The sequence below is a fragment of the Streptomyces sp. NPDC046122 genome, assembly GCF_056429965.1.
In genome coordinates this window covers 141,144-187,479 of sequence record NZ_JBWKLQ010000011.1, presented here as the reverse complement: position 1 = coordinate 187,479, position 46,336 = coordinate 141,144, and the positions used below count along the sequence as shown (strand labels likewise).

The 46,336-nt window shown below is 72.9% G+C and carries 43 protein-coding genes, 7 tRNA genes and 1 pseudogene; 35 read left to right on the top strand and 16 right to left on the bottom strand.

Translation table 11 applies throughout. From position 1 onward, the window contains the following. Positions 1-121 precede the first annotated feature (121 nt). Together AC07FK_RS25750 and AC07FK_RS25745 are read left to right on the top strand one after the other, a co-directional pair. A complete protein-coding gene (locus AC07FK_RS25750) occupies positions 122-688 on the top strand; it encodes a sigma-70 family RNA polymerase sigma factor (protein WP_479107299.1) in 567 nt (188 codons plus the stop codon). Positions 689-725: 37 nt separating this feature from the next. Then, complete coding sequence (locus tag AC07FK_RS25745) at positions 726-1,229, top strand: GNAT family N-acetyltransferase (protein ID WP_479107298.1); 504 nt, start codon at positions 726-728, stop codon at positions 1,227-1,229. A 141-nt stretch (positions 1,230-1,370) separates the two neighbouring features. On the opposite strand, the gene AC07FK_RS25740 is transcribed toward AC07FK_RS25745, so the two are convergent. Both AC07FK_RS25740 and AC07FK_RS25735 read right to left on the bottom strand, forming a co-directional pair. Continuing rightward, a complete protein-coding gene (locus tag AC07FK_RS25740; protein ID WP_479107297.1) occupies positions 1,371-1,796 on the bottom strand; it encodes a hypothetical protein in 426 nt (141 codons plus the stop codon). Positions 1,797-1,798: 2 nt separating this feature from the next. Beyond that, positions 1,799-2,158: a hypothetical protein gene (locus tag AC07FK_RS25735; RefSeq protein WP_479107296.1), complete on the bottom strand. Its 360-nt coding sequence runs from the start codon at positions 2,156-2,158 to the stop codon at positions 1,799-1,801. A gap of 62 nt (positions 2,159-2,220) precedes the next feature. Here AC07FK_RS25735 and AC07FK_RS25730 point away from each other — a divergent pair, with 62 nt between their 5' ends. From AC07FK_RS25730 to AC07FK_RS25690, 9 genes are all read left to right on the top strand, one after another. Beyond that, positions 2,221-2,874 (top strand): HAD family hydrolase, encoded by a 654-nt coding sequence (locus AC07FK_RS25730; protein WP_479107295.1) that lies wholly within the window; start codon positions 2,221-2,223, stop codon positions 2,872-2,874. A gap of 392 nt (positions 2,875-3,266) precedes the next feature. Continuing rightward, positions 3,267-4,328 (top strand): methionine ABC transporter ATP-binding protein, encoded by a 1,062-nt coding sequence (locus AC07FK_RS25725; RefSeq protein ID WP_479107294.1) that lies wholly within the window; start codon positions 3,267-3,269, stop codon positions 4,326-4,328. Continuing rightward, positions 4,325-4,996 carry a methionine ABC transporter permease gene (locus AC07FK_RS25720; protein WP_479107293.1) on the top strand — a complete coding sequence of 224 codons (672 nt, stop codon included), beginning with the start codon at positions 4,325-4,327 and terminating at the stop codon, positions 4,994-4,996. Before AC07FK_RS25725 ends, AC07FK_RS25720 begins: the two co-directional genes overlap by 4 nt. A gap of 86 nt (positions 4,997-5,082) precedes the next feature. After that, a complete protein-coding gene (locus tag AC07FK_RS25715; protein ID WP_479107292.1) occupies positions 5,083-5,946 on the top strand; it encodes a MetQ/NlpA family ABC transporter substrate-binding protein in 864 nt (287 codons plus the stop codon). A gap of 164 nt (positions 5,947-6,110) precedes the next feature. After that, positions 6,111-6,758 carry a GNAT family N-acetyltransferase gene (locus tag AC07FK_RS25710; RefSeq protein ID WP_479107291.1) on the top strand — a complete coding sequence of 216 codons (648 nt, stop codon included), beginning with the start codon at positions 6,111-6,113 and terminating at the stop codon, positions 6,756-6,758. Positions 6,759-6,879: 121 nt separating this feature from the next. Continuing rightward, positions 6,880-8,133, top strand: a complete 1,254-nt coding sequence (gene cbiE, locus AC07FK_RS25705; RefSeq protein WP_479107290.1) for a precorrin-6y C5,15-methyltransferase (decarboxylating) subunit CbiE — start codon at positions 6,880-6,882, stop codon at positions 8,131-8,133. A gap of 387 nt (positions 8,134-8,520) precedes the next feature. Continuing rightward, positions 8,521-12,024, top strand: coding sequence for a nicotinate-nucleotide--dimethylbenzimidazole phosphoribosyltransferase (gene cobT, locus AC07FK_RS25700; protein WP_479107289.1), 3,504 nt, complete (start codon positions 8,521-8,523; stop codon positions 12,022-12,024). Positions 12,025-12,549: 525 nt separating this feature from the next. Next, complete coding sequence (gene cobA, locus AC07FK_RS25695; RefSeq protein WP_479107288.1) at positions 12,550-13,824, top strand: uroporphyrinogen-III C-methyltransferase; 1,275 nt, start codon at positions 12,550-12,552, stop codon at positions 13,822-13,824. Positions 13,825-13,888: 64 nt separating this feature from the next. Then, on the top strand, positions 13,889-14,707 hold the full coding sequence (locus AC07FK_RS25690; protein ID WP_479107287.1) for a TrmH family RNA methyltransferase: 819 nt from the start codon (positions 13,889-13,891) through the stop codon (positions 14,705-14,707). Between the two features lie 504 nt (positions 14,708-15,211). On the opposite strand, the gene AC07FK_RS25685 is transcribed toward AC07FK_RS25690, so the two are convergent. Next, positions 15,212-16,483: a serine/threonine-protein kinase gene (locus tag AC07FK_RS25685; protein WP_479107286.1), complete on the bottom strand. Its 1,272-nt coding sequence runs from the start codon at positions 16,481-16,483 to the stop codon at positions 15,212-15,214. A gap of 231 nt (positions 16,484-16,714) precedes the next feature. Between AC07FK_RS25685 and AC07FK_RS25680 the strand changes: the two genes are divergently transcribed. From AC07FK_RS25680 to AC07FK_RS25665, 4 genes are all read left to right on the top strand, one after another. Further along, positions 16,715-16,951 carry a hypothetical protein gene (locus tag AC07FK_RS25680; RefSeq protein WP_453404331.1) on the top strand — a complete coding sequence of 79 codons (237 nt, stop codon included), beginning with the start codon at positions 16,715-16,717 and terminating at the stop codon, positions 16,949-16,951. Positions 16,952-17,190: 239 nt separating this feature from the next. Then, entirely contained in the window at positions 17,191-17,397 is a 207-nt protein-coding gene (locus AC07FK_RS25675; RefSeq protein ID WP_453404330.1) for a hypothetical protein, read from the top strand. Between the two features lie 696 nt (positions 17,398-18,093). Further along, entirely contained in the window at positions 18,094-19,137 is a 1,044-nt protein-coding gene (locus AC07FK_RS25670) for a phosphotransferase (protein WP_479107285.1), read from the top strand. A 67-nt stretch (positions 19,138-19,204) separates the two neighbouring features. After that, on the top strand, positions 19,205-19,504 hold the full coding sequence (locus tag AC07FK_RS25665; RefSeq protein ID WP_479107284.1) for a TFIIB-type zinc ribbon-containing protein: 300 nt from the start codon (positions 19,205-19,207) through the stop codon (positions 19,502-19,504). Between the two features lie 159 nt (positions 19,505-19,663). On the opposite strand, the gene AC07FK_RS25660 is transcribed toward AC07FK_RS25665, so the two are convergent. The 5 genes from AC07FK_RS25660 to AC07FK_RS25640 all read right to left on the bottom strand — a co-directional run bounded on the left by AC07FK_RS25660 (position 19,664) and on the right by AC07FK_RS25640 (position 20,140). Further along, positions 19,664-19,738 (bottom strand) — tRNA-Val (locus AC07FK_RS25660). A gap of 40 nt (positions 19,739-19,778) precedes the next feature. After that, positions 19,779-19,850: transfer RNA gene (locus AC07FK_RS25655), tRNA-Val, on the bottom strand. A 29-nt stretch (positions 19,851-19,879) separates the two neighbouring features. Next, positions 19,880-19,951 (bottom strand) — tRNA-Val (locus tag AC07FK_RS25650). 1 nt (position 19,952) lies between these two features. Continuing rightward, positions 19,953-20,026, bottom strand: a tRNA-Cys gene (locus AC07FK_RS25645). 41 nt (positions 20,027-20,067) lie between these two features. Further along, positions 20,068-20,140 (bottom strand) — tRNA-Gly (locus tag AC07FK_RS25640). A 142-nt stretch (positions 20,141-20,282) separates the two neighbouring features. Between AC07FK_RS25640 and AC07FK_RS25635 the strand changes: the two genes are divergently transcribed. The 3 genes from AC07FK_RS25635 (at position 20,283) to AC07FK_RS25625 (ending at position 23,077) form a co-directional block, all read left to right on the top strand. Then, entirely contained in the window at positions 20,283-21,347 is a 1,065-nt protein-coding gene (locus tag AC07FK_RS25635; protein ID WP_479107283.1) for a chorismate-binding protein, read from the top strand. Next, positions 21,344-22,165 (top strand): aminotransferase class IV, encoded by an 822-nt coding sequence (locus AC07FK_RS25630; protein ID WP_479107282.1) that lies wholly within the window; start codon positions 21,344-21,346, stop codon positions 22,163-22,165. Before AC07FK_RS25635 ends, AC07FK_RS25630 begins: the two co-directional genes overlap by 4 nt. A 66-nt stretch (positions 22,166-22,231) precedes the next feature. Further along, positions 22,232-23,077, top strand: coding sequence for an N-acetyltransferase family protein (locus AC07FK_RS25625; RefSeq protein ID WP_479107281.1), 846 nt, complete (start codon positions 22,232-22,234; stop codon positions 23,075-23,077). Positions 23,078-23,096: 19 nt separating this feature from the next. Here AC07FK_RS25625 and AC07FK_RS25620 read toward each other — a convergent pair whose 3' ends face one another. Beyond that, complete coding sequence (locus AC07FK_RS25620; RefSeq protein WP_479107280.1) at positions 23,097-23,603, bottom strand: DsbA family protein; 507 nt, start codon at positions 23,601-23,603, stop codon at positions 23,097-23,099. Between the two features lie 156 nt (positions 23,604-23,759). On the opposite strand from AC07FK_RS25620, the gene AC07FK_RS25615 reads away from it, so the two are divergent. Both AC07FK_RS25615 and AC07FK_RS25610 read left to right on the top strand, forming a co-directional pair. After that, on the top strand, positions 23,760-24,209 hold the full coding sequence (locus tag AC07FK_RS25615) for a hypothetical protein (protein WP_479107279.1): 450 nt from the start codon (positions 23,760-23,762) through the stop codon (positions 24,207-24,209). 210 nt (positions 24,210-24,419) lie between these two features. Beyond that, positions 24,420-24,572 (top strand): hypothetical protein, encoded by a 153-nt coding sequence (locus AC07FK_RS25610; RefSeq protein ID WP_167368049.1) that lies wholly within the window; start codon positions 24,420-24,422, stop codon positions 24,570-24,572. Between the two features lie 45 nt (positions 24,573-24,617). Here the strand turns inward: AC07FK_RS25610 and AC07FK_RS25605 are convergent, their stop codons facing one another. Both AC07FK_RS25605 and AC07FK_RS25600 read right to left on the bottom strand, forming a co-directional pair. Next, a complete protein-coding gene (locus tag AC07FK_RS25605; RefSeq protein ID WP_479107278.1) occupies positions 24,618-25,178 on the bottom strand; it encodes a CGNR zinc finger domain-containing protein in 561 nt (186 codons plus the stop codon). A gap of 191 nt (positions 25,179-25,369) precedes the next feature. Then, complete coding sequence (locus AC07FK_RS25600) at positions 25,370-25,783, bottom strand: SsgA family sporulation/cell division regulator (RefSeq protein WP_003987206.1); 414 nt, start codon at positions 25,781-25,783, stop codon at positions 25,370-25,372. Between the two features lie 189 nt (positions 25,784-25,972). Here AC07FK_RS25600 and AC07FK_RS25595 point away from each other — a divergent pair, with 189 nt between their 5' ends. Next, positions 25,973-26,428, top strand: coding sequence for a TIGR02611 family protein (locus AC07FK_RS25595; protein WP_479107277.1), 456 nt, complete (start codon positions 25,973-25,975; stop codon positions 26,426-26,428). A gap of 54 nt (positions 26,429-26,482) precedes the next feature. Next, positions 26,483-26,554, top strand: a tRNA-Val gene (locus AC07FK_RS25590). A 107-nt stretch (positions 26,555-26,661) separates the two neighbouring features. Here the strand turns inward: AC07FK_RS25590 and AC07FK_RS25585 are convergent. After that, positions 26,662-29,184, bottom strand: coding sequence for an SCO7613 C-terminal domain-containing membrane protein (locus AC07FK_RS25585; protein WP_479107276.1), 2,523 nt, complete (start codon positions 29,182-29,184; stop codon positions 26,662-26,664). Between the two features lie 90 nt (positions 29,185-29,274). Between AC07FK_RS25585 and AC07FK_RS25580 the strand changes: the two genes are divergently transcribed. Together AC07FK_RS25580 and AC07FK_RS25575 are read left to right on the top strand one after the other, a co-directional pair. Further along, complete coding sequence (locus tag AC07FK_RS25580; protein WP_479107275.1) at positions 29,275-29,721, top strand: SRPBCC family protein; 447 nt, start codon at positions 29,275-29,277, stop codon at positions 29,719-29,721. 39 nt (positions 29,722-29,760) lie between these two features. Beyond that, positions 29,761-29,832, top strand: a tRNA-Val gene (locus tag AC07FK_RS25575). Positions 29,833-29,904: 72 nt separating this feature from the next. Here AC07FK_RS25575 and AC07FK_RS25570 read toward each other — a convergent pair. Then, positions 29,905-30,633, bottom strand: coding sequence for an exonuclease domain-containing protein (locus AC07FK_RS25570; protein WP_479107274.1), 729 nt, complete (start codon positions 30,631-30,633; stop codon positions 29,905-29,907). A gap of 185 nt (positions 30,634-30,818) precedes the next feature. Here AC07FK_RS25570 and AC07FK_RS25565 point away from each other — a divergent pair, with 185 nt between their 5' ends. From AC07FK_RS25565 to thrS, 3 genes are all read left to right on the top strand, one after another. Further along, positions 30,819-31,385, top strand: coding sequence for a DUF4365 domain-containing protein (locus AC07FK_RS25565; protein ID WP_479107273.1), 567 nt, complete (start codon positions 30,819-30,821; stop codon positions 31,383-31,385). Beyond that, a complete protein-coding gene (locus AC07FK_RS25560; RefSeq protein ID WP_479107272.1) occupies positions 31,385-32,629 on the top strand; it encodes a hypothetical protein in 1,245 nt (414 codons plus the stop codon). The genes AC07FK_RS25565 and AC07FK_RS25560 overlap by 1 nt, the downstream gene beginning before the upstream one ends. A gap of 88 nt (positions 32,630-32,717) precedes the next feature. Continuing rightward, positions 32,718-34,694: a threonine--tRNA ligase gene (thrS, locus tag AC07FK_RS25555; protein WP_479107271.1), complete on the top strand. Its 1,977-nt coding sequence runs from the start codon at positions 32,718-32,720 to the stop codon at positions 34,692-34,694. A gap of 43 nt (positions 34,695-34,737) precedes the next feature. Here thrS and AC07FK_RS25550 read toward each other — a convergent pair. Further along, positions 34,738-35,397, bottom strand: a pseudogene (locus AC07FK_RS25550) (potassium channel family protein); the annotation flags it as partial. A 66-nt stretch (positions 35,398-35,463) separates the two neighbouring features. Here AC07FK_RS25550 and AC07FK_RS25545 point away from each other — a divergent pair. Then, positions 35,464-36,027 (top strand): HIT family protein, encoded by a 564-nt coding sequence (locus tag AC07FK_RS25545; RefSeq protein WP_479107270.1) that lies wholly within the window; start codon positions 35,464-35,466, stop codon positions 36,025-36,027. Between the two features lie 29 nt (positions 36,028-36,056). On the opposite strand, the gene AC07FK_RS25540 is transcribed toward AC07FK_RS25545, so the two are convergent. Then, positions 36,057-37,724 carry a hypothetical protein gene (locus AC07FK_RS25540; RefSeq protein WP_479107269.1) on the bottom strand — a complete coding sequence of 556 codons (1,668 nt, stop codon included), beginning with the start codon at positions 37,722-37,724 and terminating at the stop codon, positions 36,057-36,059. A 184-nt stretch (positions 37,725-37,908) separates the two neighbouring features. Continuing rightward, a complete protein-coding gene (locus tag AC07FK_RS25535) occupies positions 37,909-40,116 on the bottom strand; it encodes an elongation factor G-like protein EF-G2 (protein WP_479107304.1) in 2,208 nt (735 codons plus the stop codon). Positions 40,117-40,383: 267 nt separating this feature from the next. On the opposite strand from AC07FK_RS25535, the gene pgsA reads away from it, so the two are divergent. From pgsA to AC07FK_RS25500, 7 genes are all read left to right on the top strand, one after another. After that, positions 40,384-41,043: a phosphatidylinositol phosphate synthase gene (gene pgsA / locus AC07FK_RS25530; RefSeq protein WP_479107268.1), complete on the top strand. Its 660-nt coding sequence runs from the start codon at positions 40,384-40,386 to the stop codon at positions 41,041-41,043. Then, entirely contained in the window at positions 41,040-41,951 is a 912-nt protein-coding gene (locus tag AC07FK_RS25525; protein ID WP_479107267.1) for a phosphatidylinositol mannoside acyltransferase, read from the top strand. The genes pgsA and AC07FK_RS25525 overlap by 4 nt, the downstream gene beginning before the upstream one ends. Then, a complete protein-coding gene (locus AC07FK_RS25520) occupies positions 41,948-43,108 on the top strand; it encodes a glycosyltransferase family 4 protein (protein ID WP_479107266.1) in 1,161 nt (386 codons plus the stop codon). The genes AC07FK_RS25525 and AC07FK_RS25520 overlap by 4 nt, the downstream gene beginning before the upstream one ends. Before the next feature lie 104 nt (positions 43,109-43,212). Then, the gene (locus AC07FK_RS25515; protein WP_479107265.1) at positions 43,213-43,761 is read left to right on the top strand and encodes a hypothetical protein; all 549 of its coding nucleotides are present in this window, start codon (positions 43,213-43,215) and stop codon (positions 43,759-43,761) included. 99 nt (positions 43,762-43,860) lie between these two features. Then, positions 43,861-44,769, top strand: a complete 909-nt coding sequence (gene pdxS / locus AC07FK_RS25510) for a pyridoxal 5'-phosphate synthase lyase subunit PdxS (RefSeq protein ID WP_028814108.1) — start codon at positions 43,861-43,863, stop codon at positions 44,767-44,769. A gap of 8 nt (positions 44,770-44,777) precedes the next feature. Next, positions 44,778-45,368 carry a pyridoxal 5'-phosphate synthase glutaminase subunit PdxT gene (pdxT, locus tag AC07FK_RS25505; protein WP_479107264.1) on the top strand — a complete coding sequence of 197 codons (591 nt, stop codon included), beginning with the start codon at positions 44,778-44,780 and terminating at the stop codon, positions 45,366-45,368. Positions 45,369-45,431: 63 nt separating this feature from the next. Continuing rightward, positions 45,432-46,184, top strand: a complete 753-nt coding sequence (locus AC07FK_RS25500) for a YebC/PmpR family DNA-binding transcriptional regulator (RefSeq protein ID WP_138900436.1) — start codon at positions 45,432-45,434, stop codon at positions 46,182-46,184. The last annotated feature ends 152 nt before the right edge of the window (positions 46,185-46,336 follow it).

Below are 46,336 nucleotides of genomic sequence, written 5' to 3'. Positions count from 1 at the left end.
GGTGGGACGGCTACACCAACAGCAGAAAACACCCCCCTGGGCCTAGGGGGGGGGTCTTTGGTGGCGCAACACAAACCCCCCCCCCCCACGGCGGCACGTCCCGCCTGGCATGACCCTCCCGATGCCCGCCGCCGCACCGGCCGCCTTGTCAGCCCTTTCCGCCCCGTCCCGCTCGTACGACCTGTTCCGCACGCTGCGCCCCCTGCTCGCCGCAGAAGCCGTGGCGGAGGCCGCGAGCGGGGGAGTCGAACCCGGCGACCTCGAACAGGCCGTATGGCTGCGGCTCCTCGAACTCCTCGACGGGGCGGGCCCGCCGCCCGACCCGGCCGGCTGGCTGCTGCACGCCGTACGCACCGAGGCGAGCCTGGCCCGCAGCGCGACGCGGCGCGAACTGCCGTACCCCTTCCCGCCGGCCGCGACGACGGACTCCGCCTGCCCGGAACGCGCCGCGCTGAGCGCCGAGCGGCGGCGCGTGCTGCGCGCGGCGGTCGGCAGGCTGCCTGCCAGGTGTGCGCGGCTGCTCAACGCGATGCTGTCGCCGGCGGATCCCACGTACCAGGAAATCGCAGGGAAGTTGGGAATGTCACAAGGCAGTTTGGGGCCGATGCGTTCCCGTTGCCTGGGATGCCTGCGCAGAATGCTGGCGGCGGAGGTTGCGGCTCCTGAGCTGAGGGGAAGGGAGCGGTAAGCAACCGGCGTATCAGGCGAGCGGGAGGCATGCACACATGGGCATGAGCGTGACCATCTCAGCGGCAACGGCGCAGGATGCCGAGCAGATCCTCAAGTTGCAGTACCTGTGCTATCAGAGCGAGGCCGAGCTGTACGGCGACTACAGCATCGAGCCGCTGACCCAGACCCTCGACGACCTGCGGGCGGAACTCGGGCGCAGCCACACGCTGGTGGCGCGGCTCGGCGACGAGGTGGTCGCCTCGGTGCGCGCGGCGGTCGACGAGGCGGGAACCGCGAGGATCGCCAAGCTCATCGTGCATCCGAGGATGCGGCGGCACGGGCTCGGAGGAAGGCTGCTCGACGCGATCGAGGGGCGCTTCGCCGCCGAGCCGGCCGCCAAGCGCTTCCAGCTCTTCACCGGCCACCGCAGCGAGGGCAACCTGCGGCTGTACCGCAGCCACGGTTACGCCCCGGTCGCCACCGAGCAGATCGCCCCCGGCCTCGCGCTGGTCACCCTGGAGAAGGAGCCGGCGGCGCAGTCGTTCGCCGCGAGCGCGTAGGCGCCGGGGCTCCCCGCTCCTCGCACGCCGGACGGGCCGCAGTCGCCGCGGAGCGAAGAGCTCAGCGGCCGAGCCGGCCTGTTGGGCGTGTGCCGGGACGCCTGCCGCCCGGAGTGCCGGGCGGCAGGGACGCACCCGTCGCTAGGCGCTCCGCGCCCTGCGCAGCCACAGCATTCCCGTCACCGGCAGCAGCACCGGAATGAACAGGTAGCCCTTCCCGAACGCCGACCACACCGTCGCGTCCGGGAACGCCGACGGCTCGATCACGGTCCACGTCCCGACCACGAGCACGCCCAGCAGCTCCGCGCCGCAGCACACCAGCGCCGCACGCCGGGCCGTCTCCCCGCCCCGCACCAGGGTGTAGGTGATGAAGGCGTAGACGAGCGCGGCGACGGCGGACAGCGTGTAGGCGAGTGGCGCCCGGCCGTACTCCGTGGCGATCTGGTAGATCGAACGGGACACCGCGCCGACCGACATGACGCCGTACAGCCAGACCAGCAGCAGTCCAGGACCCCGGACCAGCCGCGCGGGGGCCCCGGAGCGCTCCTCCGTGACGGGCTCGCTCATCGTCAGCCTCCCCAGATGTCGTGCAGCCGGACTTCGAGCACGGCCAGCACGACCGCGCCCGCCGAGACGGTCACGGAGCCCCAGCGGGTCCGCTCGGCCAGCGACAGGAAGCCGGCCGCCGGCACCGCGGCGAGCGCCCCCAGGAGGTACGAAACGAAGATCACCGTGCCGTCGTCCGGCGTGTCGCCCCCCGCCAGCCGCACGATGCCGACCACGAGCTGGGCGAGGGCGAGCAGGGACACCACGGCCATGCCGATGAAGTGCCAGTCCTTGGTGGGCTGATCGCGAAAGGCGGCGTAACCGCACCACGCGGCGAGTGCGAGCGCGGCCACGGAGACCGCGACCGTCAGGGCGTCGAGCATGACGACGAGCGTATTACGACCGTTTACGCCCGCGACAACGGGTGGGCGTAGGGTCGGTCCACATGAAGATCGACGCCGACGCCCTCCTGTTCGACAACGACGGAACGCTCCTCTCCTCCCTGGAGTCGGTGATCCGCTGCTGGACCCGCTGGGCGGCGGAGTACGGCATATCGGCCGAGGAATTCGCCGCCGTGGAACTGCACGGCCGCCCCGCCGCCGAGATCGCCGCTGATCTGCTCCCCCCGGACGCGGTGCCGGGCGCGGTGGCCCGTATCGAACAACTCGAGGTCGAGGACGTGAGCGCGCCCGGGGGCGTCGTCCTGCTCCCCGGAACCGCCGAACTGCTCGCCGGTCTGCCCGCCGACCGCTGGGCCGTGGTCACCTCCGCCACCCGCAGGCTCGCCGAGGCGCGCCTGGACGCGGTCGGCATCCGCCCCAAGGCCATGATCGCCGCGGACGACATCACGCGTGGCAAGCCCGACCCGGAGCCCTACCTGACCGCGGCCCGCAGGCTGGGGGTGGACCCGGCGCGCTGTGTGGTCTTCGAGGACGCGCCCGCCGGACTCCGCGCCGGCCGCGCGGCGGGCATGCGCACCGTGGCATTGGCCACAACGCACGCGCCGGCCGAGCTGGTCGCCGACATCGTCGTGCGCGACCTCTCGGCCGTGTCGGTCCAGGCCACGGACGACGGAGTGCGGATCGTCGTCGCTCACTGAGAGCGACCGGGCAGGGTCCGCCGGCGAGACAAAAGTGTCCGCTATTCGGACGACGTCGATCGATGCGTACGCACGTCTGGTTTACTCATCCGCATGACCACGACGAGCAGCCGCACCCTTGCGACCGAGGCGACGATGACGCCCGGTGCTCGTTGTATGTGTCGAATGTGCGCCTTCTGAGGGCCCCTGCCTGAGCCTCGCGCCCCGAAGCGAGACCCGACAGCCGCGCCCCGAGTCCACCCGAGTGCCCACCCGCTCCCGGAGGACCGGGCCGCCTGCCCCGCGCACGCGTTGCCTCCGGTACCCACCGACCCAGCCGTGCCACGTCCACAAGACGAATGCCCCGTGCCCGGCGGACACTGCGCCGCGCACTCGACAGTGACGGAAACCCTGTGATCACCACTACGGGCCTCACCAAGGTCTATCCCTCGCGTGGCCGCGAAGTCACCGCCCTGGACGGTGTCGACCTGCACGTACGCGAGGGCGAGGTGTACGGCGTCATCGGCCAGAGCGGCGCCGGCAAGTCCTCTCTCATCCGCTGCGTGAACCTGCTGGAGCGGCCCACCACCGGCACGGTGACCGTCGACGGCCAGGACCTCACCGCGCTCGCCGGGCGGGGCCGCCGCGCAGGCAGGGAACTGCGCCGGGCACGCAGCCGTATCGGCATGGTCTTCCAGCACTTCAACCTGTTGTCCTCACGCACCGTGAAGGACAACGTCGAGCTGCCGCTGGAGATCCTCGGCGTCTCCGGCCAGGCCCGCTCCCGCAAGGCGCTGGAACTGCTCGACCTGGTCGGCCTCGCCGACAAGGCCAAGGCGTACCCCGGCCAGCTCTCCGGCGGACAGAAGCAGCGCGTCGGCATCGCCCGCGCCCTGGCCGGCGACCCCAAGGTGCTGCTCTCCGACGAGGCCACCTCGGCCCTCGACCCCGAGACCACCCGCTCGATCCTCCAGCTCCTGCGCGACCTCAACCGGCAACTGGGCCTGACCGTCCTGCTCATCACGCACGAAATGGACGTCGTCAAGACGGTCTGCGACTCGGCCGCGCTGATGAAGAGGGGGCGGATCGTCGAGTCCGGCACCGTGAGCGAGCTCCTGGCGACGCCGGGCTCCGAACTGGCGCAGGAACTCTTCCCGGTGGGCGGCCAGGCGTCGGGCCCCGGCTGCACCGTCATCGACGTGACCTTCCACGGGGAGGCGGCGACGCAGCCGGTGATCTCCCAGCTCTCCCGTACGTACAACATCGACATCTCGATCCTGGGCGCCGCGATGGACACCGTCGGCGGCAAGCAGATCGGCCGGATGCGCATCGAGCTGCCCGGCCGGTACGACGAGAACGTCGTCCCCGTCGGCTTCCTGCGCGAGCAGGGGCTGCAGGTCGAGGTCGTCGACGGCCCCACGAACACACCGGCGCGGACCGCCGACTCTGCCCTGGTCAAGGAAGGTGCCAAGTGAACTGGTCGGAGATGCAGCCCCTGCTGACGCAGGGCACGGTCGACACCCTCTACATGGTGCTGTGGTCCACCGTCGTGTCGGTCGCCGGCGGCCTGCCGCTCGGCATCCTGCTCGTCCTCACGGACAAGGGCGGACTGCTCCAGAACGTGGCGGTCAACAAGGTCGTCGGCGTGATCGTGAACATCGGCCGTTCGCTGCCGTTCATCATCCTGCTGATCGCCCTCATCCCCTTCACCACGCTCGTCGTCGGTACGTTCATCGGCCCCAGCGCGATGATCGTGCCGCTCGCCATCGGCGCCATCCCCTTCTTCGCCCGGCTCGTCGAGACCGCGATCCGCGAGGTCGACCACGGGCTGGTCGAGGCGGTCCAGGCCATGGGAGGCGGCGTACCGACCGTCGTCTTCAAGGCGCTGCTGCCGCAGTCCCTGCCGTCCCTGATCTCCGGCGTCACCACCACCGTCATCGTGCTCGTCGGCTACTCGGCGATGGCGGGCGCGGTCGGCGGCGAAGGGCTCGGGAGCAAGGCCGTGACGTACGGATACCAGCGCTTCGAGACCGACTTCATGCTCGTCACCGTGGTCGTCCTGATCGCCCTCGTCACCGTCGTGCAGCTCGTGGGCGACGGCGTCATCCGGCTCCTCGCGCGCCGCGGACGCACCGCCTCCTAGGGACGCGCCCCAGAACCTCCTCCCCAGCAAGCCCGCACTCCTTGTCCGGGCGACACCACCGCACCACCCAGAAAGAGGCACTTTTCGTGCGTAAGAACATCAAGATCACCGCAACCGCCGCCGCCTCCGCCGCTCTCGCTCTCGGCCTCACCGCCTGCGGCACGGCCTCCGACCCGGGCGCCAAGAGCGAGGCGGGCGGCAAGGCCGACGCCTCCAAGGCGCTCGTCGTCGCCGCGTCCCCCACACCGCACGCCGACATCCTCAACTACGTCAAGGACAACCTGGCGCAGAAGGCCGGCCTGAAGCTCGAGGTCCGGGAGTTCACGGACTACGTGCTGCCGAACACCGCCACCCAGAGCGGCGAGGTCGACGCCAACTTCTTCCAGCACAAGCCCTACCTCGACGACTTCAACAAGAAGAAGGGCACCACCATCGTGCCCGTCGCCGACGTCCACCTGGAGCCGCTGGCCCTCTACTCCAAGAAGGCCAAGGACCTCAAGGACATCAAGCCCGGCCAGACGGTCGCGGTGCCCAACGACACCACCAACGAGGGCCGCGCGCTCAAGCTGCTCGCGGACAACGGCCTCATCACGCTGAAGGACGGCGCGGGCCAGGACGCCAAGCTGAGCGACATCAAGGACAAGAAGGGCCTGGAGTTCAAGGAGCTGGAGGCGGCCACGCTGCCCCGCGCCCTGAACGACGTCGACGCCGCGGTCATCAACGGCAACTACGCCATCGAGGCCGACCTCGAGCCGGCCAAGGACTCGCTGGCGATCGAGAAGGCCGAAGGCAACCCGTACGCCAACTTCCTCGCGGTCAAGAAGGGCAACGAGAAGGACGCCCGGGTCGAGAAGCTCGCCGAGCTGCTCAACTCCGACGAGGTCAAGAAGTTCATCGAGGACGAGTACGCCGGCTCGATCGTGCCGGCCTTCGACACCGTCAAGTCCTGACGCCCCCACGGTCCTTGGGACGCGAAGGCCCCGCCTGCCCCGCACCGGCCGGCGGGGTCTTCGCGTCCCCGGGGCGACCGCCACCCGACCATGCACACGGCAGGGATGATGCTGCATGCTGTGCCTTTACGTCCCTCACGACGGTCCACGGCATGGAGCTGCGCATGACTACCACCTTCCCGGACATCTCCATCAGCACGGACCGGCTGGTGCTGCGCCCCTTCGACGAGTCGGACATCCCCGCGCTGACCGAGATGATGAGCGACGAGATGGTGGTCGCCTGGACCGCCGCGCCGCACCCCTACACCACGCTCGACGCCGAGCGCTGGGTGCGCAGGATCGCTCCTGCGGAGCGCACGCAGGGCCGTGGCATCGCGTTCGCCGTCACGGAGTTCCTCACCCAGCGGCTCGTCGGGTCGGTCCACCTCCGGCACACCGACTGGCGCACGCGCGCCACCGAGGCCGCCTACGTGACGGCGCCGTGGGCGCGCGGCGAGGGCTATGCCACCGAGGCGGTGCTCGCCGTCGCCCAGTGGATCTTCCGGGACCAGCGGTTCGAGCGACTGGAGCTGCGCACGGCCGCCGACAACACCGCGTCCCAGCAGGTCGCGCAGAAGATCGGCTGCATCAGCGAGGGAGTGCTGCGCAACGCCTGGATAGCCCGGACCCGGACCGAGAACGGCACGGACGGCGGCTGGACCGACATCCGGACCGATCTGATCGTGTGGAGCCTGCTCCCCGAGGACCTCGAAGGCGTGGCCGACCGGATGGCCGACGCGGCCGGTTACAGCACGTACAACGACTGGAACTGACCTCCCGCCCGAGGCCGCCCGGGTCCGCACCGGCTACGCTCACCCTGACTCGCCGCCGCAACAGCAGCCACTGCCACCTCACCCACCGCACCCCAGCGACGACTCCAGGAGACTGACAAGGATGGCCGACCGGGTCACGGTGATCGGCTGGGACGGATCACCGCTCACCGCCGCGGCCAGGTCCGCACTCGCGGCCGCCACCCTCGTCGCGGGCGCCGGGCACCACCTGGCGCTCCCCGAGGTGCCGCCGGGCGCCGAGCGCATCCGCCTCGGCAGCGTCGACCTCGCCGCCCGCCGCATCGCCGGGCACCGGGGCACCGCGGTCGTCCTCGCGGACGGGGACCCGGGCTTCTTCGGTGTCGTACGCACCCTGCGCGCGCCCCGGCACGGCCTGGAGGTAGAAGTGGTGCCCGCCGTCTCCTCGGTGGCCACCGCCTTCGCCCGCGCCGGAATGCCCTGGGACGACGCCCAGATCGTCGTCGCCCACAGCCGCACGCTGCGCCGCGCCGTCAACGTGTGCCGCGCGTACCCCAAGGTCGCCGTGCTCACCTCGCCGGGCGCCGGACCGGCCGAACTCGCCCTGCTGCTCGACGGAGTGCACCGCACCTTCGTGATCTGCGAGGAGCTGGGCACCGCCCGGGAGCAGGTCACCGTCCTGACGTCCGACAAGGCCGCCGACCACGCCTGGCGCGATCCGAACGTCGTCATCGTCATCGGCGGCGCCGCCGGCCCGGCCAGCCAGGCGGGCGGCTGGATCGGCGGCCGCGACCCCGGCTACCCGCCCGCCGTGCGCGGCTGGGCGCTGCCGGCCGCGGAGTACGGCGACCGGGAGGACGCCCGCCCCGGCCGGACGGCGCCAGGCGAGGGCGGGTCCGCCGGACTGCGGGCCGCACAGCTCGCCCGCCTCGGCCCGCGCACCGGCGACCTGGTCTGGGACATCGGCTCCGGCAGCGGGGCCCTCGCCGTCGAGGCCGCCAGGTTCGGGGCGGCGGTCATCGCCGTCGACGCCGACCCCGACGCGTGCGGCCTCACGACGGCCGCCGCGCGGTGTTTCGGCGTACAGCTCCAAGTCGTGCACGGACGGGCGCCGTACGTCCTGGAGAACCTGCCCGAGCCGGACGTCGTCCGCATCGGCGGCGGGGGAGTGCCGGTGGTCTCCGCCTGCGCGGACCGCAGGCCCGAGCGCATCGTGACGCACGCGTCCACCCGCGACGAGGCGGAGGCGATCGGCCGGGCGCTCGCCGAGGGCGGTTACACCGTCGAGTGCGCGCTGCTCCAGTCCGTCGAACTCGACACCGAGGCGTGGTCCGAACGCGACCGCTCGGTGGTCTTCCTCCTCTCCGGTGTCCAGGAGCGGCGCGAAACGTCCCGGTGAACCGCGGCGTGACGGGCGGGGCGGGCCGCGGTCCGGGATCGCGCCCCGTGATGATGCCGCTGGGGGGCGCGGGGTAGGCTGGCCGATCGTTGTACCGCAGCCGGGCGTTCGGCACTTCGTTCGCCAATGTCCGGAAAAGAGGCCCGGTTTGCTGCCTCATGTGGTACGGCGCAGCCGGGGGGCGCGCAACGTGGCGCAGCCCACAGCGATCCGTGGCGGGACTTCCCGCTCTGGCGGCGAACGGCCGCGAGAATGCATGGTGTCCGCGGGGCTTTCGTGCCGCGCGACAGGGACGCTCGTTAGTTGTTGAAGCGGGTGCCGACATGCCGCGAGCGGGCGTCCCGGGCGAAGGGCCGAAGGAGCACAAGCGATGGGCGAGGGGTACGCATGACTGACACCGGCCGGGTCCCGGGCGAGGGACTGCCGGAGGACGCAGGCATGGTGGCGCAGCCGGGCATCCCCGCTCCGGAGGCGTACACCTTCCTCGAACCCTCCGAGAGCGCAGCCGAGGACGACGACCTGCTCCTGATGCCGGGCGCGCAGGGCGCGTGGAGCGACCCGCAGGTCGTGCCGCCGCAGGCGCCGGCGCCCGCGCAGGAGCCGCCGCACCCGTTCGCCGAGGCCCCGCGGCCGGAGCCTCAGGTGGCGGTCGCCGCCGAGCCGCAGCCGGCTCCTGCCGCCGAGGCGCAGAGCGCGGCGGCCGCGCAGCCGCTGCCCCAGGCCGCGCCCCTGCCGGAGGAGCCGGGCGCGCACGAGACCGGCGGCCGTGACTCCGGTTCCGTCGACCTCAGCGCCGTCCGCACTCCGCAGCCGGCCCCCGCCGCGGCCCAGGCGGCGGCGCCCGCGCGGCGTCCGCTGCACCTCGGCCCGCCGGTGCCCGACGCGACCGGCGGCGTCGTACGGTCGCTGGCCGACCGGGGACCCGCCGCGGGTGCGCCCAGTGCGCCCGTGATGCCGCAGAGCCCGGCGCCCGTTCAGCAGCCCGCGCCGCAGATCACCGGTCTCGAGTACCTGGACATGCCGGGCGACGAGGCGGCCTCGCTGCCGGGGCCGCAGCTCGGCATGATCCCGTCGCAGGCGGCCCAGCCGTGGCCGCGGCCTCAGGAGAGCCCCGCAGAACCTCAGGAGAGCCCCGCAGAAACGGTCGCTCCGGCGGCCGTGGCCCCGGAGCCGCCGGTCCAGCCGGCGGCGATCGCGGAGCAGCCCGTGAGCGCTCCGGCCGAGCCGCAGCCGGTTGCCGGGGCCGTCGCGACGGAGCCGGCCGCTCCGGAACCCCTCGCTGACGAGGCGCAGCAGCCCCTGCCGCCGCAGGCCCCTGTCGTCCCGGTCGAGGACTCCGTCCCGGCCGAGCCGCACGCCGCCCCGGCGCCGGCCGCTGGGCCCGCCCCCGAGGCGGTGACGGAAGCGGAACCGATCGCTGCCGCCCCGGAGCCTCAACCGGCCCCGGAAGCGCACCCCACCGAGGCGACGGCGCCCGAGCCCGTCGCGCCGGCGGCGGCGCAGGAGCCCGCACCGGAACCGGCCGCCGCGGCGGCCGAGCCCCAGCCGGAGCCGGCCCCCGAGCCGGCTGCAGAGGTGGCCGAGCCCCTGCCCGCCCCGGAGCCGGTCACAGCGGTCGCCGAGGCCCAGCCCGTCCCGGAGCAGGCTGGTGCCGAGCCCCAGCCGGAGCCGGCCCCCGAGCCGGCCGCGGCGGAGCCCGCGCCCCAGCCGGTCCCCGCCCCCGCGCAGGTGGCGGAGCCGATCACCGCCCCCGAGCCCGTCGCGACGGTGGCCGAGCCTCAGCCGGAGCCCGCCCCAGAGCCGGAGCCGATCCCCGCCCAGGTGGCGGAGCCGATCGCCGCCCAGGAGCAGCCGGCCGAGCCGGGCCCCGACGCCACCGCACCCATGGCCGCCGAGCCCGTCGCCACGGCACCCGTCGCCGCAGAGCCCGTGGCGGAAGCCCCCGCTCCGGTGCTGGTGCCCGCACCGCGCGACGGCGGCCCCGCCGCGGAGCTGCCCGCACAGCACGCCCCGGAACCGGAAGCGACCCCTCAGTCGCAGACCGCGGCCGAGGCCGTGCCCGAGCCGCATGCACCGGAGACCACCCCCGAGCCGACGGCGGAAGCCGCCCCCGAACAGGTTCAGGAGCCCGTCCCCGCCATCCCGGAAGCCGCTCCCACCGCCCCCGCGCCGGGTTACGACGACGCCGAGCGCGAGGCGGTGCTGCGGGTCATGCGCGAGCGCCGCGACATCCGCAACGGCTTCCGCAGCGACCCCATCCCGCACGAGGTCCTCCTCCGCGTCCTGGAAGCCGCGCACACCGCCCCGAGCGTCGGTCACTCCCAGCCCTGGGACTTCGTGGTCATCCGCTCGGCCGAGACCCGCCGGACGATGCACGAACTGGCCGTCCGCCAGCGCGACGCGTACGCCAAGTCGTTGCCGAAGGGCCGGGCCAAGCAGTTCAAGGAACTGAAGATCGAGGCCATCCTCGACACCCCGGTGAACATCGTCGTCACCGCCGACCCGACCCGCGGCGGCCGCCACACCCTGGGCCGCCACACCCAGCCCCAGATGGCGCCGTACTCCTCCGCGCTCGCGGTCGAGAACCTGTGGCTCGCCGCCCGCGCCGAGGGACTCGGCGTCGGCTGGGTCAGCTTCTTCGACGAGCGCGAGATGGTCCGCGCCCTGGGCCTGCCCGAGCACCTCGAAGTCGTCGCGTACCTCTGCGTCGGCTACGTCGACGAGTTCCCGGAAGAGCCCGAGCTGATGCAGGCGGGCTGGTCCAAGCGCCGCCCGCTCTCCTGGGTCGTCCACGAGGAGACGTACGGCCGCCGCGCCCTGCCCGGCGAGGAGCCGCACGACCTTCTCCAGGAGACGGTCTCCACCATCCGCCCGCTGGACGCCAAGGCGCTCGGCGAGGCGTGGGAGCGCCAGAAGCGCATGACCAAGCCGGCCGGCGCGCTCGGCATGCTGGAGATCATCTCGGCGCAGCTCAGCGGCCTTTCCCGGATGTGCCCGCCGCCGATCCCGGAGCCCGCCGCCGTAGCGATCTTCGCGGGTGACCACGGCGTGCACGCCCAGGGAGTCACGGCCTGGCCGCAGGAGGTGACCTCCCAGATGGTCGCCAACATCCTCGGCGGCGGCGCGGTCTGCAACGCGTTCGCGAGCCAGGTCGGCGCGGAGGTCTGCGTCGTGGACGTCGGCGTGGCCGGCGAACTCCCGTCCACGCCCGGTCTGTTGCCCCGCAAGGTCCGCGCGGGGACGGCGGACTTCACCACGGGGCCGGCGCTCACTCACGAGGAGGTGCTCGCCGCGATCGAGGTGGGCATCGAAACGGCGCGCGACCTGGTGGCGGCGGGCAACAAGGCGCTGGTCACCGGCGAGATGGGCATCGCCAACACCACGGTCTCGGCCGCCCTGATCGCCGTCTACACGGGCCAGGACCCGGCCGAGATCACCGGCCGCGGCACGGGCATCAACGACGAGATGCACGCCCGTAAGGTCGACGTCGTACGCCGCGCCCTGGAACTCCACCAGCCGGACCCGGCGGACCCGATCGGCGTCCTGGCGGCGGTCGGCGGCCTGGAACACGCCGCACTGGTCGGCTTCCTGCTCGGCGGAGCGTCGCTGCGTACGCCGGTGATCCTGGACGGCGTGAGCGCCGGAGCGGCGGCGCTGGTGGCCCGCGCGATCGCCCCCGAGTCACTGGCGGCCTGCATCGCCGGCCACCGCAGCGCGGAACCGGGCCACGTGGCCGCCCTCAACAAGCTCGGCCTGCGCCCCCTGGTCGACCTGGACCTCCGCCTCGGCGAGGGTACGGGCGCACTGCTCGCGCTCCCGGTGGTCCAGAGCGCGGCGAGGGCGATGCACGAGGTGGCGACGTTTGACTCGGCAGGAGTCACCGAGAAGTAGCCCGCACGCAGCCGGGCCGTGCCCCTCACGCTCCGCCGTGGGGGGCACGCCAATGCCCGCGCCCGCCACCGCCCCCACGGAGACATATCGGGGCGCTTTCCGCAGGGTGAGAACGATCAGTACCCGGGTACCGATCGCAGCCCGCGGCAGGCGCCCCACGGTGCCGGGAGGGGACGTGTCGGGGCGCTCCCCGCAGGGTGTCGAACGCAACACGCCCCCAACGATCCCGTTGCCCGAACGTTCGGCACTCGAGGAGACGCTCCGACGCGGCACCGACCCCGTCCGCGAGCCGAGGCCCCGCAGCCCCCGCCCCGCCCCCGGTCCCCGCAGCCGCGCCCCGGAAGTGACCTGCCCCGCCCCCGTCCGCCAGTGACCCCGGAGCCCCCGGCCCGTAAGGTGTTCGCGGGGCCCCGAACCCCGCCCCACCAGCCGCTTCACCGTCGCAGCGGCGCAGGCCCCCCGATGCCGCCGAGCGGCAGGGCCGTACAGCCGCACCCACCTCCCCGCCCCGAGGAGCCGCACGCCATGAACGCGCACGCCGCCGCAGGCGACCCGTACCCCGCCTACCCCGTCGGACTCCGCCTCGCCGGGCGGCGCGTAGTCGTCATCGGCGGCGGCCAGGTCGCCCAGCGGCGACTCCCGGCGCTCATCGCGACCGGCGCCGACATCGTCCTCGTGTCCCCGACGGCCACCCCCTCGGTCGAGGCGATGGCCGAAGCGGGCGAGATCCGCTGGGAGCGCCGCCCGTACGCCGAAGGAGACCTGGCCGAGGCGTGGTACGCCCTCATCGCGTCCACCGACGCGGCGGCCAACGCCGCCGCCTCCGCCGAAGCCGAACGCACCCGCACCTGGTGCGTCCGCTCGGACGACGCCGATGCCGCCACCGCCTGGACCCCCGCCACCGGCCGCTCCGAGGGCGTGACCGTGGCGGTCCTGACCAGCGGAGGCCCCGACCCCCGCCGGACCGCCGCCGTACGCGACGCCATCGTGGAGGGCCTGCGCGACGGCACCCTCGTCGCCCCCCACCACCGCACCCGCACCGCCGGCGTGGCCCTCGTGGGTGGCGGCCCCGGCGACCCGGACCTGATCACGGTCCGCGGCCGCCGCCTCCTCGCCGAGGCCGACGTCGTCATCGCGGACCGCCTCGGCCCGCGCGACCTCCTCGACGAACTCCCGCCGCACGTCGAGGTGATCGACGCCGCGAAGATCCCGTACGGCCGCTTCATGGCCCAGGAGGCCATCAACAACGCGCTCATCGAGCACGCGAAGGCGGGCAAGGCCGTCGTACGGCTCAAGGGCGGCGACCCCTACGTCTTCGGCCGCGGCATGGAAGAGGCGCAGGCGCTCGCCGAGGCCGGCATCCCGTGCACGGTGGTCCCCGGAATCTCAAGCTCCATCAGCGTGCCCGGCGCGGCCGGAATCCCCGTCACCCACCGCGGCGTGGCCCACGAGTTCACGGTGATCAGCGGCCACGTCGCCCCCGAGGACCCGCGCTCGCTCGTCGACTGGAAGGCGGTCGCGGGTCTGCGCGGCACGCTCGTCCTGCTCATGGCCGTCGAGCGGATCGGCGCGATCGCCGAGGCGCTGACGGCGTACGGCCGTTCGCCCGAGACGCCCGTGGCGATCGTCCAGGAGGGCACGATGGCCGCACAGCGCCGCGTGGACGCGACGCTCGCGACCGTCGCGGAGACGGCCAGGGCCGAGGACGTACGCCCGCCGGCGGTCATCGTCATCGGCGACGTCGTGGCCGTGAACACCCCGGGGGCCGGCCCGGCGGCAGCCGCGCCGCACGCGGAGTAACCTCCGGTAACCGAACCGCCGCTCACCCGTTGGCACCGTATCCAGGACAAGGCAGTATCACCCTGTGGCCGATCTCATCACCATCGACGACCCCGACGACCCGCGCCTGAGCGACTACACGGGCCTGACCGACGTCGAACTGAGGCGCAGGCGCGAGCCCGTCGAGGGCCTCTTCATCGCCGAGGGCGAGAAGGTCATCCGACGCGCCAAGCACGCCGGCTACGAGATGCGGTCGATGCTGCTCTCCGCCAAGTGGGTCGACGTGATGCGCGACGTCATCGACGAGGTCCCGGCTCCGGTGTACGCCGTGAGCCCGGACCTCGCCGAACGCGTCACCGGCTACCACGTGCACCGCGGCGCCCTCGCCTCGATGCAGCGCAAGCCGCTGCCGACGGCCACGGACCTGCTCGCGAGCGCGCGCCGGGTCGTCGTCATGGAGGCGGTCAACGACCACACCAACATCGGCGCGATCTTCCGCAGCGCCGCCGCGCTCGGCATGGACGCCGTGCTGCTCTCCCCGGACAGCGCCGACCCGCTCTACCGCAGGTCGGTCAAGGTCTCCATGGGCGCGGTCTTCTCGGTGCCGTACGCGCGCCTGGAGTCGTGGCCCAAGGATCTGGAGCAGGTACGGGAGGCGGGCTTCAAGCTCCTCGCGCTGACCCCGGACGAGAAGGCCTCGGTCATCGACGACGCGGCTCCGCACCGCCTCGACCGGGTGGCCCTGATGCTCGGCGCGGAGGGCGACGGCCTGTCCAGGCAAGCGCTGGTCGCCGCCGACGAGTGGGTCCGTATCCCGATGGCCCACGGAGTGGACTCGCTGAACGTGGGCGCGGCCGCCGCGGTCGCCTTCTACGCGGTGGCGACGGGCCGCCCGGAGTCCTGACGGGGGCGACCGGCAACGCCACGGGCCGCTGCCCAACGCACAACCTGCGGGCCTCCCATGCACCACCCGCGCCCTTGACGGGCACCGGCTCCGCTCATCCGTCGGCACGCGCACCTGCCGGGCCGGCCCACGCCGTTGCCCGGCGCCCCGGACCCACGCGAGCGCGCGGGGCGCGGCGCCACGCTGGGTGACCCAGGCACGGAACCCACGCGTTGCGCGCGGCACGGCGCCTGCGGCCCGGAGGCAGCCCGCCCAACCACGTCCGTGGTCAAAACTCCACCGCCGCGCGCGGCGGACAGCGCCTGCCGACGCGGCCCGACACCACTCACAGCGCCAGCCGACGCGGCTGGACGTCACTCGCAGCGTCAGCCGGCGTGGCCCGGCGCCCCTCACAGCGCCAGCTGGCCCCCGTGGTCGGTCCACCGCACGCCGGGCGGCCAGGGCACCGGCCCCACCCCGCCAGGCCTCGCACCGCCGACCGCACCGCACCCACGCGGCCGGGCCTCACAACGCCTGCCGCTCCTCGTGGGCCGGCCGCCGGTCAACGTCGGTGGTCACGCCGGAACTCCTGGCCGGCCCCTGGCACCCCTGCGCCGCCGCGATCCCCAGCGCCACCAGCAGCGTCACGACCACGAAGACGACGAGGCGCTGCCGCAGCAGCCTCGGGTTCGCCGGACGCCGCCCCGCCGACGTCGTCCTGGTCCCCGGCCTCGTGCCGGGCCGGGTGCCGGGCCGCCCGTTCGTACGCCCGCCGGAACGCGTCGTACCCCGCCCCGCCGACGGCCGCGAACCGGACCGGGGAGCCGTCGCGCGCGGCGCGTGCCCGCGAGGCGATGCGGGCGTACCCGCCGTCCGCCCCCGCTCGGTGTCCTGGTCGGCGTACCGCTCGGCGAGCCGTCCGGTGGGCCGGTCGTGGTCAACGCGGGGGTGGGGCGGCCGGGCCTCGCCGATGCCCTGCGCCTCCCGGGCCGCGATCTCCTTGAGCCGCATGGAGAGCTGGAGCGTGCTGGGACGCTCCTCCGGATCCTTGGCGAGGCAGGCCCGCACCAGCGGCGCGAGGGCGTCCGGCACCCCGTACAGCTGCGGCTCCTCGTGCACGACGCGGTACAGCATGACCTCGGAACTGCCTTGCCCGAAGGGGGAGTCGGCGGTCGCGGCGTACGCCAGCGTGGCGCCCAGCGCGAACACATCCGTGGCCGGTGTCACCGCCGCGCCGCGCACCTGCTCGGGGGCGAGGAAACCGGGGGAGCCGACAGCCGTGCCGACATGGGTCAGGGTGCTCGCCCCGGTCGCCCAGGCGATGCCGAAGTCGATGATCCGGGGGCCCTTGGGGGACAGGAGGATGTTCGACGGCTTGAGGTCGCGGTGGACGACGCCGGCCTCGTGCACCGCCAGCAGCCCTTCCGACAGCGCCGCGCCGATGGAGGCCACCTCGGAGGCGATCAGCGGCCCTTCCTCGGCCACCTTGTCGTGCAACGAGGGCCCCGGCACGTACTGGGTCGCGAACCAGGGCCGGTCCGCCTCCAGGTCGGCCGCGACCAGCCGGGCCGTACAGCCGCCGCGGATCCGCCGCGCCGCGGACACCTCGCGCGCGAACCGCGATCTGAATTCCTGGTCCTCCGCCAGATCCGGCCGGATCACCTTCAGCGCGACGCGCTGGCCGCGCCGGTCGGAGCCCAGGTAGACGACCCCCATGCCGCCCGCCCCGAGCCGCCGGTGAAGCCTGAACGAGCCGACGACACGCGGGTCCTCGCGCCGGAGCCGCATCATCGCCATGTCCGTCCCCTACCTCTGGTGGGGCCTCCCCCACCCCGCTGCTGACCGGTCCGTTCGACGTCGCACAGCTTACGTACCTGCGGCCCGGTGTGCTCATAGGCCGCGCCCTCCCGAACCGATCGATTGTCAGTGCCGGGTGGGAAACTTGAGGAGTGGTCAGGGGCCGGCCGATCCGCCGTCCCCGGCCCGTGCGAGATCTCAATGGTCCGTCGCAGAAGGGGGATTGGATCAATGAAGGGCGATCGCGTGGAGATAGTGGTCGACGCGGGAGACACGACCCGTACGTACGAAGTGGTGGCCAGCCGGGCAGGCCGGCGGGTGGAGACAGCGGTCCGCAGGGGAGTGGTGGAAGTGAGCGAAGTCACCCGCAGCGGCTCCGTGGTACGCACGGCGCGCTTCATGGCGACCAGGGTGCTGGCCCTGGTCGAACAGCCGGTCCCCCGGGAGGACGACTCGGAGCGGTCCTGAGACCGCGTAAGCAGGGGGCGCGCCCCCTCCGGGAAGACCCCAAGAGGCAGGGCGGCCTCTCCACCCTGGGGAGTACGCCGCTGTGTGTCCGCTCATCCTCCGGGAGGCCCGGCAATCAGTACGCGGGCATGACGCCGGGGTGGTGACGCGCGCCTAGTGTTGAGGTCAAGCGGCGGGTGAAGCACTCGTCCCCCGAGGTCAGACACCCGCCGCTGCCAACACACGACAGGAGAGGGACCATGGCGGACACGGCATCACGCACGATGATCCGTACGCAGGGACGCAGGGCATTCACCGCGTTCGGCGGCCGTCCGTCCGGCACGCGCCATCCGCTGGTGGCGACGGCCATGGTCCTTCCCCTCGCGGCGCTGCTCGTCGTCCTCTTCGGAGGCTGGGAAGCAGTGGTCACCCAGGCGTCGTCCGTGGGCGTGATGCTCGGGCGCTGAGCGGCGCCCACGGACCGGTAGAGCGGACCGGTCCAGGACATCCGGCCATTTCACTACCCCGTGGGGACGGGGGTGCGGCGGACGACTGCGTTTGCCCGGACAGCTGGGGAGCTGTCCGGGCAACGCCTTTTTCCCACCGGGGAGCGGAGGCACGGCTCGCGCCCACGCATCGCCGCCCGCCCGAGGCCCGGGCGGCCCAGCCCTTCAGCAGCGCGGAAGGGACCGGAGCCCTTCACCCACCACGCACCTCCCGGGCGGCCCCGCCGCACCCCACGGCGCGCATCCCGCACCACACCATGCGGCGCGCAGCCCTGAACGCCGGGGCCCGCACCCCCCAACCGCAGACTTCAGGTCGGCACAGCAGCCCTTGCACACGGCGCACCTCGTACGGCCTGCACGCACGCCCCCGTCCCCGGCGTACACGCGCTTGACGCCCGCCCCGCACCCCACCCAGCGCGTGGCTTTCGGCACCGCAGCACCGAAGCCCCGCACGCGAGCCCTGGCCGTACGCGGTGCCTACCGCCGAAGCGGCCGGCAGTCCTGCACGCGGCTCCCACATCGGGCACCCGAGCGCCCCAGCGGTACGGGCACCGCACCCTGCCACGCGCAGCGCGTAGGCTCCCGGGCGGTACCGCAGGACCGCACGACGCGCCCCGCGCAGAACGCACCGCACCGCACAGCATCCCGGGGGAGTCCGTGACCGTATCCGTCGCGCAGGCGCTGAGCGCCGTCGCGCACGCCGCCGCACCCGCACCGCCCCCGGCGCACGCCCCCGCATCCGCCCTCCCCGTACCCCGAACCGCCCCGGCCCCCTGCGCCTGCCCCCGCCCCGACGTCCTTGCCGACAGGCCGGACGGTACGGTCGTGCGCCACGGCGGCATCGTCGCCAAGTCCCACGCCCCCGGCACCGATGCCACCGCCCTCACCGCACGGATCGCCCTCGCCGCGCACCCGCTGCTCTCCGGCGTGCTCCTGCGGCCCCTCCCCGTACCGGCGCCGAAGGGCAACCCCTTCACCACCGAACTGCACGGGCGGCCCCTCTCCCTGTGGCCGTACGGAACGCCGGTCGATCCCGAGGACCCCGACGCCGCCCCCTGGGCGGAGGCCGCGGCGCTCCTCGCCCGGCTGCACGCCGTCGCTCCGGGCGCCTTGCGACTCCCCACGCCGCTCCCGCCCATGCGCGGCCCCGCGAAGGCCGCCCGCGCCGTCGCGCGGATGCGGGCGTCGGGCCCGCACCCCGCCACCGCCGCCACCGCCGTGCTCCGCGCCTGGGCCGGGCTGCCCCCCTGGGCCCGCGACGAGGCTCCGTCCCCACGCGGTCGTGCGGCCCTGTGCCACGGCGACCTGCACCTCGGGCAACTGGTCCGCGACCTGTCCGACGCCCCGGACGGAAACCGGTGGCTGCTGATCGACGTGGACGACATGGGGGGCGGCGACCCCGCCTGGGACCTGGCCCGCCCCGCGGCCTGGTACGCCGCGGGCCTGCTCGCACCGGACGTGTGGGACCGCTTCCTCGGCGCGTACCGGGCCGCGGGCGGCACGGCCGTACGTCCCGACGGCGATCCCTGGCCCCAACTGGACGTGCCCGCCCGCGCCCTGACCGTCCAGACCGCCGCCCTCGCGCTCGCCAAGGCCGCAGCCGGGAACCGGCCGCTGGACGAAGTGGAGGAACTGGTCGTCGCGTCGTGCTCCCGTATCGCCTCGATGCCGCCCGAGTTGGAGTGCGAAGCCACGTCGTAGGGTGAACGGACCGTCGCCGGGCATGCATTCCGGCGATGCCGAACCGACGGCGAGGAGTTGACCCGACATGCAGTGTCCCAAGTGTCACGCGGCGATGCACACGTACAACCGCAACGGCGTCCAGATCGAGCAGTGCAGTGGCTGCCGCGGCATATTCCTCGACTACGGCGAGCTGGAGGCCCTGACGCGCCTGGAGTCGCAGTGGACCCAGCAGGCGCCGCCCCCGCCGCCGGCCCCGCAGGCCTACCCCGCCGCGCCCGCACCCGCGTGGGGCGCCCCGCAGCAGGGCCACCACGGCGGACACCACGGTGGCCACCACGGCGGACACCGCCAGAAGGGCTTCGGCCGGATGCTCTTCTCGTCCTGACCCCGACCCCCGGCGGACAGGGCCGCTTGTTCGACGGGGGCGACCCGTCGGCAGGGACGGCCGGTTCACCCGGATCACCCGGTTCCGGCCCGTCCGGCCGCGCACCCGGCGCTCACGAAGAAGCCCCCGGCCGTTGTCCCGGCCGGGGGCTTCTCTCGGTGGTGCGCGATACTGGGATTGAACCAGTGACCTCTTCCGTGTCAGGGAAGCGCTCTCCCGCTGAGCTAATCGCGCGGGGTTCATTCAGTTGATCTTGCTGTACCGCAGAACTGCGTGCGCGATACTGGGATTGAACCAGTGACCTCTTCCGTGTCAGGGAAGCGCTCTCCCGCTGAGCTAATCGCGCGGGACGGACACCCGTTTCCGGGGATCCAGTGGACGATACTGGGATTGAACCAGTGACCTCTTCCGTGTCAGGGAAGCGCTCTCCCGCTGAGCTAATCGTCCTTGGAGGTGGAGACGGGATTTGAACCCGTGTAGACGGCTTTGCAGGCCGTTGCCTCGCCTCTCGGCCACTCCACCAGGAGTGCAATGACAGGGGTTCGGGAAGATCCCCCACACCGAGCGGACGACGAGATTCGAACTCGCGACCCTCACCTTGGCAAGGTGATGCTCTACCAACTGAGCCACGTCCGCTTGTCTTACCGGGTCGTTTCCGTCCCGGCGACGTGTTGAACTCTAGCGGATTCCGGGGCCAGTACAAAAACGCGTTTGTGCAGCGTGCTGCGCTGCCTCCGCCCCGGCGCAGGTCACCGCGGCCGGCTCTACACTCGGGGCCGTGCACGACGTTCCCCCTTTGGCCCGCTTCGGCGGCCTTGTCGCCTCCGATCTGCGCGATGTGACCAGCGATCCCGCCGCACTCGACTCCGCCGGCTTCTGGGCCGTGACCGCGGACTTCGAGGGCGGTCTGGTGTGCGCCCGCTTCGGCGACGTACGCCGCGAGCCGGTCCCCGCCCCGGTGCCCGGCGCCTGGCACGGGCCCGCCGCCGGTGACTGGACGTCGTCGATGGACCGCGCCGCGTACACGGCGGGCGTACGCCGCATCCGCGAGCACATAGCCGCGGGCGAGGTGTACCAGGCCAACCTGTGCCGCGTGCTGACGGCGCCGCTGCCCGACCGCGCGGGGGCGCGCGCCGACGTGGACGCCCTGACCGCACTGCTCGCGCGCGGCAATCCGGCGCCGTACGCAGGAACGATCCGGCTGCCCGCGCACGGCGTCGAGATAGCCACCGCGTCCCCCGAGCTCTATCTGCGGCGCGACGGACGGACCGTCGAGTCCGGGCCCATCAAGGGCACCGGACGGACGGCCGGTGATCTCCTGGAGAAGGACCACGCCGAGAACGTGATGATCGTGGACCTGGTCCGCAACGACCTGGGGCGGGTGGCCGTCCCCGGCTCCGTGACCGTGCCGGAGCTGTGCGTGGTCGAACCGCACCCCGGCCTCGTCCACCTGGTCTCCACCGTCCGCGCCGAACTCGCGCCCCGGGCCGGCTGGGCCGGACTGCTCGCCGCTACGTTCCCGCCCGGCTCGGTGACCGGAGCCCCCAAGTCGAGCGCTCTCACGATCATCGAGGCGCTGGAGACGGTGCCGCGCGGCCCGTACTGCGGAGGCATCGGCTGGGTCGACGCCGACCGGGGCACCGGCGAGCTGGCCGTCGGCATACGCACCTTCTGGATCGACCGCACCCTCCCCGGCGGGCCCGTCCTGCGTTTCGGTACGGGCGCGGGCATCACCTGGGGATCCGACCCGGAACGCGAGTGGGCGGAGACCGAACTCAAAGCCTCCCGGCTGCTCGCGGTAGCGTCGGGGACGTACCGGGAGACGGGAAGGACCGCGTCATGAAACTCTGGGTCGACGGCGGGCTGCGGGATGCGGCGACCGCCAGGGTGTCCGTATTCGATCACGGGCTGACCGTGGGCGACGGCATCTTCGAGACCGTGAAGGCGACCGCCGGGCGGACCTTCGCCCTCACCCGGCACCTGGACCGGCTCGCCCGGTCGGCGCGCGGACTCGGGCTGCCCGAGCCCGACCTCGACGAGGTGCGCCGCGCCTGCGCCGCCGTGGTGGAGGCCAACCCCATGGCACTCGGCCGGCTGCGGATCACGTACACCGGGGGTCTGTCACCGCTCGGCTCCGAGCGGGGGGACAGCGGTCCCACTCTGGTCGTCGCCCTGGGGGAGGCCGCCCGACGCCCCGACAGCACCGCCGTGATCACCGTCCCCTGGACGCGCAACGAGCGCGGCGCGCTCACCGGCCTCAAGACCACGTCGTACGCCGAGAACGTCGTCGCGCTGGCCCGCGCCCGGGAACAGGGCGCGTCCGAGGCGCTGTTCGCCAACACCGTCGGGCAGCTCTGCGAGGGGACCGGTTCCAACGTCTTCGTCGTGCTCGACGGCCGGCTGCTCACCCCGCCCGTCTCCTCCGGCTGCCTGGCCGGGATCACGCGCGCCCTGACCGTCGAGTGGACGGGCGCCGAGGAAGCCGACCTTCCGCTCGATGCGCTGGAGCGGGCCGACGAGGTCTTCCTGACCTCCACGCTGCGCGACGTGCAGGCGGTGCACCGGATCGACGGCCGCCAACTGCCGGGTGCCCCCGGCCCCGTGACGGCCAAGGCGATGCGTGTCTTCGACGAGCGGGCCGCTTCGGACCTGGACCCGTAGGCCCTGCGGGCGGCCACTGGGGCTCCGGGGATGACGGGTGGCCGTCCGGCGGGTAGAACTCCCCTGATGACCACAACTCTGCGGCCGACAGCGCCGCTTCAGCAGGGTGCCGACGGCGCGAAGTCACGCAGGTACGACGTGTGCGTGAACAGCCGCCCGGTCGGCGTCGTCGAGCTGTCCGCCGATCCTCCCGCCGGGGGCGCGGGCGGCGTCGGCCGGATCGCCGCACTCGCCGTCGACGAGGCGGACCGGCGCCGCGGCAGGGCCACGGTGGCCGCGCTGGCCGCCGAGGAGGTGCTGCGGGGCTGGGGCTGCCGCCAGGTGGAGATCACCGTCCCGGCCGGCGCGGCGGCGGCGCGGCGCCTGGCCGACGCACTCGGCTACACCGAGCGCCGCCGCATCATGACCAAGGCCCTGCCCCCACGGCCGCCGGCGCTGCCCGGGGGCGTCGTGGGGCGGCCGATGACGGAGGGCGAGTACGCGTCCTGGCTCGCCCACACCAAGGCGGAGTACGTCCGGACGCTGACCTCACGCGGCTGGACCGAGGAGGCGGCACGAGCCAAGGCCGAGGCCGACCACGCGGCCGCGCTCGCCCAGGGGGTCGCCACCCCGGACACCTATCTCGGCGCGCTGGAACGCGACGGCGCGGTGGTGGGGACGCTCTGGCTGGCGCTGCGGCACCCGCATCCGGGGCAGGCCGGGGCGTACGTCTTCGACGTCGAGGTGGCCGGCGCCCACCGGGGCCAGGGGCTCGGGCGCGCGCTGCTGCTCCTCGCCGAACGGCAGGCCCTGGCGGCCGGGCTGGAGCGCATCGGACTCAACGTCTACGCGGACAACACCCCGGCCCTGCGGCTGTACGAGTCGCTGGGCTACGAGCCGGTGTCGTACCACCTGCACAAGCCCCTGCTCTGAGGACCGCGCGGACCGCGGGTCAGGCGAGCAGGCGGTCGACGATCTCCTCGACGCGCTCGCGCAGCCCTTCCTGGCTTTTGCCGCCGTCCAGACGCTCGCCGTCGATCACGTACGTCGGCGTGCCGGTGACGCCGATGGCCTTGCCCTCGGCCTGGTCGGCGTCGACGATCAGCAGGTGCCTGCCGTCGATCAGGGCGGTGTCGAACTCCTCGGCGTCCAGCCCGAGTCCGGCGGCCACCTCCAGCAGAAGGGGCTCGCCCCGGGCCGCCAGCTCCTCGTTGCGCGCGAGCACCGCCTCCACGTACGGCCAGCCCTTGCCCTGGTCGACGGCCTCCTCGGCGGCCTGCGCGGCGGCGTAGGCGTGCTTGTGCTTCTCGAGGGGGAAGTGGCGCAGGCGTACGTCGAGACGGTCGCCGTAGCGCTCGCGCAGGGCGCGCACGTCGTCCAGGGCGGCGTGGCAGTCGGGGCACTGGAGTTCGCACCAGACGTCGAGGACGACGGGGCGGGCGGGAGAGGAGTCGCTCATGGGGCCAGTCTTCCAGCCCGGCGGGCCCCGTCCCAACCGGGACCTGGGGAGGAGTGCGCCCCCGAGATCTCCCTGAGGTCGCGCGCGGACGTGGCCCGGGCAGCGCCCTCAGGTGCAGGATGGTGGGGAACGCACACCCTGGGGCTGGAGGACCGGATGCTGGCAGAGACCGTCTGTTCCGCGGTGTCCGCGGCCGGTCTGGGCATCGCTGCGATCACCGCGTACCGCAAGCGATTCCTGGCCGCGACGCGCATCGCCGCGTACGCGCTGGTGCCGGTCGGCCTGGTGATGACCGGCGTCGTCGAGTGGGTCTCGGGGATCGCCTTCGAGCCGCTGGTCTGGGCCGGGTTCGGCGTGCTCGCCCTCTCCTGGCTGCTCTTCACGGCGGCCCGGGCGGCCGAGCGCCGCGCCGGCGGCACCCGCAAGGAGCGCAGGGCCGCGCGTGCGGCCCGACGCGAGGCGCCCGCCCCGCAGGCGGCGGGGCCGTCGCTCGAGGCGGGGACCCCGGCTGCCGCGCGGCGGAAGCAGCCCCCGCCCGGGGCGGCGAACGGCCGGGGCGACGACTTCAGCGACATCGAGGCGATCCTGAAGAAGCACGGCATCTGACCAGGCGGCGCGGTCCCCGCGTGCGGCTCGGCGGGGAGCGGCGGCCGACGGGCGGCTTCGCGGCTTCCGAAGGCAAGCTGGCAACTCGGACACCGAAGTGATCACCAGCGGATCGCGTATGGCCAAGAACCGGCGAACTGCTGGTCACGGTGGCCGTGTTGGCCGTGTTGGTCGCCGAGGCGCGGTCGCCTGCGCCATCATCGGCCCGAGATGCTGGACACATCCCGGGGCGAAGCCCCCGCACCCACCGAAGAACCGCGCGGCTGCCTCTTCGCGCTCTCCCAGCCACCCCTGATGATCTTCCTCGGGGTGATCGGCTTCCTGCTGCTGATGGCCGCGATGCACGACCTCTTCCTGCTGTGAGACGGGCCGGCCCGGGCGTCCCGGCGTGTGCCCGCATGCGGTGCGTCAGCCCGCCGCTTCCCTGCGCCGGGCCCGGTACGCCGCCACGTGCAGCCGGTTGCCACAGGTGCGGCTGTCGCAGTAGCGGCGGGACCGGTTGCGGGACAGGTCGACGAAGGCCCTGCGGCAGTCCGGCGCCTCGCAGCGGCGCAGCCGCTCCTGCTCGCCCGAGACCACGATGAAGGCCAGCGCCATCCCGCAGTCCGCCGCGAGGTGATCGGCGACCGAGGCGCCCGGCGCGAAGTAGTGCACGTGCCAGTCGAAGCCGTCGTGGTCGGTCAGCCGGGGCGTGGTGCCGGCCGCCGCGACGAGCTGGTTGATGAGTTCGGCGCAGGCGCGGGGGTCCCGCGTCGCGAACACCTCCGCGAAGCGTGCTCGTACGTCCCGTACGGCCCTGAGGTCCGCCTCTGTGAGGGTTCCCACGTCGCTGACGTGGTGGAGCCGCACAAAGCCGTACAGCGCCTCGATGTCGGCGAGCCGGTCGTCGCTCCGGTCGCTCTCCGGCGCCGTGTTCACCAGATCGACGACGACGTCGAGGGCGCGCCGGGTGTCGTGGGGGATCAGCACGATTCGCTCCCTGGCCTGCTGCGGGCGGGCGCCCGCAGATGCCGGTCGACTTTAGCGGCTCGCGCCGGGAGCGCACCGGCGCCGTCCCCGCGGTGGAATCCGCGGAGACGGCGCCGGTGTGTGCCGTATGCAGTTGTCCGCCCCTCGCCGTCGCCCCGAGTCGGACGGCGCTGGGTGGCTCTCGGCCTGGCTCAGTTCTCCGCCAGGATGTGTGAGAGTTCCGTGTCGAGATCGAAGTGGCGGTGCTCGGTGCCCGGTGGGACCGCGGCGTCCGTCCGCTTCAGGAACGATTCCAGGGCCCGCGCCGGGGCTTCGAGCAACGCCTCTCCTTCGGGGGAGCTCAGGGCGATGCAGACGACGCCCTGGCCGTGACTGCGGGACGGCCAGACTCTGACGTCTCCGGTACCGGTGGGCCGGTGAAGGCCCTCGGCGAGGAGATCGCGGGCGAACACCCACTCGACGGTTTCCTCGGCTCCGGTGTGGAAGGTGGCATGCACGGCGTAGGGATCGGCCGTGTCATACCGCAGGCCCGCGGGTACAGGCAGTGATGACTCGCTCGACACTACGAGGCGCAGGTGCAGCTCGCAGCTGACCGTGGTGTTCATAAGCGCCAGGGCCTTTCGCTCAGTGTGCGCTCGGGGATTCGCACGTCGGCGAAATCGACATGCCACCTACGGTGTCGTTGTAAACCCCTCTGACCTTTTTGTGGCTCTTCAGGTACCTCGTACGGCGGAGTGACACTTGAGGCAGTACGGCCTTTCCGGCCACGCGATCACGTCCGGTAAGTTGGGCCCATGAATGCGGAGAGTAACGAGCGGGAGGAAGCTGCCGCCCCGGCGGCCGCAGAGCCCGCCACGGGGGACGCGGCGGGGGGCGAGCGCGAGCTGGGCTCGCGGGCGCCGCAGGTCGTCAAGCGCTATCGCACGCTGCACCTGAGCTGGCAGGTCGGGGTCTTCGTCATCGGCCTGGCGGTCGTGGCGGCGGGCGTGGTCATGCTGCCGCTGCCCGGACCGGGGTGGCTGGTGATCTTCGGCGGCATGGCGATCTGGGCCACCGAGTTCGTGTGGGCGCAGTTGGTGCTGCGCTGGACGAAGCGGAAGGTCACCGAGGCGGCGCAGAAGGCGCTCGACCCCAGGGTCCGGCGGCGCAACATGATCCTGACGACGATCGGCCTGGTGATCATCGCCGTGCTGGTCGCGATCTACGTCTGGAACTTCGGCATGGCGATGCCGTGGAACATCGACGAGTGACCGGGAAACGGTTCGGGGGACCCGCTGACATGGGGTAATGTTTGCGGAGAGCCGGGGCGATTAGCTCAGTGGGAGAGCGCTTCGTTCACACCGAAGAGGTCACTGGTTCGAACCCAGTATCGCCCACCCGGACCGAAGGCCCGGAAGACGAAAGTCTTCCGGGCCTTCGGCGTTCCCGGCCGCCTCACCACGAGGTCTCCGGCCGGGAACGGCCCCGTCTCAGCGCATCCGTCTCAGCGCATCCGGCCCAGGGTGTCACGCAGTCGGCGCGCGTCGCGCAGCCGCTGCTCGTACGTGGCCCCGACGCCCAGCAGCAGCAGACCGGCGAGGGCCGGCGGCAGCCAGCGGGGGAGTGCGCCGACGACCTGGACGACGTACGGCGCGAGCTCGTGCAGCGCGACCAGGGCGAGGACGGCGGAGCCGAGCACCAGCAGTGCCTGAAGCCGGTGCCGGGCGCCCGTCAGGGTCACGCCCAGCGCCGCCGCCCCGAGCAGCAGCGGGCGCAGCCAGTGCGGGTCGCCCCAGGCCGCGATCAGGCTCGGCAGGAAGGTCGCGGCCAGACCGGGGCCGTACGCCGTCCACGACGACGCCCGGGCGTCGCGCCGCCGCCTCAGCACGCCGATCACCAGGGCCGGCACGGTGACCGGCAGCGTGTACGCCTCGGGCGTCACCACGTCCGAGGCGCCGAGGCGGACCCACGTGGCCAGCACGAGGAGCACGGCCGCCGCGTACCCGACCGGGCGGCGGTCGGCCCGTACGGCGGTGCCCGCCGCGATCAGCCCGCACAGGGCCAGGACCAGCGCGAGCGTGGGCGCGTCGCCGACCGCGAGCCCGATCGCGAGCAGCCCCGCCGCGGCGCCCGACACCTCCAGGGGCAGAGCGGTGACGTGCCCGCGGACGCGGGCGGCGAGCACGGCGACCACCGCCGGTACGGCGAGGATCAGCACCGCGGCCCCGTGCGGCGGGAGCGTCAGCGAGGCGGCGCAGGCGCCGGCCAGGCCGGTGGCGTACACGACGGCCGCCGCGGCCGACACCGGCGGGGTGACCGGCCCCCGGGCGAGGACGGCCGACGCGCCGAAGAGCGCCGCCATGACGCCGAGTACGGCGAACGTCGAGCCCCGCGTGGCGAGCGACAGCAGCGAGACGGTGAACGCCGACGCCAGGGCGCAGGCGAGCGCGGTCAGCGGCAGGGGCGCTCCGGGGCCCGCCGCGCCGGTGAGGGCCGGACGCACCGCCAGTGCGAGGAAGGCGGCGGTCAGCAGGGCGTAGACCGCCGTAGCCGCCGGGTGGCCGAGGTCCAGCGCGGCCGGGGCGGTGTACGCCGCCGACCAGGCCAGGGCCACGGCGGCGCAGGCGGCCGGGGTGCGCCAGGCGGGACCGGGCGAGGTCACTCGGTGCGCCGCCGCCGCGACGGCGGCCACGGTCAGCAGGACCAGCGGGCCGGTGGACGATCCGGGCCAGGGGTACGCGGGGGACAGCGCCTCGCGGACGCCGGCCGGCGCCCCGGACCACGCCCGCCCCGCCCAGGCGGCCGGGCCCAGCAGGGTGACGGCGGCCGGCGTCAGTGCCCACAGGGCGCCCAGGGCCAGTACCGCCCCGGCCGCGCCGGCCGCACCCCGGACCATGGGGCGCGGCAGGCTCAGGCGCACGACGGCCAGCAGGGCCACCGCGCCCAGCACGTACGCGGGCACGGCCCACACCTCCGGCAGGGCGGGCCGCAGCACGCCGGCGAAGGCGGCCAGTGCGGCGAGCCCGGCCGCGGCGGAGGACATCAGGGCGTGCGGGACGGGCGCCTGCGCGGCCGGCCGCGACGAGGCTGCCGGTCCCTGCGGCGCGGGCCCGCCGGCGTGCGGCGCCGGGGCTTCTTCGTCGGACGCCCGCACGGCGGACCGCGGCGGCGCGGTGCGCCAGGCGGCGAACACCGCCACTGCGGCGACCGCGAGCAGGGTCCCGCCCGGGCGCAGCGCCGCTGCGGAGCTCTGCGCCGTCAGCGACATCGCGCCGCCGCCGAGCAGCGCCGCCGTACCCGCGAGCCATGCCCCGGCGGCCGCCGTCGGCCGAACCGCGCGGCCCGGGCCCCACAGCGCCACGACGACGTCGAGAACGGCCGTCGCCAGCAGCGCCCAGGTGAGGCCGAGCGGACCCGCGCCCGCCGCCAGGGCCCAGAGCAGGAAGGGGAACTGAGCGGTGATCAGCGCCGCGGGCAGCGGCAGACGCAGGCGGCCCACCCCCAGGCCGTACGCCGCCCAGAGCGCCGCCAGCACCGCCGAGCAGCCCGCGGCGTACGCGAGGCCGTCCGTGTCCGGCAGCGCCACGCGGTGCAGGGCGTACGCGTCGAGCACCGTGAGGGCGAGTCCGAGCGCGCCCACCGACTCGGCGGTCGAGACGAGACCCCGGCGCAGCAGCACCGCCGGCGCGGCCAGCGCGAGCGCGGTGACGGCGGCCAGCACGGCGGAGCGGCCGCCGATGCCCAGGTAGCCCCAGCTGACCAGGGTGAAGGCGATCGCGGCGATCGTCAGCAGGATGCCGCCGAGCGTCAGCAGGACGTTCTGCGCGCCGCGCGGCGAGGCGTCCCGCGGGGCGGCCGGCAGGAAGGGGTTCGGCGGGTGCTGGGGGCCCTGCGCGGCGGCGGCCTGCTGCAGGACGCCGATCAGCCAGGCCCTGCGAGCCAGCAGTTGGGCGCGACGGGCTTCGATCTGTCCCAGTTCGCGGTCGAGGATCACCAGTTCCTCGGCGGGCGGTGGCGCGTTCTCCATGGTGAGGAGTGTGGCGGCCGACACACTCCACGCCATCGGTTCGGATACTCAGATCGGTGAGTGAGTACGCCGGGCGGGCAGACTGCACGCATGGACTGGAGCCACTACCGCTTCCACAGCGTCTGGGACCTGCCCGCCGCTCCCGGCGCGGTCTACACCGCCCTGGAACAGGTCGACGCGTACCCGCGCTGGTGGCCGCAGGTGCGCGGGGTCACCCGGCTCGACGACAGCACCGGCATCGTCCGGATTCGTTCGTTCCTGCCGTACGAACTGGTCGTCACCGTGCGCGAGAAGCGGCGGGCGCCGCAGGACGGCGTCCTGGAAGTGACCATGACCGGCGACATGGACGGCTGGGCGCGCTGGACCGTGCGGCCGCACGGCGCCGGTGGCGCCCGCGCCGTCTACGACCAGGAAGTGGACGTCCGCAAGACGCTGGTGCGCCGCCTCGCCGTGCCCGGGCGTCCCTTCCTCGTCGCCAACCACGCGCTGATGATGCGCGGCGGGCGGCGCGCGCTGGCGGCCGCCCTCGCGGTTTGAACCGAACCCGCGAGGGGTTGTATGGTTCAGTCCGTTCCCGGGCGATTAGCTCAGTGGGAGAGCGCTTCGTTCACACCGAAGAGGTCACTGGTTCGAAACCAGTATCGCCCACCCGGGGAAGGCCGGTCCGTCATCGACGGACCGGCTTTTTCGTGCTCCGGAGCTTCCGGTGCGCCTGGCGGCTCAGGCCGCCGCCGCCGGGACCTCGGGCCGCAGGGGCCAGGCCGTACTGACCGTCTCGTCCGAGCCGTTGCGCGCGAACCACGCCTGCAGGCCGCGTGCCTGGGCGCCGTGCCAGACCGCCTGCAGGGAGTGCAGCTCGGCGGGGGAGAGGCGCTCCAGACGCGTGGCGAAGCGGCGGCCGAGCGCGCGCACGACCTCCAGCGAGGCCGTCGCGTCGGCGGCCGCGTCGTGCGCGCCGTCCAGCTCCACCTCGTACTGCGCGCACAGATCGGTGAGCGTACGGCGGCCCTTGCGGTAGCGGTCCAGATGCTTGTCCAGGACGCGCGGGTCCAGCACGCACAGCGGGCGGCTGTCCAGATAGCGCGTCAGCGACGACGCGCGGTGGCGTCGCAGCTCACGGTCCAGCAGCGTCAGGTCGAACGGCGCGTTCATCACCACCAGCGGCCGGCGGGCGATGCTCTGCTCGGCGAGGCACCTGGCTATCTCCTCCATGACGGGCGCCGGCCAGCGGCCGTTGCGCTGAAGGTGATCGTCCGTCAGCCCGTGTATCGCGGCGGCCTCGGCGGGCACCGGGATCCCCGGATTCACCAGCCAGCGCGTCACCCGCACCCGCCCGCCCGGCGCGTCCTGCACGACCAGTGCGGCGGAGACGATGCGGTCCTCCTCGACGTCCACCCCCGTCGTCTCCGTGTCGAACGCGGCGAGGGGCCCTTCGTACCAGCACGTCATGTCGAACTCCTCTGGCTCCCGTGGCAGATGGCGTGCGTCCCCTGCCCGAAACGGTGATACCCGGGTCGTTTGCCCGGTACGCCGTTTGCGGGAGGGCGGGAGCGGAGACAACACAGGTGACGGGACGGGTGGTTGACGGGCCGTCGCGGGAACAGATCGGCACAGCCCGGAAGGCACCGTCAGCCATGGCGCTCACGCAGCCCGAACCGGGCGGGCTGCTGCCCGAGCGGATCGCTCCGCTGCGCGGCGGACTCGCCACCACCGCCTGCATGGAGACTCTCCAGGTGGGCTATCTGCACGCGGTCGCGGCGGCCGCGGGCTGCTCTCTCTCACAGCCGTTTCCGGACAACGGAATCGACTGGCACGTGAGCCACAGCGCTCCCGAGCACACGGTCGACGACGAAGTCACCATCAAGGTGCAGCTCAAGTGCACCTACCAGATCCCACCGCACCCGGCCGGGGGCGCCTTCTCCTTCACGCTCGACAACGCGCACCTGGAGAAGCTCGCCCGCAGCCCCGTGTCGGTGCACAAGATCCTGGTCGTGATGCTCGTGCCGCGGACGCGGGACGACTGGCTGCGCGCCGGTCACGACCGGCTCGACCTGCGGCACTGCTGCTACTGGACCAACCTGGCGGGACACCCGGTGACGGGCAGGCGCAGGACCACCGTGCGGATCCCGACCTCGCGGATATTCGACGACCGGGCGCTCTGCGAGATCATGACCCGGGTCGGGGCGGGAGGGAGACCCTGATGCAGCACCGGCCGAACGAGGAGCCCGTACGACCGCACCCGAGCACGGAGCCCGACGCCGGCTTCGCCACGGGCCCCGGCGTCTGGGACGCCACCGAGGTGCCCGACCCCGCGCAGGTCGACCCGGCGGTGCTCGCCGTGCTCCTCGCCCGGCACGGCTGGCGGCGGCGCGGGGGAGCGGCGGGGCGCTACGCGCGCTGGACCCCGCCCGCGCCCTCCGGTGGCGCCGTCAGCCTGCTCGTACCGGAGAGCAGGGCCTTCCCCGACAGCGACGACCTGCTCGGCGAGGCGCTGACCGCGCTCGCCCGCTGCGCCGCGCCGTCCGCCCGCGAGGTGCTGGTCTCGCTCGCCGTGCCGAGCGACGAGATCAGGTGGTGGCGCGACGTACCGGAGACCCCCTCGGGAGCCGCCCCGTGGACCGCGCAGGAGCAACTGCGCTCGGCGGCGCGCCAGATGCTGCTCGCGGCGGCGCTTGCCGCCCGGGGGCGGGCCGGGTACTACGGCGCGCGGCACCGGCGGCAGGCCCAGGCGTCTCTGGACGGCGTACTGGTGGGGCCGGCACCCGGCGGGCGCGCGCTCACCGCGTTCGTGCCGGTGGACGCGGGGCGCGGGGCCGTCGTACGGCTGCACCACGCGCTGCACGCCGCCCGCGAGGCCGTCGACTTCCAGCGGGCGACGGGCGGCATGGCGGCCTTCGACTCGGCTGTGGAGGCGGGGGTGAGCCGCGAGCTGACCGACGCGGTGATCGCGCTGGTGCACGGCTCGGAGGGCGCGCGGATAGGGCTGGAGTGGTCACCGGCCGCCGGAGTGCCGCAGGGGTGCGCGGCGCGTCCGGAGGAAGTGGAGTTCTCGCCGGGGGACCTGCCGGCGCTGCGCGCGGCGGCCGCCCGGTACACGCTCGACGAGCCGTCCGTCCCGGTGCGGATCACGGGCACGGTCGTACGGATGCGCCGCTCGGGGCCGCGCGGGCCCGGGACCGTGCGGCTGCGCGTCCTGGCCGGCGCGGAGGTGCCGCACGTACGGATGATGCTCGACGAGGAGGCGTACCGGATAGCGGGCCACGCCCACCTGGTCGGGCTGCCGATCAGGGTCCACGGGCAGTTGCAGAGCCGCGGCGGCTTCCGGCGGCTCACGGACGCGCGGAGCGTGGTGCCCGTGCAGGTGGACGACGCGGAGCGCGACCGGCTGATGAAGTCGCTCCAGGAGAACCTGGACTTTTTCGAGGAGGCGTGCGGCGGGGACTAACCGTTTCGCGGCGGGGGCCGGGGGCTCGGTACAGTAAGGCACTACGCGCGCTGCATCTTCGCGCGACCCCCTCAGTCAGGAGAGACCGGTGTCAGACGTCCGTGTGTTCGTCCAACGCGATTCCGAGCGGGAAGAGCGCGTGGTGACGACGGGCACTACGGCGGCCGAACTGTTCCCCGGCGAGCGCACCGTCGTCGCCGCGCGCGTGGCCGGCGAGCTTAAGGACCTGGCGTACGTCGTCGCCGACGGCGAGGAGATCGAGCCGGTCGAGATCTCCTCCGAGGACGGCCTGAACATCCTGCGCCACTCGACCGCGCACGTCATGGCGCAGGCCGTGCAGGAGCTCTTCCCCGAGGCGAAGCTCGGCATCGGCCCGCCGGTCAAGGACGGCTTCTACTACGACTTCGACGTCGAGAAGCCGTTCACCCCCGAGGATCTCAAGGCCATCGAGAAGAAGATGCAGGAGATCCAGAAGCGGGGGCAGCGGTTCTCGCGCCGCGTCGTCACCGACGAGGCCGCCCGCGAGGAGCTGGCCGACGAGCCGTACAAGCTGGAGCTCATCGGCATCAAGGGCTCCGCTTCCACTGACGACGGCGCGAACGTCGAGGTGGGCGGCGGCGAGCTGACCATCTACGACAACCTCGACGCCAAGACCGGCGACCTGTGCTGGAAGGACCTCTGCCGCGGTCCGCACCTGCCGACCACCCGCAACATCCCCGCCTTCAAGCTGATGCGCAACGCCGCCGCCTACTGGCGCGGCAGCGAGAAGAACCCGATGCTCCAGCGCATCTACGGCACCGCGTGGCCGTCGAAGGACGAGCTGAAGGCGCACCTGGAGTTCCTCGCCGAGGCCGAGAAGCGCGACCACCGCAAGCTCGGCAGCGAGCTGGACCTCTTCTCGATCCCCGAGCAGATCGGCTCCGGCCTGGCGGTCTTCCACCCCAAGGGCGGCATCGTCCGCCGGGTCATGGAGGACTACTCGCGCCGCCGGCACGAGGAGGAGGGATACGAGTTCGTCTACACCCCGCACGCGACCAAGGGGAAGCTCTTCGAGACCTCGGGCCACCTGGACTGGTACGCCGACGGCATGTACCCGCCCATGCAGCTCGACGAGGGCACGGACTACTACCTCAAGCCCATGAACTGCCCGATGCACAACCTGATCTTCGACGCGCGGGGCCGGTCCTACCGTGAACTGCCGCTGCGCCTCTTCGAGTTCGGGACCGTGTACCGGTACGAGAAGTCCGGCGTGGTGCACGGCCTGACCCGGGCCCGCGGCTTCACCCAGGACGACGCGCACATCTACTGCACCAAGGAGCAGATGGCGGAGGAGCTCGACCGTACGCTCACCTTCGTCCTCGGGCTGCTGCGCGACTACGGTCTGACCGACTTCTACCTGGAGCTGTCCACCAAGGACCCGGAGAAGTTCGTCGGCTCGGACGAGATCTGGGAAGAGGCCACCGAGACGCTGCGCCAGGTCGCCGAGAAGCAGGGTCTGCCCCTGGTCCCGGACCCGGGCGGCGCCGCGTTCTACGGCCCGAAGATCTCCGTCCAGTGCAAGGACGCCATCGGCCGCACCTGGCAGATGTCGACCGTCCAGCTCGACTTCAACCTGCCCGAGCGCTTCAACCTGGAGTACACCGGGCCGGACGGGTCCAAGCAGCGCCCGGTCATGATCCACCGAGCCCTGTTCGGTTCGATCGAGCGGTTCTTCGCCGTCCTGCTCGAGCACTACGCGGGTGCGTTCCCGGCGTGGCTGGCTCCCGTCCAGGCGGTCGGCATCCCGATCGGCGACGCCCACATCCCGTACCTCCAGGACTTCGCGGCGGACGCGAAGAAGAAGGGGCTGCGCGTCGAGGTGGACGCGTCCTCGGACCGGATGCAGAAGAAGATCCGCAACCAGCAGAAGCAGAAGGTCCCGTTCATGATCATCGTCGGTGACGAGGACATGAACGCCGGCACGGTCTCCTTCCGCTACCGCGACGGCTCGCAGGAGAACGGGATCCCCCGGGACGAGGCGCTGGCGAAGCTCGCCGACGTGGTGGAGCGCCGCGTACAGGTGTGACGCCGGCCCGCGCACGCGGAGGAGCGGCCCCCGGGGAGCATCGGCTCCCCGGGGGCCGCTCCTCGTCCCGGCCCGCGAACGTCTGGATCAGCCAGGAGGAGAACGAGCCGGTCACCGCCCCCAGCAGCGCCAGGCCGCTTGCCATCAGCCCGGCCGCGAGCAGCCGGCCCTGCCGGGTCACCGGCGCCACGTCGCCGTACCCCACCGTCGTGAGCGTCGAGCACGTCCACCACACCGCGTCCCCGAAGGTGCGGATCGTGGCGCCGGGGGCCGCGTGCTCGTGGTGGTAGACCCCCAGCGCCCCGGCGAAGCCGAGCAGCAGCGCCGACAGGCCCGCATACGTGATCACACGGCCGTGCAGGCTCAGCCGAGGCTCTCCGCGCCGACGCTGCACCGCTGAGTACAGCCGCACCACGCGCAGCGGGCGCAGCAGGGGCAGCACCAGGCGAAGCGTGTCGAGCCAGTGGGTGCGGACGAAGCGCGGGCCCTGGCCCGCCAGCCGCCACCGCACCGCGTAGTCGGTCACGAAAGCCGCCCAGGTCACGGCGGTCACCACCCGGCAGACCACCCGCCATGGCTCGGGCAGGTCGTGGGCCAGGACCCGCACCGCGTACGCCGTGAGGAACAGCAGCGAGGCGGCGAAGAGCGGGAGCTCGGTGCGCTGTTCCCAGGACGCGGGCGGACTGTCACGGTCGGCGTGCATCGGACCAGCATCGCCGGGCGGTCGCGGGACTCGCCCCGGCGACACGTTCGGCGGGTACCACGTCATATGCTGCACACCATGACGATTGAGCCGGAGCAGCAGATCGGAGTGGGGACGCCGGACGCGTTCCAGCGCCTGTGGACGCCCCACCGGATGGCGTACATCCAGGGGGAGAACAAGCCGACCGGCCCGGGGGCCGAGGACGGCTGCCCGTTCTGCTCGATTCCGGCGAAGTCCGACGAGGACGGGCTCGTCATCGCGCGCGGTGAGCACGTGTACGCGGTGCTGAACCTCTACCCGTACAACGGTGGCCACCTGATGGTCGTCCCGTACCGCCACGTCGCCGACTACACGGACCTCGACGACGCCGAGACCGCCGAGCTCGGCGCCTTCACCAAGCGCGCGATGACGGCGCTGCGCACGGCCTCCGGGGCGCAGGGATTCAACATCGGGATGAACCAGGGCGCGGTCGCCGGGGCCGGCATCGCGGCCCATCTGCACCAGCACGTGGTGCCGCGCTGGGGCGGGGACACGAACTTCATGCCGGTCGTCGGGCACACCAAGGTGCTGCCGCAGCTGCTGGGCGACACCCGCACGATGCTGGCCGACACCTGGCCGGCGGCGCACTGACCGGGGCCGGGGGCCGGGCCCCCGGCGCGTCACGCGTCGTACACGTCGGCCTTCCTCGGCGCCGCGTCCTGCACCAGGCCGCTGAGGACCAGGGAGCGGTTGGTGAAGCGCTCGGTGTCCACGCCGTGGTCGTCGAGCACGCGGATGGCCGCGGCGTGCACGACGCGCAGGACGGGGGTGGCCGCGCGCATCGCGTCGTCGGCCATGAAGCGGTGCCGCCAGGGCTTGTCGGCCCAGGCGTGCCGCAGGCCGAAGGGCTCGGGCAGCACGATCTTGCCGCCCAGGAAGTCGAGGACCGGCGGGAACCAGGTGAAGGGCGCCCGGACGGCCAGGCGGACCACCTCGTTGGCGTCGACGAGCGGCAGCGTCTTGTCGACCGTCTCCCAGAACCTGACCGGCTTGCTCACCGTCACCGTCTTGGCCGCGGGCTTGGTGGTGAAGAGCGAGTGGACCGGTCCCAGGGCGTGGCCGGTGACCTCGATGCGCAGCGTCTCGTGCAGCACGGTGACCGTGATCAGCATGGTGATGACCAGCTGACCGTCCCAGAGTGTGAACTGAACGCCCAGATAGTGGCGGTTCCCGGCGCCGAACTGCTGCTCGTTGCAGATCCGCTGTATCTCGTGGCCCTTGATCTGGAACGCGTCGACGTCCTGTCCGTCGGGCCTGGCGACCTCGGCCGCGTTCTCACCGATCGGGGCGACGATCCAGTGCCGTACGGAGGGCTTGGGGAAGCCGCCGGTGTGCAGCGGGCCGCGCTCCAGCATCCGCAGCTGGTCGTGGATGGCGCGGATGACGTCCCAGCTGCGGAACCCGTGGATCTCCTTGCCGGGGTCGCGGGGGACGAGCTCCTCGGCGAGCTGCCAGCTGCCCCAGCGGGTGCCCATGCCGAGTATCCCCTTGGGGCCGGCGTAGAAGACCGAGTTGCTGTACTGCTCGGCGGTGAGCTTGGCGAGCGACTGGCGAAGCTGCTCGGCGGCGGACTCGTTGGGGTCGCGGGGCACGGCCTCGGGGATCTTCGCGCCCACGCCGCCGCCGCCCAGCAGGCTCTCCCAGCGGGTCCGCATGTCCTTGGCCGTGGACTCGCTGATCCGCTTGGCCAGCATCCAGCCGACGACGGGAGCGACGATCATGGCCCGCAGGTAGAGCGAGAGGAAACCGTCGACGGGCAGCTTGACGAAGAGGATCAGCAGCAGCCCGCCGACCGCTACCAGGGCGGCGGTGCCGAAGGCCCCGGCCCGCTTGCCCTGCGCGCCCGCGATCGTACGGCGCAGCTGGAAGACGGCGAGCCAGATGAGCAGCCCCGGCAGGAAGAGCAGGCCGCAGAGCGCCATGACGCCGGTCAGCTTTGCGTCCCGTTCCCTGCGGATGCGGGTCGCGGCGAGGCAGTGCTCGACGACGGTCTGCGGTTCGGTGCCGAACGACTGGATGAGCGCCTTGCGGGCCCCGCCGAGCATGCGGACCTGGACCGCGCGGGAGAACGCCTCGCCCAGGTTCGGTTCGAGGAGGGAGAGCTTGCCCTTCTTCACCTCGGACTTGTGCCACTCGCTGTTGGCTTTGAGGATCTCGGTCACCGGGCTGTCGCGGTACGCCGCCGAGGCCAGGGCCTGCGTCGCGGCCGTCTGGCCCGCGGCGCCCTGGAGCGGGACCTGTGCCCCCGGTGAGAAGTCGAACCCGTCATCCGCCACTGCTGCCCCCATCGCCGCACGCAACCGCTCCTGCGGCCTCTTCCCAACTGCCCTGCCCCGCACACCTTCTGGGCGGGGGCGCCCCGGAGCGTCCAGCGTATCCGGCGCGGCCGGGCGAAGCCCCGGGATGACCCTGCCCGTCATGGGACAGTGAAATGCCGCCCGTCGCCATCGAATTGGACGGGCGGCCTGTCAACTATGATCCGTTTTCGGCCTGTTCGCGGATCTTGCCCGCCAGCTGGGGCGGCATCGGCTCGTGCCGGGCGTACGAGCGGTCGAACCGCCCCGCGCCGTGCGACAGCGACCTCAGGTCCACGGCGTACCGCTCCATCTCGATCTCCGGGACCTCGGCGCGCACGAGCGTGCGCCCCTGCCCCGTCTGCTCGGTTCCGACCACGCGCCCCCGCCGTCCCGACAGGTCGCTCATCACCGGCCCCACGTAGGCGTCGGGCACGAGGACCAGCACCTCGGCGAACGGTTCCAGCAGGTGGATCCTCGCCTCCGCCGCGGCCTCGCGCAGCGCCAGCGCGCCCGCCGTCTGGAACGCCGCGTCGGAGGAGTCGACCGAGTGCGACTTCCCGTCGGTCAGCGTCACCCGTACGTCGACGAGCGGGTAGCCGGCGGCGACGCCCCGCGCCGCCTGCGCGCGTACGCCCTTCTCGACGGACGGGATGAACTGGCGCGGCACCGCGCCGCCCACCACCTTGTCGACGAACTCGATGCCGCTCCCCGGCGGCAGCGGCTCGACCTCGATCTCGCAGATCGCGTACTGACCGTGGCCGCCGGACTGCTTCACGTGCCGCCCGCGCCCGAACGCCTTCGCCCCGAACGTCTCGCGCAGCGACACCTTGTGCGGCACGGCGTCCACCCGTACCCCGTACCGGCTGCGCAGCCGTTCCAGCGCCACGTCGCGGTGGGCCTCGCCCAGGCACCACAGCACCAGCTGCCGGGTGTCCTGGTTCTGCTCCAGGCGCATCGTCGGGTCCTCGGCGACCAGCCGCGCGAGTCCCTGGGAGAGCTTGTCCTCGTCCGCCTTGCTGTGCGCCTGGATGGCGAGCGGCAGCAGCGGATCGGGCATGGTCCACGGCTCCATCAGGAGCGGGTCGTCCTTCGCGGACAGGGTGTCCCCGGTCTCGGCCCGCATCAGCTTCCCGACGCTGGCGATGTCGCCGGCGATGCAGCGGTTGAGGGTGCGCTGCTGCTTGCCGAAGGGCGAGGACAGGGCGCCCACGCGCTCGTCCGCCTCGTGGAGGTCCAAGCCCTCGTGGCTCCGGTCCGTGAGTCCGTGCCCCGACACGTGCACGGTCTCGTCGGGCCGCAGCGTGCCGGAGAAGACCCGTACCAGGCTGACTCGTCCCACGTACGGGTCGGACGCCGTCCTGACCACCTCGGCGGCCAGCGGCCCGTCGGGGTCGCAGGTGAGCGGCGGGCGCGGACGGCCGTCCGGGGTGGTGACGGCGGGCACCTCGCGTTCGGCCGGCGTCGGGAAGCCGCCCGTGATCAGCTCCAGCAGTTCGACCGTGCCGATGCCCTCGCGGTTCCCCTCGGCCGCCGGGGCGGCGGCCAGCACCGGATGGAAGGTGCCGCGCGCCACGGCCCGCTCCAGGTCCTCGACGAGCGTCTTGTGGTCGATCTCCTCTCCACCGAGATAGCGGTCCATGAGGGTCTCGTCCTCGCTCTCGGCGATGATCCCCTCGATCAGCCGGTTGCGGGCCGTCTCGATCCTGGGCAGCTGCACGCCGTCCGGCGCGATCTCCTCGCGCTTGCCCGAGGAGTAGTCGAAGACCCGCTGCGACAGCAGGCCGACGAGCCCTTCGACCGGGGCGTGGCCGTCCGCTCCCGGGGGACCGTAGAGCGGCAGGTAGAGCGGCAGTACGGCGTCGGGGTCGTCGCCGCCGAACGCCTGCGCGCAGACCCGGGTCATCTCGTCGAAGTCGGACCTGGCGGCTTCGAGGTGGGTGAAGACGATCGCGCGCGGCATGCCGACCGCGGCGCACTCCTCCCACAGCATGCGGGTCGAGCCGTCCACGCCGTCCGAGGCCGAGACGACGAAGAGGGCGGCGTCGGCCGCCCGCAGACCGGCCCGCAGCTCCCCGACGAAGTCGGCGTACCCGGGGGTGTCGATCAGGTTGATCTTCACGCCGTCCCATACGACCGGGACCAGTGAGAGCTGTACCGAGCGCTGCTGGCGGTGCTCGATCTCGTCGTAGTCCGAGACGGTCGCGCCGTCCTCGACACGGCCCGCCCGGTTGACCGCTCCCGTCGCCAGCGCGAGAGCCTCGGTCAGGGTGGTCTTGCCCGATCCGCTGTGGCCGACCAGCACGACGTTGCGTATCGACGAGGGCCGGTCGGCCGCTGCCGCCCTGCCGGCGGCTCCGGGGTGGGTGTGCGTCTTGTCGCCCATGATCCTGCCTCCCAGTTCGAGCACGGTGAGGAGAGGGGGCGCGGACATGTGGGAGCCGCAGTGACGAGGCGACACCAGTGACGCCCGCGGTCATTCGAGCTTTCCACTCCCGCCACGGCGCGTCCATACGTAGTACGCGACCGGCAGGCGGCAGGAGCCCCCGTGAGGGCCCGGCGGTGCCCCGGCACTGCCGGAGGCCGGTCGTCGCTACGATGGGCCAGCCGGTGGCCATAGGGGCCGCACGGCGCACCGACCCTCGGGAAGGCCATGCTGAACAAGTACGCGCGTGCATTCTTTACGCGTGTCCTCACACCGTTCGCCGCGTTTCTGCTCCGTCGAGGGGTCAGCCCCGACGCGGTGACGCTCATCGGCACGGCCGGAGTGATGGCGGGTGCGCTGGTCTTCTTCCCCCGGGGAGAGTTCTTCTGGGGCACGATCGTCATCACGCTCTTCGTCTTCTCCGACCTCGTCGACGGCAACATGGCGCGGCAGGCGGGGGTGTCGAGCCGCTGGGGCGCCTTCCTGGACTCGACGCTCGACCGGGTCGCCGACTCGGCGGTCTTCGGCGGGATCGCGCTCTGGTACGCGGGCGGCGGGGACGACAACGTTCTCTGCGCGGTCGCCATCTTCTGCCTCGCCAGCGGCCAGGTCGTCTCGTACACCAAGGCCCGCGGCGAGTCCATCGGCCTGCCGGTGGCGGTCAACGGCCTGGTGGAGCGGGCCGAGCGGCTCGTCATCACCCTCGTCGCCGCCGGACTGGCCGGACTGCACGGCTTCGGCGTGCCCCACATCGACGTCCTGCTGCCCTTCGCGCTGTGGATCGTGGCCGTCGGCAGTCTCGTGACGCTCGGGCAGCGGGTCGTGACCGTACGCAGGGAGGCGGCCGAGGCGGACGCCGCCGCGCCGGGGACCGGGGCCACGCCGTGAGCGGAGCCCGGGACCGGCTGACGGACGGCCTGTACGGCCTCGGGTGGGCCGCCGTGAAGAAACTGCCCGAACCGGTGTCCGTGGCCCTGGGGCGGACCATCGCGGACACCGTGTGGAAGCGCCGCGGCCCCAGTGTGCTGCGGCTGGAGTCCAACCTCGCCCGGGTCGTCCCCGACGCGGGTCCCGAGCGCCTCGCCGAGCTGTCCAAGGCCGGCATGCGCTCGTACATGCGCTACTGGATGGAGTCCTTCCGGCTGCCCGCGTGGAGCGCCGAGCGCATCAGGGCCGGGGCAGAGATCGAGAACGTACACCTCCTGACGGACGTGCTGGGCGCCGGCCGGGGCGCCGTCGTCGCGCTGCCGCACCTGGCCAACTGGGACCTGGCCGGGGCGTGGGTCACCACCGAGCTGGGCGTCCCGTTCACCACGGTCGCCGAGCGCCTCAAGCCGGAGACGCTGTACGACCGGTTCGTCGCGTACCGCGAGAGCCTCGGGATGGAGGTCCTGCCCCATCAGGGCGGCAGCGCCTTCGGTACCCTCGCGCGGCGGCTGCGGGCCGGCGGCCTCGTCTGCCTGGTCGCCGACCGCGACCTGTCCGCGTCGGGCACCGAGGTGAAGTTCTTCGGCGACACGGCGCGGATGCCCGGCGGCCCGGCCCTGCTGGCGCAGCAGACCGGGGCCGCGCTGCTGCCCGCGACCCTCTGGTACGACGACTCGCCGGTGATGCGGGCACGCATCCACCCGCCGGTCGACGTACCGGAGACCGGTACGCGGGCCGAGAAGACGTCCGTCATGACGCAGGCGCTCGCGGACGCCTTCGCCGCCGGCATCGCCGAGCACCCCCAGGACTGGCACATGCTGCAACGGCTGTGGCTCGACGACCTCGAGCCGCGTCAGGAGACTTCGTGAAGATCGGCATTGTCTGCCCGTACTCGTGGGACGTGCCGGGCGGCGTCCAGTTCCACATCCGGGACCTGGCCGAACACCTCATCGGCCTCGGTCACGAGGTGTCGGTTCTCGCGCCGGCCGACGACGAGACGCCGCTGCCCCCGTACGTCGTGTCCGCGGGCCGCGCCGTGCCGGTGCCGTACAACGGCTCGGTCGCCCGCCTGAACTTCGGGTTCCTCTCCGCCGCGCGGGTACGGCGCTGGCTGCACGACGGCACCTTCGACGTGATCCACATCCACGAGCCGACCTCCCCCTCGCTCGGGCTGCTCGCGTGCTGGGCCGCGCAGGGGCCGATCGTCGCCACCTTCCACACCTCCAACCCCAAGTCCCGCGCGATGATCGCGGCCTACCCGATCCTGCAACCGGCGCTGGAGAAGATCAGCGCCCGCATCGCGGTGAGCGAGTACGCGCGGCGCACGCTGGTCGAGCACCTCGGCGGGGACGCGGTCGTCATCCCCAACGGCGTCGACGTCGACTTCTTCGCCGAGGCCGAGCCGAAGGCGCAGTGGCAGGGACGGACGATCGGCTTCATCGGCCGCATCGACGAGCCCCGCAAGGGCCTGCCCGTCCTGATGCGCGCCCTGCCGAAGATCCTCGCGGAGTGCCCGGACGCGCGGCTGCTGGTGGCGGGGCGGGGCGACGAGGACGAGGCGGTCGCCTCCCTGCCGAAGGAGATGCGCGAGCGCGTCGAGTTCCTCGGCATGGTCAGCGACGAGGACAAGGCGCGGCTGCTGCGCAGCGTCGACCTGTACGTCGCGCCGAACACCGGCGGCGAGAGCTTCGGCATCATCCTGGTCGAGGCGATGTCGGCGGGCGCGGCGGTACTGGCGAGCGACCTCGACGCGTTCGCACAGGTCCTCGACCAGGGCGCCGCGGGGGAGCTCTTCGCCAACGAGGACGCGGACGCGCTCGCGTCGGCGGCCGTCCGGCTGCTGGCGGATCCGGAGCGGCTGGCGGAGCTGCGGCTGAAGGGCTCGGCGCACGTACGGCGCTTCGACTGGTCGACGGTGGCCGCCGACATCCTGTCCGTGTACGAGACGGTGACGGACGGCGCGGCGTCGGTGGACACCGACGAACGCTCGGGGCTGCGGGCCCGGTTCGGGCTGGCCCGGGACTGACCGGGGCCGCGTCTCGCGGCCAGGCCGGCATGTCCCGGGACTGACTCCGGCCCGGCCCACGGGGCCGGCCGGCGCCCCGCCCGGCCCGGGTAACGTTGCCGCCCGTGACCGTAACCCTCATCTGGATCGTCGTAGCCCTCGTCGCGATCGGGCTGTACCTCAGCTGGACCGCGGGACGGCTGGACCGCCTGCACGCCCGTATCGACGCCTCCCGCGCCGCGCTCGACGCCCAGTTGCTGCGCCGCGCCTCGGTCACCCAGGAACTGGCGACCTCCGGGGTGCTCGACCCCGCCGCGTCGATCCTGCTGTACCAGGCCGCACACGCCGCCCGGCAGGCCGAGGAGGACCACCGTGAGGTGGCGGAGAGCGACCTCAGCCAGGCGCTGCGGGCGGTTTTCGGTGAGGCGGCGCAGGTCGAGGCGGTCAAACAGGCACCCGGCGGCGAGGACGCTACCGGGGAGCTGGCGGCGGCCGTACGCCGCGTGCCCATGGCGCGGCGCTTCCACAACGACTCCGTCCGCGCCGCACGGGCGCTGCGCCGCCACCGCAAGGTGCGCTGGTTCCGGCTGGCGGGCCACGCGCCGTTCCCGTTGGCCTTCGAGATGGACGACGAGCCCCCTGTGGCGCTGGCCGACCGCCCCGGCAGCCAGTAAAACGAGCCACCGACTGCACATTGGCCCTTGCGGTGGACTGATCCGCCGGGGTTCTCTCGTACAGAGCAAAAACCTTCTTTCTCCGAGTGAGGTCCATCCGTGTCCAGCACCAGCAACTTCCAGGCCCCCGAGACCGGCACCGCACGCGTGAAGCGCGGCATGGCGGAGCAGCTCAAGGGCGGCGTGATCATGGACGTCGTCAACGCCGAGCAGGCGAAGATCGCCGAGGACGCGGGCGCCGTGGCCGTCATGGCGCTGGAGCGCGTGCCCGCCGACATCCGCAAGGACGGCGGCGTGGCCCGGATGTCCGACCCCAACATGATCGAAGAGATCATCGAGGCCGTCTCCATCCCCGTCATGGCCAAGTCCCGCATCGGCCACTTCGTCGAGGCCCAGGTGCTCCAGTCCCTCGGCGTCGACTACATCGACGAGTCCGAGGTCCTGACCCCGGCCGACGAGGTCAACCACTCGGACAAGTGGGCCTTCACCACCCCCTTCGTCTGCGGCGCCACCAACCTGGGCGAGGCCCTGCGCCGCATCGCCGAGGGCGCGGCCATGATCCGCTCGAAGGGCGAGGCCGGCACCGGCAACGTCGTCGAGGCGGTGCGTCACCTGCGCCAGATCAAGAACGAGATCGCCAAGCTCCGCGGCTTCGACAACAACGAGCTGTACGCCGCCGCCAAGGAGCTCCGCGCCCCGTACGAGATCGTCAAGGAGGTCGCCGAGCTCGGCAAGCTCCCGGTGGTGCTGTTCTCCGCCGGTGGCGTCGCCACCCCCGCCGACGCCGCGCTGATGCGCCAGCTCGGCGCCGAGGGCGTCTTCGTCGGCTCCGGCATCTTCAAGTCCGGCGACCCGGCCGCCCGCGCCGCCGCCATCGTGAAGGCCACCACCTTCTACGACGACCCGAAGATCATCGCGGACGCGTCCCGGAACCTGGGCGAGGCCATGGTCGGCATCAACTGCGACACCCTCCCCGAGTCCGAGCGCTACGCCAACCGCGGCTGGTAGTGCCGGACATGAGCAACCCTGTGATCGGCGTCCTGGCTCTTCAGGGCGACGTACGGGAGCACCTGGTCGCCCTGGCCGTGGCGGACGCCACGGCCAGGCCGGTCCGGCGCCCCGAGGAACTCGCCGAGGTCGACGGCCTGGTCATCCCCGGCGGCGAGTCCACCACCATGTCCAAGCTGGCCGTGCTCTTCGGCATGCAGGAGCCGCTGCGCGCGCGCATCGCGGACGGCATGCCCGTCTACGGCACCTGCGCCGGCCTGATCATGCTGGCCGACAAGATCCTCGACCCGCGCTCGGGCCAGGAGACGTTCGGCGGCATCGACATGATCGTGCGCCGCAACGCCTTCGGGCGGCAGAACGAGTCGTTCGAGGCCGAGGTCGAGATCGCGGGCATCGAGGACGGCCCCGTGGAGGGCGTGTTCATCCGCGCCCCCTGGGTGGAGTCGGTCGGCGCCCGGACCGAGGTGCTCGCGGAGCACGACGGACACATCGTCGCCGTCCGCCAGGGCAACGCCCTCGCCACGTCGTTCCACCCCGAACTGACGGGCGACCACCGGGTGCACCGGCTCTTCACCGAGATGGTGCGCGCCGTACGCTGACGGGATCCCGGTAGGATCTCTGCCGAACGCAGCAGTATTTGGTGACGCGAAGGAGACAGGCGGATGTCCGGCCACTCTAAATGGGCTACGACGAAGCACAAGAAGGCCGTGATCGATGCCAAGCGCGGCAAGCTCTTCGCGAAGCTGATCAAGAACATCGAGGTCGCGGCGCGCACCGGCGGCGCCGACATCGACGGCAACCCGACCCTCTTCGACGCCATCCAGAAGGCGAAGAAGAGCTCCGTCCCCAACAAGAACATCGACTCCGCGGTCAAGCGCGGTGGCGGTCTCGAGGCGGGCGGCGTCGACTACGAGACCATCATGTACGAGGGTTACGGCCCCAACGGTGTCGCGGTGCTCATCGAGTGCCTCACCGACAACCGCAACCGTGCCGCCTCCGACGTGCGCGTCGCCATGACCCGCAACGGCGGCTCGATGGCCGACCCGGGCTCCGTCTCGTACCTCTTCCACCGCAAGGGCGTCGTGGTCGTCCCCAAGGGTGAGCTGTCCGAGGACGACGTGCTCGGCGCGGTGCTCGACGCGGGCGCCGAGGAGGTCAACGACCTCGGTGAGTCCTTCGAGGTCCTCAGCGAGGCCACCGACCTGGTCGCGGTCCGCACCGCGCTCCAGGACGCCGGCATCGACTACGACTCGGCGGACGCCAACTTCGTCCCGACCATGCAGGTCGAGCTCGACGAGGAAGGCGCGCGGAAGATCTTCAAGCTGATCGACGCGCTGGAGGACAGCGACGACGTGCAGAACGTCTTCGCCAACTTCGACGTGTCCGACGAGGTCATGGAGAAGGTCGACGCCTGACCCTCTGGTCAGTGGCGCGAAACAGCGGCGGGGGGGGGGGGGGGAACCCCCCCCCCCCCCCCCCCCCCTCCCACCCCCCCCCCCCCCCCCCCCCCACCCACCCCCCCCCCCCCCCCCCCCCCCCCCCCCCCCCCCCCCCCCCCCCCCCCCCT

Bases quoted from the DNA above. Each gene is read 5' to 3' on its own strand.
- AC07FK_RS25750 (WP_479107299.1), top strand. From the start codon at position 122: ATGCCCGCCGCCGCACCGGCCGCCTTGTCAGCCCTTTCCGCCCCGTCC.
- AC07FK_RS25745 (WP_479107298.1), top strand. From the start codon at position 726: ATGGGCATGAGCGTGACCATCTCAGCGGCAACGGCGCAGGATGCCGAG.
- AC07FK_RS25740 (WP_479107297.1), bottom strand. From the start codon at position 1,796: ATGAGCGAGCCCGTCACGGAGGAGCGCTCCGGGGCCCCCGCGCGGCTG.
- AC07FK_RS25735 (WP_479107296.1), bottom strand. From the start codon at position 2,158: ATGCTCGACGCCCTGACGGTCGCGGTCTCCGTGGCCGCGCTCGCACTC.
- AC07FK_RS25730 (WP_479107295.1), top strand. From the start codon at position 2,221: ATGAAGATCGACGCCGACGCCCTCCTGTTCGACAACGACGGAACGCTC.
- AC07FK_RS25710 (WP_479107291.1), top strand. From the start codon at position 6,111: ATGACTACCACCTTCCCGGACATCTCCATCAGCACGGACCGGCTGGTG.
- cbiE (WP_479107290.1), top strand. From the start codon at position 6,880: ATGGCCGACCGGGTCACGGTGATCGGCTGGGACGGATCACCGCTCACC.
- cobT (WP_479107289.1), top strand. From the start codon at position 8,521: ATGACTGACACCGGCCGGGTCCCGGGCGAGGGACTGCCGGAGGACGCA.
- cobA (WP_479107288.1), top strand. From the start codon at position 12,550: ATGAACGCGCACGCCGCCGCAGGCGACCCGTACCCCGCCTACCCCGTC.
- AC07FK_RS25685 (WP_479107286.1), bottom strand. From the start codon at position 16,483: ATGGCGATGATGCGGCTCCGGCGCGAGGACCCGCGTGTCGTCGGCTCG.
- AC07FK_RS25680 (WP_453404331.1), top strand. From the start codon at position 16,715: ATGAAGGGCGATCGCGTGGAGATAGTGGTCGACGCGGGAGACACGACC.
- AC07FK_RS25675 (WP_453404330.1), top strand. From the start codon at position 17,191: ATGGCGGACACGGCATCACGCACGATGATCCGTACGCAGGGACGCAGG.
- AC07FK_RS25665 (WP_479107284.1), top strand. From the start codon at position 19,205: ATGCAGTGTCCCAAGTGTCACGCGGCGATGCACACGTACAACCGCAAC.
- AC07FK_RS25630 (WP_479107282.1), top strand. From the start codon at position 21,344: ATGAAACTCTGGGTCGACGGCGGGCTGCGGGATGCGGCGACCGCCAGG.
- AC07FK_RS25625 (WP_479107281.1), top strand. From the start codon at position 22,232: ATGACCACAACTCTGCGGCCGACAGCGCCGCTTCAGCAGGGTGCCGAC.
- AC07FK_RS25620 (WP_479107280.1), bottom strand. From the start codon at position 23,603: ATGAGCGACTCCTCTCCCGCCCGCCCCGTCGTCCTCGACGTCTGGTGC.
- AC07FK_RS25615 (WP_479107279.1), top strand. From the start codon at position 23,760: ATGCTGGCAGAGACCGTCTGTTCCGCGGTGTCCGCGGCCGGTCTGGGC.
- AC07FK_RS25610 (WP_167368049.1), top strand. From the start codon at position 24,420: ATGCTGGACACATCCCGGGGCGAAGCCCCCGCACCCACCGAAGAACCG.
- AC07FK_RS25600 (WP_003987206.1), bottom strand. From the start codon at position 25,783: ATGAACACCACGGTCAGCTGCGAGCTGCACCTGCGCCTCGTAGTGTCG.
- AC07FK_RS25595 (WP_479107277.1), top strand. From the start codon at position 25,973: ATGAATGCGGAGAGTAACGAGCGGGAGGAAGCTGCCGCCCCGGCGGCC.
- AC07FK_RS25585 (WP_479107276.1), bottom strand. From the start codon at position 29,184: ATGGAGAACGCGCCACCGCCCGCCGAGGAACTGGTGATCCTCGACCGC.
- AC07FK_RS25580 (WP_479107275.1), top strand. From the start codon at position 29,275: ATGGACTGGAGCCACTACCGCTTCCACAGCGTCTGGGACCTGCCCGCC.
- AC07FK_RS25570 (WP_479107274.1), bottom strand. From the start codon at position 30,633: ATGACGTGCTGGTACGAAGGGCCCCTCGCCGCGTTCGACACGGAGACG.
- AC07FK_RS25565 (WP_479107273.1), top strand. From the start codon at position 30,819: ATGGCGCTCACGCAGCCCGAACCGGGCGGGCTGCTGCCCGAGCGGATC.
- AC07FK_RS25560 (WP_479107272.1), top strand. From the start codon at position 31,385: ATGCAGCACCGGCCGAACGAGGAGCCCGTACGACCGCACCCGAGCACG.
- AC07FK_RS25545 (WP_479107270.1), top strand. From the start codon at position 35,464: ATGCTGCACACCATGACGATTGAGCCGGAGCAGCAGATCGGAGTGGGG.
- AC07FK_RS25540 (WP_479107269.1), bottom strand. From the start codon at position 37,724: ATGGGGGCAGCAGTGGCGGATGACGGGTTCGACTTCTCACCGGGGGCA.
- AC07FK_RS25535 (WP_479107304.1), bottom strand. From the start codon at position 40,116: ATGGGCGACAAGACGCACACCCACCCCGGAGCCGCCGGCAGGGCGGCA.
- pgsA (WP_479107268.1), top strand. From the start codon at position 40,384: ATGCTGAACAAGTACGCGCGTGCATTCTTTACGCGTGTCCTCACACCG.
- pdxT (WP_479107264.1), top strand. From the start codon at position 44,778: ATGAGCAACCCTGTGATCGGCGTCCTGGCTCTTCAGGGCGACGTACGG.
- AC07FK_RS25500 (WP_138900436.1), top strand. From the start codon at position 45,432: ATGTCCGGCCACTCTAAATGGGCTACGACGAAGCACAAGAAGGCCGTG.